Genomic DNA, 57,671 nt, shown 5'->3' with positions numbered 1-57,671 from the left:
GCAGTTCCGAGGTGGCTTTGGGATTGTTGATATAACCGGGAGTGTTCTGGGGCCCGCGGACTTTGATCTCGCCGACACCGTCAGCCGATGGGTCGTCCACTTCCACCTCGATGCCAGGCAGGGGCGGCCCAACCGACCCGAACTGGATATCATTGGCGCGGTTAACCGAAACCACCGGCGAGCATTCGGTCAACCCATACCCGGGCAGGAAGTTGAAACCGATCATATTGAACCATTCGGCCACTCTCGCCGGAAGAGGCGCGCCGCCGCTGACCAGCAACCGGATACTCCCCAGTCCGGCTTTTCGCCGAAGGTTTTTAAACAGGATTGTCCCCGGCTTTCTGCCAATTTTCCAGCCCATCCGGCTGGTTTCATAAAAGGCTTTCAGGGTCACGCGTTTCAACGGCGGCAATTCTTCGATCTTCCTCCTGATGGCATTGTAAATCTTCTCGAACAGGAGCGGCACCCCGATCAGGCAGGTGACCTTATTGGCGGCAATATCACCCAGAATATCGCGGGATTTGAGCGACCGCGCATAGACAATCGTCAACCCGGCAAAAAGGGGCAGAAGAAATCCGCAGGTGGCCTCGAACGTGTGATGCATCGGCAAAACCGAAAGAAAAATATCATCTTCATAAAGCGGCAGAGTCCGCACCATGGAATTGAGGTTCCCCAGCAGATTTTGATGAGTCAGAATAACTCCTTTGGGATCACCGGTCGTTCCCGAGGTAAAAATCAGGACCGCAGGATCCGAGGATTGTATTTCAACTTCGAAATTTTCTGATTTACCTGATAACCCCCGAAGTGTCCCGGTCCCCTCGCCGATCAGATTGAATAACTCGAATCCCAGAGCGTTAAGGATAATAAGATCGCTCACCGGCTGGAACCATCGCGGCGAACAGAAAAGAACTTTAAGATCGGCCACCCGAAAAAATCTGGTCAATTCGTTTGACGTCAACGAGGCGTCGATCGGCACCACCATCGCCCCTGCAGTCAGTATCCCCAGGTAGGCGACAGCCCACTCGGGGCAGTTCTCCGATAGAATCCCGACCCGGTCTCCCTGCCCGACACCAAGAGCCTTAAGGCCCCCGGCCAGACGGCTGACGGCGTTTTCCAGTTCCCTGTAACTGAAACATGGCGCGCGCCCGCCATTTCCGACCAGGGCGGTCTTATCCGGAAATTTCTGGCAACTTCGGAATATGGCCCCGTGAACAGAACGCGAGATCGGGGGGATTTCAATTTCCTGCTGACGCATGCGGATAATTTAATCAGGACAGGTCGAATCCGCAATTGCTTTCGCGTATAAAAATTAAGGGCCACCCGCCGGACTGGCGAATGACCCTCTCGAAACAAAACAGAAGTGGCGATTTATCAGTTCAAAGTCACTGTATGAGTCAGAGTTATATTACCCCGGGGATCGATATCCTGAGCCCTGATGGTAACCGATTCGGTCGTCCCGGACGCGGGGGTGTTCAATATGAATCCGGAAGCTTCTCCATAAAGGTTGGTCTTCTGGGTTCCATTGCTGACCGAACCGCCTCCGCTGACGGTGGCCACGATAGTGTGATCACCAAGAGGATTGCCCCAGCGGTCTTCGATAGTCACCGTGAAGGGCACCGCGGAACTGAAACCGACACTGGATTCAATATCCAGATTACAACCGCTGTAGTAAGCCGGTCCGGTTAAAAGCGTGCAGGGCACGGTGGTTTCGACAATACTGCCATAATTGGATCGAACGACATCAATAGCGCCGATACCGTCATCGGCCACGCCATTCAACGAATAGTCATAATCAAGAACCACCGAGGTCAGGTAAGTCTTGACCCTGGAGGCATGACAGCCATCCTGCACAACGCTGGAGGCCACCTCAAGATAGTCACTGCTGAGGAAAATATCGGTTTGATCGACGACGAAGTTGCGATTCAGGTCGCGAACTTCGACATAGAAAAATCTCATTGTCTGGCCATCAGCATTAACATGGGTCGGAAACAGGGTCAAACCCGAGGCCGGATCGGTCACGAACCAGAGGGTATCCGGAATCCAGCTGTTGATAAAATAGCCGGTATCGGCCAGTGTCCCGCCATTGGTGGAAGCATATATTTCCACGATACCATCGGCGGTCGGATCATCATAACCCGAGAGCCACCATGACATGGCAATACCCTCTTCACTTTCGGTCCGTCTCTCATGAGCGAGTATCGTTCCCTCATCGCAGGAGAAATAAACGACTGTGGAATCCGGGCAGGGATTATGATAAACATCGGAAAGCAGAGCGGTAATTTCTACCCGTTTGTTAATCCAGCCCCAGTACTGAGTGTTGCATATTTCCGCCCCCACAATAATCTCGGCCGGTGGTCCGGCATGAACCATAATCTGGGTCGCTTCCGACATGATCGTGGCCCCTTCATTGTAGGCCCTGACTCGAATGGTCCCCGATATGGTGCCCGATGATATCGGACAAACGGCCACCCCGGCAGAGTTGGTCAGGTCGACATAGGGACCGCCTGTGCCCGTGCCGCCCAGGTCTTCGCCGCCGCCCGGTCCATCGGTAATAATGAAATACACTGACGTTCCGGCCGGGGCCGTGTTGCCAAAAGGATCATAAACAGTGGCATAGAGCATGCCGTTTTCATAACCGCCTGTTCCGACAACAGCCAGGTGGATAGAGTCGGCCGACAAGGCGATACTGCCGACTTCGGAGTTGGGGTTGAGCTGTATGGTTATTTGGGCAAAACCATCGATTTCATCATCATCGACCGTGGCCCGGACATAGACCGCAATCGGATCATATCCGGCGGTATAAGTGACAACCACGGTTCCAGTATCGCCTTCGACATAGGCCACCGTATCGATCCATCCCACCGGATCCCAGGCACCGTTGGAGATGGCATCGATAACCAGGGCATCGACTCCGCCGCCGGTGAAATACCCGTCACCGTCGTTATCAAGAAATTTTTCTCCGGCCGCAAGGCGGACCATGGTTGATTCGGGTGCCGGATTACCATCACCATCGGTAATGATAATAACGACTTCGGAAGTGGAACTGCCGTCCGCCTCCAGCCTCCTTGGATTAGCCGCGATAGTAACATTATCCGAACTTACCGTGGTGGTATCGGGACCGGTGCCGGTGGTGTCATCATCGTCACCCGTTGACGCCACCATGACATTGACCGTCGCATAAATTTCATCCGACAGCCAGGCGGTGATGGTGGTTATCCCGGCATCAGTGCCGTGGAATACCGTCGCCGCGTAACCGTCCTCATCGGTGGTGTCGATTGAAGGATTGCAGGAACCCCCGGTATCAACGGTGAACATAACCACGCGGTTGGGAAGCGGGTTGGTCCCATCGGACACAAAGGCTTCCACAATTGCCTCATCTCCAACCTCAACGGCTGATGGAGAGGCCGTCACCGATTCAACCTGGAGAGCGCTGTTGGAATCGGAGTCGCTTGACGAGGAATCGCAGCCGCCCAAAATAAAGGCCGGAATAACTGCCAACCCCATCAAAAATAGCATCATTATTGATGACTTTTTGCTCTTCATTAGAACTCCCTATCTGATTTTGATTATTATTTCCTGTTTAATTTTGAATTCATGATTCTGATATTATTATCGGTAGATCGGCCGCCTTTTTAAGACAAAAAACCCGCCTATTGGCGGGTTTTTTTTGTAAATTTAAATATCTTATGGCCCCGTGTCGGCCAGATCGTTTTCCACCACCGTCGGAGTGACGAAAATGACCAGATCACGATTTTCAATCTTCTTCTGAGAATAACGGAAAAGAGCACCCAGAAGCGGGATGTCTTTGAGAATTGGGATTCCGGTGACTGTCTCGACCTCATCCTGGGTGGTCAACCCGCCGATTACGGCGGTCTGGCCATTATTCACGACCACATTGGTTTCGGCATTATTGGTATTGATAATGATTCCCGATGATGCATCCGGTTCAAGAGTTGATCTCTCCGGCATCAAATGCATAAGAATCTGATTGTCAGCCGTTATGGTCGGCGTTACTTTGAGCATGGTTCCGACCTGTTCGAATTTTATGACGACATTTCCGGATTCATCGAATTGTTTAACAGGAACCTTTTGCCCCATCTGAATCCGGGCTTCCTTATTCTCAATGGTGGTTATTTCCGGGTGGGCGATAATTTTACCCTTGCCTTTGGTGATAATCGCTGATACCGCCGCATCAAGGCTCCAGCCCTGGGATGGGGCATCAACACTGAGCGTATAATCGATAGCCTTGTCGGTTACCCGATTGCCTGTCTGGGCCCCGGTCTGCGTGATAACCCGATCACCACTCTGGGTGGTTGATCCGGTGACCGACCAATCCACGCCCAGTTCATTATTGACATTATCATAAATTTCAAGAAGCTGAGCGGAAATTTTTATCTGCCGGGCCGGCTTATCCAGTTCCCGGATAAATTCTTCAACACGGGGCAAGTTGTCGGGAACTTCCTGCAGGATCAGGGAATTGGTATGTTTATCGGCATCCACCTTGCCGCGGTCGGACATGAGGGATTTAACCGACTCGACAATGTCCTCGGATGAGGTGTTGTTTAAACGAACAATCTTGACATCCAGTCGCACCAGCGTTTCCTGCTGTAATTTGTGTTGTTCCGAAGCTGTTTGCTGGTTACGATAGGCATCGGCCGGAAGGACCCGAATATAACCGGCTTCCTCGAAAACCACGGCCAGGTTATAAGTCTGTCCGATGATTTCCAGAGCCTGTTGCCAGCTGACACCTCTAAGGTTTATGGTAACGCTCCCTTGAACATCGGGGGCGACAACGACATTAACGCCGCCATAATCGGCTAGAAACCTGATGACCGATCTGATCTCGGCCGCCTGGAATGAAAGATTCTCAATCGGCTGAGTCGGATTCTGCTCCTGGGCCAATGCCGGCCCGAACAAACCGGCACTGAAGACTACAACCAGGAAAATCAAAAGGTATTTGTAAATTCGTGCTAATTTCATCGACTAACCTGCCTTTCATTCGCCATCTTCGAGATTAAGCGCCACCGTTCTGCTCCAGCCGTACTCAAAGAGTTGAAAGAGAGCTTTATTGGTGTATATTTGGGAGACATATCCTTTCTTGACTTTATCACCGGGTTTCAGAATGAAACCATAACCATCAATATCTTCAAGCAGGGCCCGGTTCTGACCATCGGTTGATTCCAGAATACCCACCAGTTTGGCGGTTTCAACATCCGGTAATTTCTTGAATAGCGGCCCATCGGTCTTTTTGGTTTCGTCAATTAATGAGGCAAAGGGATCACGAGAATTTCCGGGAGTGTATTTAATTACCATCCGCTTGGGAAATTCGGCGACAATAGTCCCTTTGAGCTTGGCCGGAATAGCCGGCTCGCGTCGAAAGCGGGAGGTCGGTTTCCGGGTCACTTCTTCCCTGGTCGGTTCGGTTCTTACAGCTTCGTCGTCGTCGTTCAGAACCAGCGGTTTAGTCGCCGGCGGCTCGGTTGAGACATTAGCCTCCGGAGTCCCCTGTTGCGGGGTATCAACCGGTTCCTTTTCGGCCGGTTTATTCACCACTTTTGGAGCTGGTGCAGGAGGATTATCTTTTGGTTGTAGTTTCTCGGCAAGGACCGTTTTGTCTTTGGCAACCGGGCTTTTTTCCACGCTGTCGCGATCAACCGGTTTGGGGGACGGCTGTTTCTTTTTTTGAACTGGCTCGTCTTTAACCGGTTCCGGCTGAGCCGTTTTCGGGTTTGCTTCCGGTTCATCGGAAACCGCCAACAAAGGCAATTCATCAGGAATTGTTGTCGCTGACGGGCTCGGCCGACTCATTTCCCGATCCATCAAATTCGATTGCCGGGCCTGATAATAAGTCGTTTCCGGCTCCCATGAGGCCACTTCGGTTGTCTCTATTTCTTGTGTCTGATTATCCGGTAAATTGACCGGAGCCGGACTTTTTTGAAGTGCCGGAACCGATTTTTCGGCTCGGACCGGTTCGGGTTCCGGGCGAACTTCTGGTTGACCCGGTGTAATATGAGTCTGGCCATTGCTGGACCAGGCCGGAAAGCTGGAAATTTCATTTTCGGGAATATAAACAAATACAGAATTACCCGCTTTTTCAATTCTATACACGGATTCCCTGTCCAAATCCATTACAACTCTGACCGTTTTTGTCGGTTCTATGGAATATTGACTGGTTCGAATCGATTGAACAATTGAAGCCGGTAATTCATGAAATGCTTTCTGACCCAGCATGTGGATGGCAGGAAAGATATCCACAATTATACGGAAATTCTTACCGTCTTTGGCTTCCTCAATCTGATGAGAGAACTGGTATGAACCGGCAGCGTTGATCTTGAGGACCATTTCACCATTTTTCCAGAACAATTGCAGTTCATCCACATCGGCATCGGCCATAACGACCGGCACCGCCAGTAACATTAAACATATCATGCTGATAATATATTTCATCTTCAATTTCCTCCCGCCTCTACAGAACCAGTTCCTGTAATCTCTCCTCAGCCCTTACAAAATAGGTGGAGAGGACAAATTTCACGTTCATGGTTGTCTTTTGATTGATTCCGGAGTCTTCGCTTTCCGAGGCCGAACCGGCCGTGTTGGCAATCGAAGTCGTTGTCAACTCAACTTCTGATAAATTGGCGATGAAGGGGAAATTGGCCACATAACCAATAAATTTTCCGAAATTATGGTAGGTTCCGGTCATTTCGATTTCAAATCCGGCCACATTATAAAAGTTTTCCGGTTTGATCGGCAAAGGTTCAATCTTCACGATTTTGGTTCCGGTCAAAGATGACGCGGTGTGAAGTTGAACCAAAAATGATGGAATCTGCCTGACTTCGGGCAGCAGCATTTCGATTTCCCGGTAGCGGGCCAGAAGGTCTTCATATTCCAGAGTGAGCGCATCCAGGGATTTCGATTTCATTTCGACGTTCTTCAAATTCGTAATCATAGTCGAATATTCCTGATTCATTTTGGTCAATCGCTCATCATAACCGGTGTACAGTTTAGAGTACCAGAAATAGGCAACAATTAGGAAGGCTGCCACACCCATCATTATTTTTTGATTTTTGGGATCTCTGAAATCCATGGTGCCTCGCTAGTTTATTTTCGATTCGGAACCGGCGGCCTGCTGGACAGCGAGTTTTTCCAGTTCTTCATCGGATAAATAATGCACATTGCAGCTTAATTTAAAATTATAGGCCTTTTGTTTGCCGAAAACGATCTCTTCGGTGTTTACCAGATCGACCTCATCGAAATAATCCGATCTCATCAGTTTGATCATAAATGAGGCCAGAGCATTAAGAGTAAAAGTGAAACCCTCGATCTCGGCCGGTATGACCGCGAGATTTGTTGCGGGTTGCACGGAAGTAGTGTCATTCTTGTCCTTCTTGACCGGAGCCTGTTTCTTGGCTTCGTTAAATTTCGAAAGCCAGACAAAATCGGGAACATCGGATGAAAGATCTTCCAGAATTCTGACCCAGGCGCTGCGATGCCGGTCCAGACGCTCGACGGCTTCCAGGCGATCGGTAATCTTGGCTTTGATATCCATCAAAGCATCGACCAGTTTGATATCCTTTTCAAGTTGAAGGGTACGGGCTCTGGCAATCGCCATCTGTCCATTCAACTCGTTGATTTTGTATAACTGCCAGCCGGTAATTGCCCCAAACATCAGTATAACGCCCGCGGCCGCGATGACTGCATAGATACCCTGTTTGCCCAGGGAGAAGCCCCCGGACCGCTTCATATACTGTTTGGGCAAAAGGTTTATATTTATCATCGCCATGGTCTTACCTTACCTTTCTCATCGCTAATCCGATAGGCACTGTCAGCAGCGGGGCGATTTTCTCCGGTTCCAGATACTGGAACATTTCCGGATCATAGTCTATATTCCGCAGCGGATTGAGAATTTCCAACGGGATATTGAGCTTGGACTGGAGATATTCCGGCAGGTATGGAACCAGCGCTCCTCCTCCGGAAAGAACCATCCAGTCGATCTTTTCCAGCTTGGCTTGGGTTTTAAAATACGAGAAAGCCAGTTCCAGTCCCGAAAGCAATTCATCGGTCGAGGAAACGATGGTTGCCTTGAGCATATCCTGATCAATGGAATCTTTCATTTCGCCCTTGATAGCCTTGGTGGCCAATTCCGCATTCAATCGGAATTCCTTCTGGATGGCGTTGTAAATTTCACGGGTTCCGGCGGAAATATCCCTGGTGGAATGATACAAACCTTCGTAGAGATATAAGACGTTGGTAACATCGTAGCCCATGTTAACCAGGACCGTGGTCCGGGTCGGATCAATTTCGTAATTGAACGCGTAGGCATTGAGAATCGCAAAAGCATCGACATCGACAACGACCGGTTGGAGGCCGGCATCAAGAATCAATTCTATATAAGAATTCAAAAACTCGTTCCGGGCGGCGACCAGAAGAACCTCGGATTTTTTGGTTTCCTCATCGACCCGGATTATATGATGATCCAGAGATACGTCTTCAACATCAAAAGGTGATCGCTGCTCGGCTTCAAACAAAATGGCTTGTTCCATTTCCGAACCGGATTTCTTGTCAATCACGAATTTATCGGTGATGACTCCATACCCGGATATGGAAACGACCACATTTTTGATTTTGGGATCGATTTCGTCTATCAAAGATTGGATATTGTAGATGACGGCTTCGCGGTCCTTAATCTCATCGGATACAATCGCCTCCGGAGGAAGTTCGCGAATTCCCAGAGCCGTGACCGAGTGACTATCCTTGTTCCTCTCCAGCTTGACAAGCTTGATGGAATTGGCACCGACATCGAGTCCAACCGTGCTTTTGCTGCCTCGTGAAAATAACATAAGCGTCTCTTATAAATATCTCTTTTGGTTCATCTTAGTATCTTATCGTCAAATACCACTCAAAATTAACCTCAACCACGACCTCATTTTTTAAAAGCATGGGGTTGTCCCAACCCCGTTTTTTAATATCTTGTAAATCTTATCGGATGATTGGCATGACAAATTAATGTCTTTCTTTATAATAAAAAACCCCTACGCCGAAGCGAAGGGGCTTACCGGAGGATGAGAAAGAGGGAGTTGGCTAATAATTATTGATATACTCCAACCGGGATTTGCCGGTTGCGGCTAAGACGCTGATTTGACCGGAGTTATAGACATTGTCGGCGTCACACTGAGACTGGATATCGATATTTCCCGAACCTGAAGCCGAGCCATTGGGCCGAAAAACGATTGATGAGTTGGCAAAAGTCGTTGCCAGATAAGTGAAATTGACCGGAAGAGTATCAACCTGAATAACAGAATCCCCACCCGCATCATAAGTTTCAGCAGTAAGATTGGCGATATCCCTAAATATACTGACGGTCTTGGCGTCTGAATCAAAATATAACCCATACGGATTTTTCTCCGAAATGGCCATTGACCGGGCCAGTCGAAGGTAAGAAACAACATCTTTGGCCTTGCCGCGAAACTGAATTCGCTTAATACTTTTATCGAATTGAGGAACGGCCATGGCCGCGACTATGCCAATAATAACAACTGTACTCAGCAGTTCCAGAATCGTTATTCCCCGATGTCCAAATATCTTTTTCATAATATTCACTCTCTCTTGAATCTTTGACCGAAAGCTTTTGCATAAATAATGCCTTTCGCGGAAAAATTTACTCCGGGACTGGTGTATTTATTCAGTCGATTGGCCGATAATGAGTTATCTGATGGAAAAAGAACATAAGACAAGGGAACCCGCATTTGGAATTGACTGTTATCTATTGATAAAGTATTGGGGATTGCCTATAGAAATAGAGATTCGCCAACAAGTGGTTGACAAACGCGGATAATAATGTAAATTGTTCTATATAAGTCAGTTACCTCCTTTTTCACCGACCATGGAAAGGAATTTGGATGCGAAACATTATTGCAATTAAGATTTCCAAGCTGTTGCTATTGTTATCATTAATACCTTCAGCAGGCATCAGCGCCGGTCCTGATATTTTAAAGCAAGATCCAATTGTTCTGGAAAAACCGAATACCATGCTTTCTGAGAAAGCTCGCGAATATCTAAACAATCAAACCGGGGAAAAGGTAAAAATCTGGGTCTTTTATAATGATAAAGGCGTCTTTAACTCACAGGATTTTGACCGGGCCGCGCGTAAAATCGAAATAAATGATAAAGCCGCACAAAGACGGGCCAAAATGGGCCTTAATGAAGTTGTTTTCGCCGATTTGCCGGTGGTTCAAGACTATATTGATCGCATCACCGATATCGGGGGCCGTATGCTTCGGGCGTCACGCTGGCTGAATGCGGCCGCCTTTGAAATCGATCGCGAAAAAATCAATTTAATACCGGAATTTTCCTTTGTTAACAAGATCGTTCCGGTGGCGCAGTATATCAGTCCCGCTCCGTCTGAAATGGAAGAATCTCCTGTCCCGCCCGAAGACCTGAAAATATCTCCAACCGATACTGACGCTCTCGATTATGGCACGTCTTACAACCAGGTTCAGATGATAAATGTCCCGGCCATGCATAATCTCGGATACAATGGCTCCGGGGTCGTGGTGGCCATGCTGGATACCGGCTATCGTAAATCTCATAATGCCTTTGATTCTGCGTTCGCTGATAACCGGGTTCTGGCCGAGTACGATTTTATCTTTGATGACAGCGAAACCCAGAATGAAACCGAGGATAATGCTTCGCAACACAATCACGGCACCTATTGCTGGTCCACTCTGGGCGGTTATGCCCCCGGTTATGTCATCGGACCGGCTTATGATGCTTCTTTTCTGCTGGCCAAAACTGAAGATGTTCGAAGTGAGACCATTGTCGAGGAATACAACTGGGTGGCCGGTATGGAATGGGCCGACTCGCTCGGAGCCGATGTGATTTCCACTTCACTGGGATACTCCGAATGGTACAGCTATGAAGATTTCGATGGCAATACGGCCGTGACCACCGTAGCGGCCAATACTGCCGCCGGGCTGGGAATTATCATCTGTAATTCGGCCGGCAACGAGGGACCCTCGGCCGGGACTCTCTCCGCTCCGGCTGATGCTTTCGATATTCTTGCCTGCGGGGCGGTTGATCAGTACGAATCCATCGCATCCTTTTCTTCAAGAGGCCCGACCTATGATGGACGAACCAAACCCGAAGTATGCGCCATGGGAGTCAGCACCCATTGCGCCGATGGAGCCGGCAATAATTTTTACACCATTAAAAACGGGACTTCGCTTTCGACACCGTTGGTCGGCGGAGCGGCCGCCCTGCTTCTATCGGCTAATCCGACCTTGACACCCTGGCAGGTACGGGCGGCTTTTATGGAAACCGCCAATAATGCCGCCAGCCCGGACAATACCTATGGGTGGGGAGTGATAAATGTTCTCGATGCTTTCAACTGGGGAGCCAATTTCACGATCGATACCGCTTTCGGGTGGGATGACCTGACCGTCAATTTCACCGACAGTTCAACTCCTCCGGCAACATCATGGAAATGGCATTTCGGTGATGGCGATTCCTCGGAAATTCAGAATCCATCCCACACTTATTCTACCCCCGGTTCATATGATGTCACCCTGGTTATTGAATCATCGGAAGGAGCCCTGACCCGCCTCAAAAAAGATCTGATCGTGGTTCTTGCCGACACCCTGACATTTGCGGAAACCGCAGGTTTTGCCGGAGAAACGGCCATAATGTCGGTTAACTTGACCAATTCCCAGGAATTGAATCGGATTGTTCTTCCCGTGAAATATCCGGCCTCGATGGAAGTCATCCTTGATTCGATATCCGCCGGAACCAGAACTATTGATTTCGAGGCGACAAATGAATTGTATCGGGATAATGATGCCCATCAATTAGTGTATGAACTGATTGCCGACAATGGCGGCGGGACCGGAGAATTACAGCCCGGAACAGGTGAAATCGCCCGGTTGTTTTTCGCTGTCGGGGGTACAGCCGAAGCCGGTGATTATGCCGGTGTGAATGCCATTGAGATCAACGGTTATGAATTGGATATATCGAATTCCAGAATAAATTACACTCCGGCCGTAAATGCGGGTCAGTTGGTTGTTCAATCGACCATGCGCGGAGATGCCGACAATTCCGGAGGCATTAATATTCTCGATGTCACTTATATCGTTAATTACCTGTACCGGGGCGGACCGGCACCTCTAACGATTCGGGCCGGAGATGCCGATTCAAGCGGCGGTATTAACATCCTCGACGCCACTTATTTGATAGCCTACCTTTACCGGGGCGGACCACCCCCGGCCGAATAATTCCGGCAAAATAAAAATAAGCCCCACTAAAGTAGCGGGGCTTATTTTTTATCCTGGTATTAATGCCTAAATCAGGAAGCGACCATCTTTATATATTACCTTACCATCGGCCATAATTTCTCCCCCGTTTTTCAGATCGCAGACCATATCCCAGTGAATGCCGGAGCGATTGACTCCGCCGGTTTCAGGGTAGGCCGCCCCGACCGCAAGGTGACAGGTGCCGCCGATTTTCTCATCAAAGAGAGTATTGCGGGTAAATTTGGTGATCTCATAATTAGTGCCGACAGCGAATTCTCCCAACCGCCGGGCTCCTTCATCGGTATCCAGCATAGCCGTTAGGAATTCCTCATTTTTCGTGGCTTTGGCCTCAATCACCCGACCACCCTTGAAAGTTAATCTGACACCATCGGCTTCCCGGCCGGCATAAAAAGCCGGGAAAGAATATCTTATTGTTCCGTCAACCCCATTTTCAATCGGGGAGGTGAAGATTTCCCCGTCCGGGAAGTTTTCCTTGCCGCAACAGTTGATCCACTTGCGTCCTTTGACATTCACATTCAAATCGGTATCCTGGGCTTTCAAATGAATCATTTCCACATTGTTAAGGATATCAACAAGGCGTTGTTGCTCTTTTTGAACCTCGCGCCAGTATGCTACCGGATCATCCTCATGCAGATGCCCTGCCCGATACACAAAATCCTCATAATCGGTCAATGACATTTCGGCATCCTGTGCATGGGCTTCAGTGGGATACTGGGTTCCGGTCCAGTGAAGTGCCCCCTCGGAAGCCCGCTGGAAAAATCTGTTCATCAGCGGTTCCTTGGCTTTACTATGAAGCTGCTGGCGTTTGGGATCAACACCGCTTAGGAATTTGGTATTGGTGGTGGCCCAGATTCCAAGATAAGCATCGATCTTTTCCATCTCCAGTTCTTTCAGGGGCGAAATATATTGCAACTGCTGGTCGCTACCGAATTTGAAAAAAGCCTCCGCAAGATCAATTAATTGCATATCAATGTAAGTATTCGCTCCCGTCTTGAGAGCCTCAAGGTAAACCGCCTTGATAAGAGGAGCCGCAACAGGTTCTCCCGAAATTTTAAACAGCTGGCCTTTTTTCAATTCCAGCGAGTAATGTACCATCACCCGGGCCAAGCTTTCCAGACGTTTATCCATTATATTCTCCTTCTGCTAAATTTGAATACCTTCGATTTCAAGCAGGCGGCGTTTTAGCTCTAATCCCCCACCGTACCCTCCCGGACCATTCGAGGCTACCACTCGATGACAGGGAATAACAAGAGGTAATCGGTTTCGGGCATTGGCCGAACCAACCGCCCTTGACGCCCCCGGATTACCAATGGCGGCGGCTATCTGGCCATAGGTTGCCAGGCTGCCATAGGGAATGGCCGCCACCCTTTTAAGGACCTTTAGCTGAAAGGGCGTTCCATTTAAATCAAGCTCCAGATCGAATTTCCTCAGTTGGCCGCCCAGATACAGGCTTATCTGTTTTTCCGCCTTCAAATTCTCCGAACCGCCGGGAATGATTTCATACTTATCATAATCTCTTTTTAACCGGGCTTTAAAAGCCGATTGGCCATTATTTCCAAGAGCGATTATCGCCAGGCCTTTTGCGGTCGCCCCCAGATAAATCCATCCAATCGCCGAATTGAATTCATGCACATACAATTCTTTCATGCCTCAGCCAACCTCATTCCTGTCTGTCAAGTATTTCCAGAATATCATCGACTCGTGAAATTATCATATCCGGTTTGCTGACCTCAAGTTCGCCATCGCGGCCGAATAACGATTTTACCGCCACCACCGGCAATGATGCCCGGCGAGCCGCAATAACATCGTTGGCCGTATCGCCGATCACCAGAGTGTTATCCGTTTCGGCTTTCATTAAATCCAGTAATTTGATAAAGACTTCGGGGGCAGGTTTGACCGAGGTAACATCATCGGCTCCGGCATAGCAGATGAAATATTCCCGCCAGTTTAATTTATTCAAAATTTTCTCAATATGGACTCTAATTTTGGTGGTTCCAATAGACATCCGGTAACCTTGTTTATATAGTTCCCTGACTGTCCGGTCGGCTCCATCAAGAGGTACAGTCGATTCCACAATCACTCGCCGGGCCTTTTCCTGGAAATATCGCCAGAATTCCGAAAATGATTTATGCGAGAATTTCCGAAACATGGTTTCCAGCGGATAGCCTATAAAAGGTATGATTTCCTCCGGGGAACGGCGTTGAGCGCCTATTTGCTCCAAGGCATAATTGGTGGCTTCCACAACCCCGCGGGAGGAATCAATCAGGGTTCCATCAAGGTCAAAAATCAGGTTTTTTATGCAACCAAATGTCAAGGATTGTACCTCATTATTCATAATCTGCCGAACCAATGGAATTGCCAAGATAGCCCTCATATCAACCAAAGTCAACTTTGGAAGCCAATATAATGATGCCATCGTGTATGAAACATGAACAAAAAACCTGCACAACACTGCATATTACATCGCTTTATAGTAACCTACATCGAGTTACGGCAGGATGGGGAATCTTATTATTAATCATGGTTGTCAGCGGTCAGCTAATTTTCTTGCCGATTATATAATTATTTATAGGCCAGTCAGTTATGATTTGCGTAAAACTGCTGAAGGGTAAATTGAAACCTTAATTGGTCAATTACTGTTTAAAAACCGGCAGGTGAGAGTATTGTCCGGTTCTTAACTTGCTTGACAATGGATGTAAATAGAATAGATTATCTTTTTGACATATGCTTAGGAGGGCATAATAATGAGATCCTTCACACTGATGATACTTTCCCTGACGGCTTTCTTAATGGGTCTTATCTGGGCGGTCGGCTCCGGTGAAGCCGTCGAGCGACCGGAATCACAGGTCATCTATCTGGCCGATACCGTTCATATTAACCTCGAGGAACCTTCCGAAGCGACTGCCGGCGAAACCGACCAGACGGAATCAAGAGAAACCCTGTTCAAGGAAATAAAGAAATTCAACCAAACGGTCTATGATATTAAAAACCGCTATATGGAAGAAATCGATACCAGGGAGTTGATCAATGCCGGCATAAAGGGCATGCTCCAGAAACTCGACCGCTTCTCGGTTTTAATGGAACGCCAGTCATATGATCGACTTATGGAGAGTACCCAGGGGAAGTACGAAGGTCTGGGGATGGAAATCGATTCCCGGGATGACTATATTACCGTGGTTACGCCCATGGAGGGTACTCCGGCCTATAAAAAAGGACTTCGTTCCGGTGACCAGATTATTGCCATTGATGGCAAATCGACATACAAAATGACCACTTCCGATGCCGCCAAGCTGATGCGGGGCACGGCCGGAACCTCGGTCAGCTTAACCATCAATCGTGAGGGTTTGGCCGAGCCGCTTGATTTTGATGTTGAACGGGCTGTTATCGAGCTGAAATCGGTTAATTATTATGGAGTGATCGACGGTAGCAATATCGGCTATATCCGTCTCTCCCGTTTTGCGGAAGAAACCACCAACGAACTGACCGACGCAATTAATGAACTTAAATCCCGCAATATAGAATCTTTGATTTTTGACCTTCGCTCCAATGGCGGCGGACTACTTCAGCAGGCGGTCCAGACGGCCGAGTTGTTTCTGGGCGAGGGAAAACTTGTGGTTTACACACGCGGCCAATTCTCCGATAGCGAACGGCGCCTGTATTCCCGTCGTATGCCGCTTTTGCCCGATAAACCGCTGGTTATTCTGGTTGACGAGGGTACCGCCTCCGCATCAGAAATCGTGGCCGGGGCCATTCAGGATTGGGACCGCGGAATAATCATGGGACATCCAACTTACGGAAAAGGACTGGTACAGCAGATTTTTTCGATCGGGGCCGAAGATGATGTCAACCTGAAGCTGACCACGGCCAAATACTATATTCCCTCGGGGCGCTGCATTCAGAAACCTGAAGTCCAGAAAAAACCGGATGTCAACGATGAAATGGCCGAACTGGATGAAGAAACCGCCGATACGACCGGTACCGATACCATGAAGGTAACTGAAAAAGAAGTGTATTACACCAATGGCGGCCGGATTGTCTATGGCGGCGGTGGAATTTTACCGGATATCGAGGTCGATGAGCCGCGGCTTATGGAACCGATTGAGATTAACCTTGAACGCAAATCGATGTTTTTTGATTATGCGGTCAAGTATTTTGCCGGTCATCCCGAGGTTAACCGTGATTTTCAGGTAACTGATAAAATGGTGGATGATTTCAGGAAATTCCTTAAAGAAAAAGATTTCACATATAAGACGGCCCTTGAGGTATCGCTGGATAAGATGAAAGAAATCGTTGAAGAGGAAAAGAAAGATTCCCTCTTCATGTCGGCCCTTGAAAATTTTGAATTGCTGGTGGAAAAGGAAAAAGAGGCCGATTTCAACAACTCTCTTGACTACATCAAACGGGCCATCAAGCGTGAGATTGTCGCCAAGATTGACGGCCAGCGCGGCGTTTATGAAGAAATCATTATTAAAACCGATCCTTCGGTTTTGCAGGCCATCAAGCTTCTTCAGAACAAGGATGAATATTCCAAGGCTCTTTCCGAGGGCATGTCGAAAGACCGCTCGGTCCTTATTAAATAACCCAAACAGCTTAAAAGGGCGCCCCGCAGGGCGCCTTTTTTATTTCAGATCGAACCTCTTCACATACCACTGCTCACCCAATTTTACGAGGGTTATTTCCAGCGGCCGCCCTCGATCGGTACTGTCGGCCATTATGGTGCAATCGACCCGCCCCACATCTTTGGTGTACATGAAGCTTTTACTGCCGAAGGCGTAGAAAGTGCCGCTATCTGTCATCGGATAGACATCATCAAGAATTTTTTCGGAACTGTACCCCAGATCCAAGGCCTGTACGATCAGAAGAGAATCAATTGCCTCCCGGTTACGGTCTTTTATGGCCTGGCTTAACCGTTCCAGTGTATTTTTGATCCGGGGTATTTCATCCCGGGGCGGATTTTTTTCCGTGCAGGCTGTAAATATCGCCATTTGCAGGATAAAAACGATCAGACAGGCAGTCAATTTCCTCATTCTTGTCATCTTAAAAAATCTCCTCTTCAGAGATGTCTTATTTAAAAACCCAGGTCTTGCCGGTGAACCTTACGTCAATTATTCCTTTAAGCGGCCATAATTCCCTGTCGCCGACAATTCCCCGCAGTAATTATCCCGCAATTTCACTGTGTCTCATCCGCGGTTTTGGATAAGCCATCGGTTACCTTTTCTCCTATATAAAGAATACTCTCCGAAAGCAATTTGCTTCTTGGGGTAAAAACATGGATTCGACTCAGACGCCCGGATAAATAGTTGACGATTTTCACCGGAGTATTCATGGCTTTTGCCACACACTTATGTTTTGTAAAATACTCATGGTGCGCCCCGGGCATGATGAATCTCATTCCTCCCGCATAATCACAGAACAAGGTTTTCATACCGCAGTCCATATGGAGAGTCTTCAATATGGGAATATCAATTGTATTATGTTCGGCATAGACTCTGGGCCGGATTGTCTTGCTGATAAATCCATTAATACCAAAAACGTTTGGTACCATTGTAACGACATATTTCCGGGACAGCGCGCAGATCCTATTCATGACGACGGACATATCACGGAAGTGCTCAAGAAATCCGGCAGAAAATACAATGTCGTATTTGTTTTTTTCACAGTCGTATGTGAAGAAATCCTGTACAAATACGCTGGCTTCTATATCAAGCAATTTCATGTTGGTTTTAGTCGCTTCCGCCGCCCCCTCGGCGTACTCCAGACCCGCCACGCGATAGCCAAAGCATTTATGGAAATACGCCATCCAGCCGCCAGGGGCGCAACCAATCTCTATTAATGAATGCTCAGGGGTATGCGGAAGATGAGTCTGGAGTTTATTTTGAATGTCATATAAGGGCTTCTGGACGACCGGTAATTTGGCACCCATCCATATGGCCTCCCATTTGGACTTGGTCGTTAAGGTGTTATCCACGGCTTTTTTCCTCACATCATTGCGATCCCATATTCTGGAAAATATATATACCCGAGCCCTCGGGCTTGAGAATATTATTTTCCTCCAGGCGATTCATCACTCCGGTTACCACCATATCCCAGCACCAGAGACGAGCCCCCTTCATACTTGTATTATCCCTGTCGGCGGGCGGGAAAATCCTGTCGATCTCCTTTTTCAGTTTGACGGCATAATCGGTAACTCCATTCATCAAAAGCGATAGCGGCACCTGGTCGATTATATCTTCATATGAATAATAGACCGGCGGATAACTATTATTGAATACCATGTTGAGTGACAGGTAATGGCGGGCCTGAAGATCTTTTTCGAATTTAAATCCGGGATCGATTTTCCCGCAGAAAAACCTTTCGCCATTATCCTCATCGGGGTAATAATAAAAAGTCCGGCCCACGGCATTTTTCGGTGCCTGGACAAGATACATGAACTCGCCCATATTGGCCCGCCAGACATTGGGATTCTTGAAAAGGATATACCTGATGCCATCATTGACAAAATCCCGGCCCAGGAGATCCCATAACAGAAGTCCCTCGACGACCGGGTGATGGTGATACAGCACCGAACCGCTCTCAAGCAGGTTATGATGATCCGAGGTTATTCTTCCCTGTCGGGCCATGGCTTCCACGGTGCTGTCATAAATCCTAAGATTGCCTGAAATCACCCGGTAAAGCCCATCGACGGTTTCATTGATATAAGGCATCATTTGAGCCACACCGGCCGAGTCGAGGACGGAGAATGCGGGTTTAAAGGTATTGCCATCGGCCTTAATAAATCCTTCTCTCTGAAGCTGACTGATATAATATTTGACATAGTAATCATCGACGCCGCATAACTTGGCGATCTGAATTGGTGTTTTCCCCTGGTGCAGCAATAAAATCAGTATCCTCGAAAATTGATTGTCGATCATCTCATTCAAATCGGCCAGCGGCGGAATTTGTATTCCAGCCTCAACAATCGGCTGTATCGACTGCGGGATGGGGATATTAATCTGAAAATCCCGGGAATAGAATTTCTGCGATGCCAGCGGCTGGTCAAGTGTATCGATAACATCATACAGGTTTAAATAAATGAGCCCCTGGCCGAAATTCCCCGGTATTTCTATTGGCACTTCGATCCGGAATGGCCCGCCCGGTTCAATTATAAACGATCTATTTATATACCGGGCCGATGGATTCCCGGGATCGTCAAAACTCAGTTCGCATTCGGCTACAATAAATTTATATTCCGGGGCAAGATTGGTGACATCAACCACCAGGCTTTGTTTCCCCCAACCGGTTGCGGTAATTTCGGCCTGGCCGACTTCGAAATCCTTGCCGATAGCCAAATCCATAAAGCAAAGAACCGATACCATCACCAGCAAAACCAACCCCAACGATTTCATCCTTTATTCTCCCTGTTTTGTCTCTTTTCATTCACTGCCAGCTGGCCGCAGGCCGCCCCAATATCAAGACCGCGGCTTTTTCTTACTGTCACGGCCGGAGCACGGGGATATAATATTTTCCCGAATTCATCCACCTCATCATCATCTGGCCGTGAATACGGTAAATCACCTACCGGATTATATGCAAGAATATTGATTTTGCAAGGGATTCCTTGAATCAACCGGGAAAGCGACAGGGCGTCTTCCCGGCTGTCGTTAAATCCTCTGAAAAGAATATATTCAAATGTGATGCGCTTCTTCTTTTTCTCCGCGAAATATTTGGCCGCTTTCATCAATTGATCCAGATTATACTTCTTGGCCACCGGCATTAGGGTCCGGCGTTTCGCATCTGACGCGGCATGAAGCGAAATGGCCAGCTTGACCTTGAGGTCGGAATCGGCCAGCGAATAGATCTGCGGAACAATACCCACCGTGGAGACAGTGATTCTTTTGGCGGAGAAAGACAGGCCCAATTCTGAAGCGATTATTCCGATGGCGTCGATGACATTTTCATAATTCAACAGGGGTTCCCCCATTCCCATGAAAACGATGTTGTGGAAAGCGTCCCGGCCATCCCTTTGACGCAAAAACAGCAATTGCCCGACTATTTCACCGATGGAAAGATTACGTTCAAAGCCCATTTGACCGGTGGCGCAAAAACGACACCCCAGCGGACAACCAACCTGACTGGAAATGCACACGGTTTTTTTATCACGGTCGGGAATGACAACAGTCTCGATAAAACGATTATCGACCAGCCGGAAAAGAAGTTTTTCGGTGCCATCAGTTGAGCGCGATATTTTTTCGGTCTTGGGTCCTGCAATCCTGAAGTTGTCCCGCAGTTTTTTCCGCAGTTTTACGGATAGGTCGGTCATCCGGTCGAAATCGAATTCGGCTTCATTATAAACCCATTTGAAAAGCTGACGGCCTTTGAAGGCCTTCTCATCCTGTTCGATCATCAGCGTTTCAAACTGTTCGGCGGTCAGACCCAGCAGATTAACTTTGTCCATTGTCCTAATTTAAAACCGGGATCATTCTTAACCAACAGGAATTTATAAGAGCAAATGATTTACAATTATAAAAATGGGAAACAGACTGCCGTTTTATTAAAATCAAGATTTTCTATCAGCCGTTTTTTTTCTCAATCTTTCGCGCCAGACTATCAATCTTCTTATTCAGGCGCTCCAGTTCATCCATAATTTTCTTCTGAGACAGTTTATCAGCGGCTTCTTTGATTTTACCACCGACTTTTTTCATTTCCGTTTGTATGGTCCCGCTTTCTTTGATAAGTTTGTCCTTCAACCTGGCCGAGTTTTTTTCCGCCCGATCAAGTAATTCCAGGACCGCCTCTTTGCGTTCGGATTTGGGAATTTCGCCGGCCTTGATCAAGGCATCGATAATTTCCTCGGCCTTTTTCCGGGTCAGGTTGAAAATACCAACCGATGCCAGGAAAGTGTTTTTCAAAATGGACATGGCGCTACCCTCCTTAAATTATTATTAGTGAATCGTAATTTATATTTTCTACAAAAACATCCGGGATAGGGTTCCCTATTCCCGCCCCGGGTAGGTTTTATATAACCATCATAGATTAAAAAGGCCAATAAAAAAACCGCCAAAAGGCGGCGGATACAATGCCAAAACTAAACCGGTATACCGATTTCTCAAGCCCTCTTTAAATTTAATTTTGGGTTTGAAAAATATCGGATCAGTGTTTCCCGGTTGACATCAGAATGATATTGACGATTTCCAGCAGACGCTCGCAGGAAAACGGCTTCTTGATAAACATATCGCCGCCGACTTTGAAAGAGCGGCCCATGTCGTCGCTGCGATCCTTGCCGGTCAGGAAAACCACCGGGATACGGGAAGTTTCGGGATCGTGCTTAAGCTCGTTACAAATACTATAGCCATCGGAATCCGGCATCATGATATCCAGGAGAATGATGTCGGGCTTCAGAGCCCTGGCTTTTTTCAGCCCGGCCGAGGCAATATTATCAACCACAACCTGGTGTCCGGCATTGGTAAGAAAAGCATCGATAATTTCCGTCACCTGAGGCTCATCATCGATAACCAGAATTTTGGCCGCTTTTACCTTTTCCATCAGACTCATCTTTCGCCTTTAGAGCAAATTCATCTAAATTAGTTATCGGCATCACGAAATTTTAATTAATAAATATTTGGCAGGATCAAAATACATTTCGGGAATCACACTTATTACGGACAGGATTCGTAATCCGGGGCGGCGATATTTTAATAATACTCCGGCCGGCGGTCGGCAAATATCTCATTATGAGGTGTAATCGATTTATTATCAGCGAGTTGTGGATCAATCCCGGCGGCTAAAAAGGCGGTCTCGGTATCTCCCAATTCACCCAGAATCCGGCCATCGGGGCCAATAATTCGCGATTTGCCAATAAATGTCAATTTCGTGCCGGAGTGAGATTCACTACCGACCCGATCACAGGTTATGGTAAAAACATTATTTTCCAGGGCGCGGGTAATCATGGCATCAGGGCAATGGGGCAGTACCAGGTTGGAGGGATGACAGATTATTTGGGCTCCATCCAGAGCCAACCGTCGGGCGGATTCGGGAAAACGCCAATCAAAACAGATCATCATTCCGATTCGATATTTTCGATATTGAAATACCTTGAAACCGGTATCGCCGGGATCGAAAACATTTTTCTCGGTATCGAATAAATGGGTTTTGCGATAGAGATGATAATGCCCATCCGGGGCAATGGCCAAGGCGGAATTATACAGGTAATCATTATCCCTTTCCGGGAAACCATAGACTATCAGAGCCTGTTTATATCGCGCAAGGTCCTTAAGCCGATTGAAAGTATATCCATCCCCGACTTGATCGGCTAATGATTTCAACTCCTGGCGATTTTTAAACTGGTAGCCGGTCGCGAAAAGTTCCGGTATAACCAGAAGATCGAAAGCTTCATTCTCAACAGCGGCCAGAACGGAGATAACATTTTTTTCTGTTTCTCCAAAAATCGGATTATTCTGATACAGGGCAACCCTCATCATTGACTCCCGATAATATTCATCGATGGGTAAGTTATCAAATCAATAAAACAATTGCAACCCCTCACTGATACCTCTATATTAGGGGCCATGAATGACGCCATACCTCGCATAAGGAATATTGTCACAAACCGTAAGGCCTTGCGGGATTATGACATAATAGAAAAACGGGAGGTCGGTATCGAACTGCTGGGAAGCGAGGTAAAATCGCTCCGGGCCGGGAAAGTAAATCTGGCCGACAGTTATGCCGCCATCGATGGCGGTCAGGTATTTCTCTTTAATCTGCACATTTCACCGTATGAGTTTTCCGGTCATGAGAGCCATCAGCCGACCCGACCGCGCCGGTTGTTGTTACATAAAAAGGAAATCCGAAGGTTATTCGGGGCCACCAACGAAAAAGGATTCACTCTCATTCCCCTTCGGATATACTTCAAAGGCCCCTATGTAAAAATTGAACTGGCCACCGCCCGGGGACGTAAAATGTATGACAAACGGGACAAGATTGCCAAACGTGAGGCGGACCGATCCATCGAGAAGGCCCATCGCCGGAGTATGAAAAACAAAAACCATGAATAATCCAAAGATCCTGATTGTATCGATAATACTGGCGGCCATTTTTCTCCCCGGCATCGCCCTGGCCGGTGATGTGACGGTGCAGTTATCGGGCGGCCTGGAGAAAATCGGTTCCTTTGATAATAACGATATAACTTATTTTTCTCTATCGCAGTTCGTGGAGCTGTTTGGTGAAAGAATTTCCTGGGATATTATTGGCTTTTCGGCCAAATATAAAGCCGAGGGACATCGGGCTGTATTTTATATGAACTCACCGTACATCAGTATCGATGATACGGTAAAAAATATTACTCATCCGGTTGATTCTCGGGATGGCAATCTCTATTTGCCGGCTGCCGCTTTCATTCCCCTGTTCGATTTGATACGCCCGGAACAGATCAGCTGGGATGAACGGTCGAAAGTTATCCGGGTTAATTCGGAATGGTACAATATCACTGATGTCGCCCTGGATTCAAAAGCCAATGGCCTGCTGATTGAAATTTTCTTAACCGAACCGCGCAGCTATGAAATATATATCTCGGAAGGCAACTGGATCAATGTTACCATTCCGGGAGGAACCGTCAATATCCGTCAGGTGTTGAGCCGCAAATCTAACAAATTCCTGCGCGATATCAATGCCTTTCAGTTCGAGGGTTCGGCGCAGGTTTCTTTTCGACTGAAACAGAACATCGGATCATTTACGCATAAATTCCAGGCCGGTCCGCCGCGGATCCAGATATCTCTGCGCGATACCACGGTCGTCCCGGTATCGACCACGGTTGAAAAGGTCGGGCCTGATGATCGGATTGACCGAATTATAATCGATGCCGGTCACGGCGGCAAAGACTACGGGGCCATTGGTCTGGATAATACGCGCGAGAAAAAAATCGTCCTTGATATCGCCAAAAGACTGGCCAAACTGATTCGTGATGAAAAAATCTTCCAGGCAATTATGACGCGCGAAAAGGACGAGTATGTTTCGCTGGAAGAGCGGGCCAATATCGCCAATAAAAACAAGGGCGACATTTTCGTATCCATCCATGCCAACGCCTCGACTAACCGTTCCGCTCGGGGGTTCCAGGTGTTCTTCCTGGCCCCGGCCAAAAATGATGAAGCCCGGGCCGCCGCCCAGTTGGAAAACGCCCCGTTCCTTGCCGAAAAAAGCGAAGCGATGGGGGATAAAATCGATGATTTAAGTCTGATAATCAGCGATATGATTCAGACTGAATTCCAGGTCGAATCGGCCGATCTGGCGGCCATGTCTGATCGTGAATTCCGCAAAAATCTAAGCAAGAAAACCGGATCGAGAGGGATCGACCAGGCGGCCTTTATTGTCTTGAATCAGGTCTATATGCCTTCTATATTGGTGGAGTCGGCCTTCCTGACCAATAAGAGTGATGAGGATTTACTCAACGATAAAAAATACCGGCAGGAAGTGGCTGAAGCTATTTATGCCGGATTGAAAAGGTTTAAAGCCAAATATGAGAATCGTCAATGAGTCCCAATAATATCCAGAAAAGACCTGTCGGTATTTTTGACTCCGGCGTCGGCGGCCTGACCGTGGTAGCCGAGATTTTCAAATTACTACCGGAAGAAAATATCGTCTATTTCGGTGATGTCGGCCGGTCACCCTATGGCGGGCGATCCAAGGAAATCATCACTCAGTTCACCCGCCAGGATATTAATTTCCTGCTGGAGCATAAAGTGAAATTTATTGTGGCCGCCTGCAATACCGCCTCAGCGGTGGCCCTGAATACTATCAAGGATGAATATGATATTGACATCCTGGGTGTGATCGAACCCGGGGCCAAGGCCGCGGTCCATTATACCCGCAATGGCCGGGTCGGGATCATCGGTACCAAAGCCACGATCGGATCCGACAGCTATGCTCATGCCATGCAGAAAAGAAATCCCGATATCAAGGTTTTTTCACTGGCCTGCCCCCTGTTTGTACCGCTGGCCGAGGAAGGTTATATCGACCGCGAGGCGACCCGCCTGATTGCCTATGATTATCTCAAAACCCTGATCGATTTGGATATCGACACCCTCGTCCTGGGTTGCACCCACTATCCCCTGTTGAAGGAAGTCATCGGCAAAGTGATGGGTGATAATGTCCGCCTGGTCGATTCGGCCGAAGAAACCGCCCGCGAGGTGGCGGCCCTGCTCTCGGTAAAGAATCTGATGCGCCCGTCCGGAGGGGAAATTAATCATAAATTCTATGTCTCCGATGTTCCCGATAAATTCACCCAGATAACGGAGCGTTTTTTGGGAAGAAATATCAATAATATCACCCGGGTGGATATAACCAGGTATTGAAATGGACCTGTATCGAATCAAAATAGAACAGGCCATAGAGATTCTCAAGGAATTGGATATCGATCTCTGGCTGATTTTTGTCAGAGAATCCGACATGATGGCCGACCCCGCCGTACCTCTTGTAATCGGTCATAAGGTTGTCTGGCAGTCGGCTTTTTTGATCGCCAGAGACGGCGAGACAATTGCCCTGGTGGGAAATTTCGACGCTCCCGATTTCGAGCGTTCCGGCCGGTTTGACAGAGTTATTCCCTATGTCGAAGACTGCGGCCGGGAAATTCGCCGGGCGGTAAAAAAACTTGATCCCCGTACCATCGCCCTGAATTATTCAACCAATGATATCGCCTCCGACGGTCTGACGTACGGCATGTTCCAATTACTAAAGGAATATTTAAAAGGAACGCCATATATCGAGCGATTTGTTTCGGCCGAGGGGATTGTTTCGCTGGTTCGCGGTCGAAAAACGGCCGAGGAGATTAGACTTATTTCAGCGGCGGCTTTCATGGCATCTGACTGCTGGCAAAAATCTCTGGAGGAAATCCGACCCGGTTTGACCGAGCGAGAGATAGCCCGTATAATCGATACCAATATTGAGAAACTGGGCGGGCGTAATTCATTCGACACTATCGTCAATGCCGGTGTCAAATCGACCGCCGGGCATGGTCATCCGACCGAGGCTATCCTGGAGCCGGGCGATTTACTCCATGTCGATTTTGGCGCCGTTGTCGAAAATTACTGCTCCGACATTCAGCGCCTGGCTTATTTCCGCCGCCCCGGAGAAAAAACGGCCCCGACCCGACTGCTGGGAGCCTTTAACAAAGTCCGCGAGGTAATCGATGTTACCTCGGAAATGTATCGACCCGGGAAAAAGGGATACATTATCGATGCTGAAGCGCGAAAAATACTCCAAGGGTCAGGATACCCGGAATATCAGCATGCCCTGGGGCATCAAATCGGCCGCTCGGTTCACGACGGTGCCGCTATTGTCGGACCCCGCTGGAAAAGGTACGGCAATACACCCACCATCCCTCTTGAAAAGGGTAATACATTTACAGTGGAACTGGGGATCGAACTCAAGGGTATCGGTTATGCCGGGCTTGAGGAAGATCTGGTAGTGACAGATAAGGGAGGCAAATTTTTATGTCCAAGACAAATCGATTTGATTGTTATATAAAGTGGTTATTACTTATAGCCGGTATTATTATGCTCGCAGGGTGTGGAAAGGCTCCTCGTCCGGGCGGAGAAGTAATTCGGCCGGATTGCTATCCGGAAAATCTGACAATAAAACCGGAAAGCGGCAAAATGACCTTGATGTGGGACCCCAATTGTGATGACAGTATTATGATTTCAGGCTATAACATTTACCTGCGGCCAAAATCGATTTTCGAGCGCTATGGTTCGGCCGGTCTCCCCCGATCCATTAAACCTTATAATGAAAACCCCTATCCGGGTGATACCGATCCCGACAATGAATTCGAGACCATGATTATTGAGGATGCGAACAATGGCGAGGAGTATTTTGTCTCCGTCAGAACGGTCTTTCCCGATGGCTCGGTTTCGAAATCATCGAATGAAGTGGCTGTTATTCCCCGACCCGAAGGGGAATTCTCCCTGGCTTTTCGCTACAGCGACACCACCGATGGTTTTTCCTTCAAGCTGGGCAATTATGTCCGGGCCGATGGGGAATTGAACGACCTGTATTTTTTCAGTAAGGACGGCGTCGATTATATCGCCTCGCCGCATCGCCTCAACGGTTTTCTGCGACAGACTGAATTTTATTCCCTGGGAAAGACAAAAGATATTTATCAGTACAACCATTTGGAATTGGATATCCCGGCCGTTGAAAAAATGCCGATTATGCTCGGCGAATCATATCTGGCCCGGACCGCCGACGGCAATTATGTCATGCTTCGGATAGAGGATATTAGGGGACAGGATCGGGAACGGATCCTGAGGATAAAATATATTTATCAGACAATTAAAGATCTGATGCGCTTTTAGAAGACAACCAGGTGGCGGGACAGACAGAAAACTCCAACCGATCCGCGCATGTTTTCATGGCGATTATCGCCCTGGCTTTGATAGCCAGAGTCATAACAGCCCTGATTTCGGACAATTTCAACCACCCCGATGAGAATTTTCAGATTCTCGAACAGGCTCATCGGATTGTTTTCGGATATGGTTTTATTCCCTGGGAGTTCCGCTATTCGGCGCGTTCATGGCTGGTTCCCGGTTTCATGACAGCCCTTCTTTATCCGTTCAAATGGTTCCGGCTCGATAATCCATCATTCTATATCCCGGCCATCAAAGTCATCCTCTCATTGATTTCAATCGGCGCGGTTTGGGCCGCCTATCGTATTGGTGAAAGATGGTACTCGGTTAAGGCCGGTCTGTGGGCGGCTTTTTTCTGCGCTCTGTGGTATGAAATCATTTATTTTTCCATCCGGCCGCTCAGTGATGTCTGGGCGGCAAATATCTTTATGGTTTCTCTGGCCCTGGCTTTATCCGAAAACCATAATCGAAATATCATCCTATCCGGAATAATGGCGGTTCTGGCGGCCGCCATTCGTATCAACTACATCCCCGTTGTCCTGGCGATGATAGTATTTTTTTCGATTGAGTACTCATCTGGAAAACGCCGATTATACTTGTTTTCTATCGCGGTCGGAATCGTCCTGGTGGCGATATTCGATATACTTACTCTCGGATGCCCTTTTATATCATATCATAATATATATATCATCGACAAATCGTTTTTTATGGCTGGAGCCTTCGGTTCGACTCTCAGTTTTGACTGTCTTTTTTTCCTGGGGTATGCATCGTTTTACTTCCACTGGCTGATTCCCGTGGCGGGTCTGCTGATCGTGAAAAAAAACTGGAGAATTTTGATCTTAATCGGCTTGATACTGATTTCTCATCTGCTTATCCCGGCTAAAAAACATGAGTTCGACTATCGTTACATTTATCTGATAATTCCCCTGATAATGATTCTCGGCGGCATGATTTTGGCGGAATTAAATCAAAAATTCGGATTGAAGGGAAAATCCCGAATGCTTCAGATCGGGATATTTCTGGTGATTTCAATCCTGGGAGCAATGGCCCTTCTTCCTGGTCAGTATAAAGTCTACAGCCAGAGAATTTTTAAAGTCTATAATCGCACGATTTTCTATTCCGATCCCAGGCTGGAAGCCTATAAATTCCTGAACCATGAAAAAAATATGGCGGGGGTTTATGATGCTTCGGATCTGTGGTTTCGAAGCGGCGGATATTATTACCTGCACCGTGACGTTCCGCTTTACTATGGAATCAATCCGCCGGATTCACCCGATTATGTCAGCCATATCGTCACCGGCAATAATGTCCCGGCTTTGTCGGGTTTCACCCTGCTTCATAGTATCGACAATATAAATATCTTTGCCCGTAGCGATACCACGTTCGAGTGTCGGGTGGATTCCGGTTTTACCCGGAATATTTATCAGCCGGGGATCGACGATCGCTACGATCCTGATGATTTTTAATCTTATCGTATCTCATGAAAAGACCATCCGATCCGCCTAAAAGAATCCTTGCGAAAATCATCTTTTTTCGTAATTTTAAATAAGACAATAACTTTGATACTGACCGGATTGCCATAAATTGCAATTATAAAATGATTAATAAAATATCCGTAGATTTGGAAGTAGCTCAGAAAGGAACACGGGAAAATATATGAGACAGATAATATTTTATTCATTATTGGCGGCTATCCTTTTTCTACCTGCGGCGGATGCCCTGGGCATTTATTATGACGGATTGGTGACGAATGATTCCTATCAGCCTACTCGGTTGATTGTCAAATTCGATAACAGCCGAGTGCCGCTTATGATTTCGCCTGAAAAAGGTCTGGCCAAAACCGGTCAATCGGATATTGATCGGCTCAATAATAAGTATGAGGTCCGGAATTTAAAATCCCTGCTTTCCAAAACAGCCTCGATTAAAGCCGGTAATAGATTTCGCAATGTCTATATATTCGAAACAGCCCCGGGCATCGATATCGAGGCTTTTAAAAATGAATTTAAAACCATACCGGGGATTATTTATGCCGAACCGGATTATACGGTAGAATTTTATGATACTCCCGATGATCCTCTGTACCAGTTTCAATGGAATCTCGAAAATAATGGCCAGGAACATTATCATGTTCTGAGTAACTGGGGAACATCAAATGATGAGTTAATATTAACCGCCGGAATTCCGGGAGCCGATATCGGAGCCGGTCAGGTCTATGGAACAATTCCTGATCAGACCACCGTGGTGGTGGCCATAATCGATACCGGAGTAGACATGGTCCATCCCGACCTGGCCGCCAACATCTGGGTAAATCCCGGGGAAATCCCCGATAACGGTCTTGATGATGACCATAATGGTTATATCGATGATATGCATGGCTGGGACTTTGCCTCGAGTATCGATGCCCTCGATCTGGGCGATAATGATCCGACCGATACCGAGGGGCACGGCACGCATTGCGCCGGGATTGTCGCCGCGGTAACCGATAACGCCGTCGGGATCGCCGGAATTGCGACCAATTGCAGGATTATGGCTCTGAAGTTTGATCCCCTGCCATTGGTGACCCGGATCGCCCGGGCCATCATTTATGCCGCCGATAACGGCGCCAAAGTGGTCAATATGAGTTTCGGTCTCAATTTCCGAAGCGACCTGATCGAAGAAGCTATCAACTATGCCCACGATAAAGGTGTCATCCTGTGCGCCGCATCCGGAAACGATGGCGCCTTCTCTTATAATTTCCCCGCCGCTTATGCCGCCACGATCGCCATCGGGGCGTCCAACGATTCTGATCAGGTCACCTCGTTTTCGACATATGGTGATCATCTGAGCGTGGTTGCACCGGGGTACATGATTCTTTCCCTGCGGGCCGGCAATACCGATATGTATGGTTCGGAGTGGCCATACGAACGTAAAGTCCATATTATCGATACTATTTACTATCTGGCCTCGGGAACCAGCATGTCCTGTCCCCATGGGGTTGGAGCCGCGGCCGTCCTGCAGGCGGCCTCCCCCGGCCTTACCCCCGAAAAAACAAGGCAGATTCTCGAGCAATCGGCGGTCGATATTGTCGATCCCTATGGAGTAGGATGGAATTATCCGGGATTCGACAATTACTGCGGATACGGGCGGTTGAACCTGGACGGAGCATTATCACTCATTCCGGAAGTCAGGGCGATGATAGAATCTCCCCGACCGAACGAAATCGTTTCCGGAATGGTTGATATTATTGGCCTTGCCGACGGTAACGATTTTACGGAATACAGTCTTGATTACGGCCCCGGCGCCGACCCGGAAAGCTGGTATAATATTATCAATTCCAATACCCCCGTAACCGATGAAAACCTGGCTGTCTGGAACACCTCTCAAGACGGACTCAACGGCCGTTATACTCTTCGCCTTTCATGCGGCGATGATAATGTTTATTATACCTCTGTCTATATTGCCAATGATACCGTGGTCGAAATTACGTCACCGATCGACGGCGAGACCATCTCCGATTTTATTCAGGTTTTGGGAAGAGCCTACTCACCGGAATTCGGATATTCAATTCTGGAGTACAAACCGGCCTCGGCCGACAGCGGTTGGGAGGAAATCGCCAGTGTATCGTGGCCGCTATATGATGAAGCAATCGAAGGGTGGTTTCTCGAAGAAATTCCCGAGAGTCCTTATGATTTACGTTTGTCGCTTTATTCTTTCGACAGCCTCCTTAAAGCCGATACGATTTCGGTTTATATCCAATCCATGTTTGGCACCGACCAGGCCTGGAAAGCACCCGTCAATGGCTATCCGGCCATTATAACCACCTATTGTGACCACGACAACGATGGGGTGAATGAAATACTCCTGGGAACATCGGCCGGGATGATGGCTTTCAATCCCGATGGCACGGCCAAAACCGACGGGTTGCCCTTTTTCCCGCGCAATAATTACATGATCCCGCCTGCCATTGGGGAAATCAATGGTGATGGGATCGATGATATTGTCGCGGTGGGGTATGATCCTCCCAAAGTATATATTTTCCCATCGGGCGGCGAGCGAATTGAAAACTATCTGGGAATTACCCCTCCGGTCGGGAATTACTACCGCACCGAAAGCGAATTCCCCAAAGTATTCCTGAAAGATATCGATAGTGATGGTCTCGATGAAATCTTTGTCTATATTTATGACGGGGATTTATCGAAAACATTTATTTTCCGCCCGGATGGTTCCCTGTTGTATGTCTTTAATTATTTTTATGATATCCTCTCGGTTGATCTGGACAACGATGGACTCGATGAATTTTACGCCTGTAATCTCTCCTATTGCCTGCTTCGTCAAATTGATGCCGTCACGGGTCAAACCATTGACAGTCTTTTGATCCAGATGAACGGAAGCGATTTTAATATCGCCGGTTTTTCGGCTTATGATATTGACAACGATGATGTCCAGGAACTGATTATGTATGGCTATTATCTCGATTATAACTACTGGATATATGCCTTTGATGGCGGGCTCAATCTGCTTCCCGGTTGGCCTCATGAAATGGGAGTCGATACCTATGTCGTGCCGAGCGTGCCGATTTTCGGCGATATTGACGATGACGGCGAGGCTGAGTATTTCTCGACCTTTTTCGATATCAGCACAAGCTATGTTCTGGCCTGGAATCTCGACGGCTCCTCGTATATTCCCAACAGCCACAACGGCCTGTTCGCCACCACTCCGGAACCGAGTGTTATGAATATGCTCCTTCTGGGAGATATAAACGGCGATTCCCGCATCGATGTGGTGGCCTGCGCCAATAACGATATGTTTGACACCTATAACGCCCAAAGGATTTATGCCTGGGATGCCGACGGAGCTCAAATCCCCGGATTTCCACTGATCACCGTCCGCGATGTCTATACCAGTGACCGGTTCACGCCATCGCTGGGCGATATCAACCGCGATGGTCATGTCGATCTGGTTATCACCACACCCGATAGCAATCAGATTTTCGTCAATTATCCTGGGGCTGAATATGACGAATGCTCCTTCCCGGTCCCATTCTGGCGTGTCAACCGGCGAATGAATAATATCGGGCGGCTCCCTTCACTCTGTCACTCGACCGCTGTCGAGGATCATGAAGCCGATATCTTGCCTGAGACTTGCCGACTCTCGCAGAATGTACCCAATCCGTTTAATCCGATAACCACGATTGAATACTCACTTCCACAACGATCGCCGGTTTCAATTGAAGTTTATAATATTATTGGCCGGAAAGTGGCCACCCTGGTTGATGATACAAAAGGCCCGGGGAATTATCGTGTTACCTGGGATGGTACGGCAGACGACGGCACCAAGGCGGGATCGGGGATATATCTTTATCGCCTTAAAACTGGAAAGCATAGCGAAACCAGAAAAATGATTTTACTCAAATAGCCGAATCATCACATATTATTCCCGAAAACAATCACTGACAGGAGCCGTCGCAATGACGGCTCTTTTCGCATGAATCATATCGCAGTAATTGTATCAGGGTATCGTTTTTTCGTAAAAAACTACGAACGAATCCGGCTGAAAGACCATTGCCAATTATAATTATCTTGCCGGACAACGACTTACACTGCCGATTTGATCGACCAGGCGTATTGGCACAATGTTTGTATCATAATTCTTCATAAATATATCTGGCAATAGGTTTCATGGTGCCGGACATAATTAATCGGGCCCGCCATACTGTCTGCCTCAAATCGGTGAGCCGACAGCCTGATTAAACAGACCGGATCATGAGAAGGGAGCCAAAATGCTCAGGATCGCTATCGTCATTTTTTGCATCATGGTGCTGTATTTGATAATGTGCGCCAGTCCCTGTCTGACGATGATGGCTATGGCATTTGCATCCGAATCGGGGTCAGCGGCGGATGCCCCGGTTGAATCTATCGCAATAATAAAGAAATGCTGCCCATCTCTGGCCGAACTGCCGTTAATGCTGGGGCGACCCGCACCCTGTATTAAGAATTACTCGCTTTTTGGACATTAATTCCGCCCGATATGATGGCGGTGTCGGAATTTTTGGATTATTTGATTATCAGCATCTTTCTGGTTTCGGTATATTCGCCTGCCGACAGACGATAAAAATAGATTCCCGAAGCCACTTCATAACCATCCTGGTCGGTTCCATTCCATTGGATAATATGGACTCCGGCTCTCTGCCGGTCAAGGCGATACTCCCTAACTACCTGGCCGAGAAGATTGAAAATGGTCAGTGAGATATCGGCATGGCGCGGTAAGGCATACTCGATCGAGGTCGTGGAGTTGAAGGGATTGGGATAATTCTGGACCAGTTTATATCCGGATGGCAAATTCCCCGGATCATCGTCAAGCACCGGCGTAGTCTCACCTCCGACTTTGACGATAAATACATCGGTCCCCCCTGCCGAATATGAGTAGCTTTCCCCGATAACCAGGTAATCGTTGAGTTGATCCTGAAAAACCATACGCCCATAATCTGAATTGGAGCCTCCGACAGTCTCAGTCCAGATAGTATCACCCGCCGGATCAGTCCTGACCAGATAAATATCGATTTTCCCGGCGCCGTATGAATCGGTCGTTCCGGTTAACAGGTAGGTGCCGTCCAGAGCCCGGCAAAGATGATAGAGTCTGTCATCACCGGTTCCGCCGTACGTTTTTTCCCATAAAACTACTCCGTTCGCATCGGTTTTAATCAGATAACCATCGGTATACCCGGAACCCGACGATGAGGTGGCGCCGATAATAAGATACCCCTGGTCACCGGCAATCTCGACCGAATAGGCCAGATCGGCCCCACTGCCACCATAAGTAGTGGCCCAGAGGGAGTCTCCCGAGGCGTTTGCCCGAACCGCATAAACACTGCTGTAACCGGTCCCGAACGATCCCGTGGCTCCGACCGCGATATAACCCCCATCGATTGTCTGGCGAACGGCATATCCGGTCTCGCCGCCGGTCCCGCCGAATGTCTCCGACCAGACCAGATTTCCCAGCGAGTCGGTTTTCACCAGATAAATGTCGGAATAACCGGCTCCCCAGGAATTACTGGTTCCACATATTATATAACCGTGGTCCCCCGTCCGCCGGACCGATCGCCCCTCATCATCCTCACTTCCCCCGTAGGTTTTCGACCAAACGATAGAACCCAGCGAATCGGTACAAACAAGATAGACATCTTTTTTACCGCTTCCAAAAGATCGGGTGGAACCGACCAAAACATAGCCGTCGTTGCCGGATGAAACGACATCATAACCGTAATCAGTATCGATCCCCCCGATGGTCCGCGTCCAGAGGGTATCACCGGCCGCGGATATTTTCAGCAGATACAGATCGAATCCACCCGCCCCATATGAATAGGTGTTTCCAAGGATTAAATAGCCGCCTTCGCCTGTCTCCAGTCCGGCATACCCGTTTTCATTATAGACACCGCCGTGGTGATGTTGCCAGACAAGATCCTGCGCATGGCCCGTCGAAACGACCAGGCAAATTAAGGCCATAAAGATGTAATTGCTCCATGCACTTCGAGATATCATCTCACTCACTCCATAAAATCGAAAGTTGCTGTTAAAAATTTGAACAGCGGCTTCCGGTATTGGTATCGGATATTCCCCATACCACTTTAGCCATCGGATAAATTATTTTTACCGGTGATGACGGCCTATTATCTGACCGGTAAGCCGTTAGCGGGGTGAAAAATTGAAAAAGGCCATCCAAACCCGTTAGCGATTTCATTAGAAACCAGTTGGATTCTTCCAAGAAATTGTCCCGTAACGATTTAATAGCTGAGACTATGGGGCAAATCCCACAACCGACCGGTGTCAAAAGGCCTGTCCGCAAACCAATAAACCAATAATCGCTTATCTACCAACAACATGCGCCACCGCAAGAAATTCGGCATCACGATTGCAAAAGGGATTGTCAGGAAAAAAAATATTTATCGGGGGAGATAAAATGTCTGCCAGAAAACTGCTTTTAACGGTCTTTACAATAACCTTGATCCTGAACCTTTCAGCCGATCTTCAGGCCCAGGAATCGGGGACTATCCAGGCCACCGCCACCGTCATTGCGGGTATTTTAATTACCGGTGAACACGATCTCATCTTCGGAACCGTTTTACTCGGAATAGATAAAACGGTCGATAAGGCCGATGTCGGCTTCGCCGGCGAATGGCTGATCCGAGGTGATAACAGTGCCGAAATCACTCTGGATTTTGCCCTGCCGGATAGGTTAATGCACGAAGATTCGGTGGCCACCATGATTATCGATTTTAACAATACTGACGCCTCGTATGATGATGGCTCCGGAGGCGGACAGACCAGTCCGGTCGATGATATCAATCCCAATGGGCCGGTAACGCTCGATCTGGGAGTCACCGGAGAGATGACGGTTTGGATCGGAGGCACGGTTCGCCCGACTATTTCTCAAACCGGCGGTGATTATGCTTCCGATGTCACCCTGACGGTGGCATACACGGGCAATTAAAATCCCTCCCTTGATTTATTATTATATTCCGTTTCGTCCTATAACCCCGGGTTCCCCGGGGTTTCTTTTTACATCGATTCAGGTTACGGTCTCAGTCCGTCGAGCCCATCCAATTTCAATATTGACTCGCCGTGAAATATTCGATAGCTTTTACTGAGGTCGATTATGCGAAAAACAATTATCATACCCGTACTTTTTATTATCATGGCTATGTTCGTTATCCCCGTCTCGGGGCAGACTATCACAATCAATAATTATCTTGTCTTCGGCGATGTCTTTCCGGGAATACCCAAACAAATAACCAAATATACTCCCGGAGCCGCCGCGGAATTTCTGGTCACCGGAACAGCCGGTTCCGAGATTTCCATAGATTTCACATTACCGACTTACATGAATTACAGCGGCTGGAATATGCAGCTTATCTTTCGCAGTGATGATTGCTCCATGGACTCCAGCGCCACTCCGGATCAAACCAGCCCTGGTCATGACGATCTCAATCCCTGGCATACCATCACCTACCGCCTCGGTTCCAATGGCCTTGTTATCTGGCTGGGAGGGCAGGTTGTCCCCAAACTTCGTCAGCAAAAAGGAAGTTACACGGCGGCAATTGTCCTGACCGTAGCCTATACCGGTAATTGAGCCTGTCTTTTGCTTTAGGCGTATTTTCTTAACGAAATTTTTCCTGTCAGCAGAAATCCTGCCACCCCCGGCCACCACACCGGATTCCGCAGAATAAAATTAATTTCTCTCCCGTAATAACATAATCTGTTGTATACCAATAGAATAAAACACTAAATAAGTCGAGGCTGGGGATTATTGGGTCATTCCCATAGCCAGCCAAAATTTATGGCATTTTGCATTATTTTTTTGTCTCAAACCGTTAAGAAACGTCGCCGGATGTCGATTATTCCCATATGAAACAATAGTAGCGGACTGAGACAACAAAATGTTTAGCTCATAAAAGGAGAAGGCTATGCATCTCAATTCAAGGATGAAACAGTTATCAGGGCTTATTGCACTAATCGCGCTGTTTGCGATTTTCGGCCCCGTCACAGCCAATGCTCAAGATGTGGCCGTCGGTCAGGCCACCGCTAATGTTCTGGCCGTTCTGGCCGTTTCGGCAACCCATGACCTTGCCTTTGGCGATGTTCTTCAGGGTGTCCCGGCAATCGCGGATAAAACCGTCATTGCCAATGCCGGCGTTTTCCAGATAACCGGTGAAGGTACCAAGGAAATCTCGATGTACCTCCAGTTGCCGGATTACCTCTGGAACTCGACCAATACCGATCGTCTGGTGATCGCCTTCAGCAACACCGATGCTGATCTCGACACTACCGCGGCCGGTACCCCGGCGGCCCATGGCGGCGGTGCCGTTGTTGACCAGGACCCGCATAATCTGCCGGATACGCCCCTGGGCGGAGCCGACAATATTCTGCAGATTTTCATGGGTGGCACCGTTTACCCGACTGTCGATCAGCGGGCCGACGCTTATGCCGCCGATATCGTCCTGACAGTGGCTTACACCGGCAACTAATATCAAGGGAGTGATTTGATGCGCTACGTAAGACACATACGAATAGCGTCAGGAGTAATACTCACATTATTGATGGTTCTTGTCTTTATCGGATCATCACTGGCGCAGGATGTCGCCACCGGAAATGCCACGGCCAACGTTCTGGCGGTTCTGGTTGTAACCGCCACTCATGATCTGGCCTTTGGAGATGTTCTTCAGGGGGTTCCGAAAACTGCGGATAAAACCGTTATTGCCGAGGCCGGCGTTTTCCAGATTACCGGTGCCGGAGGCAAAGAAATCTCGATGCATCTCCAGCTGCCGGATTACCTCTGGAATTCGACCAATACCGATCGTCTGGTGATCGCTTTCAGCAGTACCGACGCTGATCTCGATACCACCGCGGCCGGGACTCCGGCGGCTCACGGTCTGGGCGCCATTGTCGATCAGGATCCGCACAACCTGTCCGACAATAATCTGGGCGCCACCGATAATATCCTTCAGATCTTTATGGGTGGCACGGTTTATCCGACTGTCGATCAGCGGGCCGATGCCTACGAGGCTGATATTATTTTAACGGTGGCTTATACCGGTAACTGACGAAAGAATGAAATTGACTTTTTGGAGATTTAAGGCCTCCTTGTTGGGAGGAAAATAGTAACGGGCTCCATGAATGGGAGCTCTGGAATCGCATAGGATGAGGTTAACATGGATCGCAAGAAATTTCTCCCCCGTTTTGCCGGTTTCCCGGGATGGCGGGGGATTGCTTTTTTTATTGTATTCTTTCCTGTCCTGGTCACGACCATCTCGGCCGGAGTCCTGGTAGCCCCGACATCAGTGATTCTCTCGGATACCAAGAAAACCGGGAGACTAACCATCCAGAACCCCACCGATAAACCAAAGGAAATATCTATCGATTTCAGTTTCGGCCTGCCGGAATCGGACAGTCTGGGTAATGTTAAGGTGCGAATTGATGATGAAGCCGTAAGTGGCCCGCGCTCGGCGGCCGAATGGATTAAAGCCTATCCCCGGAAATTCATCCTTCAACCCGATTCGACCCAGGTGGTCAGATTCCTGGCCAAACCGCCGGCGGATCTGGCCGACGGCGAATACTGGGCCCGGATTATGGTTAAATCCCAGGAAGGACAAACTTCAATCCCCGTTGCCGGTCAGGACGACCGGATCACCACTAAACTGAACATGATTATGCAAACCGCCGTCAATCTGAAATATCGGACCGGTAATCTCATATCCAAACTGGAAGTGGTTAGAACCGAAGCCAGAGATCTGGATTCAACCATCGAAATTTACCTAGATATGGTCAATCGGGGTAATGTTTCTTACGTCGGCTTACTCAATTGCAAACTTATCGACAACCGGGGACGATTGGTTTCCGATCTCACCATTGACCTGGCCGTGTACCATAGTCTCCTGCGTCGACTTAATCTTCCGGTCAAACCGGGGAATTTCGAAAGACCGTTCAAAGTCGAGGTTGCCATCGGGACCGAAGGCCGGTCCGATATCCCGTCCGATGAATTGATTATGGGCAACAGTATCGCCTTAACCGAACCGGTCCATTGAGGACCAAAAGATAGGAATATGATATAACTAGCCGGGTACGAAAATGATAGGGGCGCGCTCAGGAAAACCGATATCCCTTGGAATAACTGCCGGTCTGCTGGCCTGCCTGATAATGGGCGGCGTGGCTGGCTCGATCCGGGCGGCGGAATTCGAGGAAATTATTGTCAAGTTTGAAGTTCCCAAACTTATCAATAAGGATATTGTCGCGCAGTTTGATGGCGCCAATATTTATATTCCGGTTATCGAAATTTTTGGCCTCCTGGAAATCAATCTGGATGCCAATTTCGAGAAGGGACGAATTGAGGGTGAATTTCTAAGATCAGATAATAAACTTGAAATCAATATATCCGACCGGAAAATCCGCTGTTTCGGTAAAATGACCGACCTGGAAAATAGCGATTTTTATCTTGGGGACCGTGAAATCTTCCTTAAAATCGATCTGTTTCAGAAAATTTTCAATTTGATGATGTATTTCAATTTTTCGGAATTGAAAGTATATCTGCCTCTCGACCGTGAATTCCCTGCCTATCTGAGAATGAAACGCCGGGCGGCCCATGACAAACTCAAAGAAGAGCGGCTCCTGTCGCGTGACATTTATGAAATCCCCTATAAGCGGGAAACGCTTAAGGGCGGTGTGGCCGACTGGTCATTGACTGTCAGTCCCATCAAAAACGCCGGGCAGTATTTCAGCCTTGGATTGGGCGGCATGGTTTTCGGCGGCGATATCGAGGTGAATGGATCGGTCAACAGCATCAGTGGTTTCGACCCCGGCCAGTTGCTCTACCGCTGGCACTATTTTATCGACAATAGCCGCTACTTCACTCAGCTGGAACTGGGCGAAATCAACTCAAGCGGCTCGTTGAACCGCAACCTTAAGGGTGTTCTGCTGACCAACCGTCCCCAGATTCAGAGGAAGTATTTCCAGACAATCAATGTTTCAGGTAATGCCGGCGAGGGCTGGGAAGTCGAATTGTATGTTAACAATCGCCTGACCGACTATGCCTATACCGATCAGAAAGGTGATTATCATTTCCTGACTGATGTTTATTACGGATCATCACGGGTCTTGCTAAAAATGTACGGCCCGGATGGCGAGGTGCGGACCGAGGAGCAGTATATCCGGGTTCCCTTCAATCTTATCCCCAAGGGAAGTCTCGAATATGAAGTGGCGGGCGGATCCATGACGACCAGGAACGGGGATAAAAATTATGCCCAGGCCAACACTTATTACGGCCTCTTCACCTCCCTGACAATGGGGGTAAACGCCGATGTGCCGCTTAATCCCGAAGAGGGCGAAGAGATGATTATGGCGGGAGATTTGACTTATCAGCTCCTGGGGAATTTGCTTTTAAACGGCTCTTTTTCACCCGACAACAAAACCGAGTACAGCCTTAATTACAGCAATCCGGAACTGGTTAATATCAATTTCGGATATATTGACTATTCGGAAAACGATTTCTGGAATGCTCTTAACCAGAAAAACAACATATCCCTGTCGATATCGTCCCCGTTGAAGGTCAGAAAAAGCTACCTGGGTCTCCGTTATCGGCTTTCCATTGACAATTACGACACCTATAAAATCACTAATATGAATTACGGGCTGAAATTGCCGCTTTACAAAATGCACCTTAATTATCTCGGCAACTACAAGATTTCGAAGTATATGACCCGGTCGGAAAAAGATCTGAACAGCCAGTTGTTTTTTTCGACGGCCTTTGTCAAATGGCTGCGCCCCCAGTTTAAAATCGATTACAGCCATACCGCGAATCAAATCACCAAATACGGTATCTATTTCCAGAAGCGGGTTTTCAAAACCGGCCAGCTGGCCCTCAGCTATGAGCACAACGCCCTGACCGGAAACGGTATGGTCATGATAAGTTTCAATATCTTTAACGGCTTCGCCAATCTGACCTCCCGGGCCAATATCACCCCGACCCAGACCATCGTTACCCAATCACAGCGAGGCTCAGTGCGTTTTGATCAGGAAACTGGCTCGTTCCGCTTCGATCGGCGCAACGGCGTCGGTCAGGGAACGGCCGTAGTCTGGCCGTTTCTCGATGAAAACTATAACGGCCTTCACGATATCGGCGAACCCTTCCTGACAGAATTGAAAGCCAGTATCGGCGGAGCCCGGGCGGTTCGCGGCGGCAAGGAAAATATATATTACTATGATGGTCTGAAACCTTACGATGATTATGTCGTGAAAATCGACCAGTACAGCCTGGACAATCCCATGCTTCGCCCGGCCCATGAAAATTTCCGGGTAACCATAAATCCCAACACCGTCACCAGCATCAATGTCCCTATCGTCACGGCCGGTGAAATTACCGGTAAGGTGGAAAGAGTCGTGCAGGGGGAGACTGTCGGGGTCGGTGGTATCCGTATAATGGTAATCAATGAAGTCACCGGAAAAGAAGATAATATCACGACCTTCAATGATGGTGAATATTTTCACCTCGGTCTGGTTCCCGGCATGTACAAGGCATTCATCGATCCCGATCAATTGACCAAATATGGCTATGTCTCCGATCCGCCGTCGCTGTCCTTCCAGATAAAAACCATCGAAGGTGGCGATTCGGTGGATAATCTGAATTTTATTATTCGTCCTGAAAACTGATTTCAAACTATCATTCAGAAATTCACGCCATCACCAATATCAACTCTGCGGGAACAATTTCTCCTGCCCATGGTTTAACAGGAAAATGAAATTCCGGGCATTATTTATTCAGCAAAAAATTATTGGGAAAAGACAGGAGATTTAAAATGATTCTTAAAAGTATGATTGCCATTGGACTGGCGTTATTGGCCATGTCCTATCCCGCCTTCGCCGCCGATGAATACATTTTCGACAAAGCCCATTCGCATATCGGCTTTAAGGTTAGCCACATGGTGTTAAGCAAGGTTTCTGGCAACTTTAATGGGTTTGACGGAACTATCAAGTTCGACGAAAACGATATAGCCAAATCATCGGTCAACGTTAAAATCGATGCGGCCTCTATCAACACCGATAATACCGACCGGGATAAACATCTCAGAAGCGCTGACTTCTTTAATGTTGAGAAATACCCGGAAATAACTTTTTCCGCCACCCGGGTGGAGAAAACCGCCGATGGCCTTATTTTACATGGTAATCTAGCTATGACGGGAGTAATCAAAGAAGTTTCTATCCCGTTTTCATTTAATGGAAAGCTCAAAGATCCTTGGGGTAATGAGCGAATCGGATTCGAGGGACAAACAAAAATCAATCGCAAAGATTTTAATATCACCTGGAATAAGGTTCTTGATAATGGCGGCCTGACAGTGGGTGATGATGTTATCATTGATTTACAGGTGGAAGCAGTAAAAAAATAGATTGCCGATATTTTGGCGGAAATCTTTGAATGAATGGGGAATCAATCGATTCCCCGTTTTCTTGTCCATCCCAATAACAAGGCTCGAGTCTTTTTTAAATTTCCTTAAAAATCTAATATGCCTCTCATAATTTCCTAACAGCCCATGCCGTTAATCCTGACGGCAATTACAGGGATGTATTATCAGGCTCTGGGATCAAAAAACCAAAAAAGAGGAAAAGACAATGATTGGTAACGCTAAGACCAAAACCATCAACATTTTAACCGCGCTTTTATTGTTGACGGCCATATCGCTTTACCCCGTTACGATAGCAATGGCGGCAAAAAGCGGTTCGATTACAGGTCAGATAGTCGATTCGGAAACAGGCAATCCCATAATCGGCGCCAGCGTCTATATAAAGGATACCAGAATGGGCGCGGCCAGTGATCTGGACGGCAATTTTATAGTCAAACTGGTCCCTCCGGGCACCTATATTCTGGCTGTCTCCTCCATCGGATATGCCGGGATAACCATTGAACAGGTTGTGGTAGAAGAAGATACTCCGACAGCTCTTAATTGTACGCTGGATCCGAAAAATATAATGGGCAAAAAAATTGTGGTCACGGCGACGGCCCTGAAAAATACCGAAGCTAACCTTCTGCGCCAGCGACAGAAATCCCCGACCATCAGTGATGCCATCAGTTCCGAGGCCATTTCCAAATCCGGCAGCGGTGATGCCGCTGAGGCCATGACCCGGGTAACCGGGGCTTCCGTGGTCGGAGGGAAATATGTTTTCGTCCGCGGTCTGGGGGGCCGTTACAGTAATGCCCGGCTGAATGGTACGGCCATTCCCAATGCCGATCCGGATAATCAGGCCGTTCAGATGGACCTCTTTCCAACCGGATTGCTTGATAATGTGACGGTGGAGAAAACTTTCACGCCGGATAAGCCGGGGAATTTCTCCGGCGGAAGTGTCGATTTGCAAACCAGGGACATGCCGGAAGCGCTCAGTCTTTCTTTCTCTTCATCCTTGAAATATAATTCCATTACCACCGGGGAGAGCGACTTTCTGTCATCATCGCGCGGCAGTCTGGACTGGCTGGGTTATGATAACGGCTACCGCTCCTTGCCGGGGGAGCTTCTGGACTCCAAAGCGACCCAGAACCGGCCGCGAACCGGGACTCTTGAAGAGGGCCAGGCCTCCGATGAAATAATGAAGGCCTTTTCCTCGGACATGGCCCCGACCAGACGGCGGGCGCCGCTCGGCCAAAGCTATGCCTTTTCTTTCGGAAACAGTTACCTGCTGGGTGAACAACCGCTGGGAATTTTGGCCAGCCTGACTTACAGCCACAGCTATTCTTACTACAACGATGGAACCGTTTCCCGCTACGTTCTTTTCGATCAAAATGCTCCTTTTCTCGATGTCGAGTATTCCATGCCGGATGAAAAGGGCAAAGAAGAGGTCCTCTGGGGCGGCCTGTTCCATTCCAGTTATGTCTTCCACCCTCACCACAAAATATCCACTCAGTTCGTTTACAATCGCCAGGGCGAGAATGAGGTCCGCTATATTGTCGGCGAAGACAACGGCAGTACCAACGGTATGTATCAAACCCGCTCGATTATTTATGCCGAGCAGTATGTGCAAAGCCTTCAGGTCGACGGAGATCATTATTTCAAACCGTTTCGTCTGGACTGGAAGGCCTCCTTCAGCAAATCGAACCGGAATGAACCGGATGTCCGCTATTTCAGCAACGCCTTCGTACTCCATCCGATTCTGGACGAAATATCCGGTGACACTCTTGGTTACGACACCTCATACTACATGAGCTCCACCGGGGGAACATATCACCCGGTCCATTTCTTCCGGGAGATAGATGAAAAAAACAATGAGTTTCAATTGAATCTCTCGGTGCCCTTAATGAAACGGTACGGCCGGGAACTAAAGCTATCGACCGGGACCTCGATACTGGCCACCGATCGAATCAACAGCGAACGACGTTTCGAAATAGACTTCAACGAGCCGGTATACTATGACGGTAACCCCGACAATTTCGTGGACGCCGATGTCATGGGTATCGACTGGGATCACAGCCGGATGCTGATTGACGCCGAAATCGACTCAGTTTTGCAATATATCATCGACTCGCTTGAAGTCTTTCCCGGCTTTTGGTTTTATGATACTGTCGGGGTCGATACCATCCAATGGGACACTCTCACCGCCGACACCTCCTATCGTTTCGCCTATTACAAATGGATCGACGAAAGTTCCCTGACCAAAGGGAATAATAATTACACCGGCGAGCAGGATATCTTCGCCCTGTACTGGATGGTCGAGGCGCCGATAACGTCAAGGATGAATTTCGTCGGCGGGACCCGGATGGAAAACACCGATATGACTATCAAAAGTGCCGTCATTGCAGAAGACGAAGGGTTGATCGACGCTACCGACTGGTTACCATCGGCCAGCTTGACTTACCTCTTGAAGCCGGATATGAACCTTCGCCTGGCTTATGGTCGAACCCTGGCGCGCCCGACTATGAAAGAGAAAAGCCGCTCGATTTCTTATGAATTCATGCAGGGACTGGTTTTCAACGGCAATCCCGATTTAAAACGAACTCTGATCAATAACTATGATATTCGCTGGGAATGGTTCCCCAATCCGGGGGAATTGCTGGCCATCAGCGGTTATTATAAACGGTTCAAAGATCCGATCGAACGGGCTCTCTGGGGTAATAATAATGACATTATTTATCTGAATGTCGATCGGGCCCAGGTGATCGGGGCCGAATTTGAACTTCGTAAAGGATTGGGTTGCCTTTGGTCAAAACTGGACGATTTTAAATTCGAAGGCAATCTGACATTGACGCATTCCAAAATAACTATTCCGGAAACGGAAATGGCCAACCGGCTTTATTTTGATTCTCTGGCTTCGAATACCAGACCGCTCCAGGGTCAGTCGCCTTATATTATCAATGTCGGATTATCATACGAGAATTTCAAATCAAAGACCGCGGCCAGTCTCCTGTTCAACGTTTTCGGACGCCGCCTGTCCGAAGTCAGCCGCGGCGGGATGCCTGATATCTATGAAAAACCACGCCCGATGCTGGATTTTACTTTTTCCAAAGGGATTATTTCCGGTCTGCAGTTCAAACTCGCGGCCAAGAATCTGCTTGATGAAAAGGTAAGCAAGGTAATCGATTATAAGGGAACCGAGTATATTTTCAGGGAATATTCATCCGGCCGATCAATATCTGTCGGTCTGTCCTATAAAATATGATTCTAATTCGTCCCTCAACGGATTATCGTTTTCCCGAGAAGACCCATTCTATAACGGGCCTTCTCTTTTTTCCGTCCCGCAGGCTTCGATTGGTAGAGAAATACATTTCTAACATTGTCATCATAATAGATAAATACACGATTTCTATTCTTGCCCTCGTAATGTTGATCTCTGCAAAAAGATGTGTGTGGGAGATGCCCGATTATTCAGGGAGCCACCCGAGGTTGAATGGTGAGGCATCTTCCGGGAAAGACCTGATTCGAAATCGAAAAAAGCTGATAAAACCCCGGAGGTGAGAGAATCTAAAATTCTGAATTAAGCTAATTTGAAATTTTATCGGCAAATGAAAAGAACCTGACATGCAATAGTTTCTTAAGGAGGAACCTGATGTTTCAAAAACTTTTAACTCTCGTCTGTATCATGCTGATACCGGCTTTTGCTTTCGGTTATCCCGACAATTGCCAGTTCGATGATACCATCGTTGTTCGTGACTATGACGTTCACAATGGTTACAATGGCGGCCCGATCAATACTAATTTGACCCTGACGGCCAACAACCTCTATGTCCTGGTCGGTCATGTTTACGTTGAAGAAGGCTGTAAAATAACCATCGAGCCTGGAACCGTTATCTGGGGCACTAACCCGGAAGACCCGACCTACGGACCTGACACCCTTAACCCGGGCGCTCTGATAATCGCCCGCGGCGGAATTATCGATGCTGAGGGAACCGTGGATGATCCTATCATTTTCACGGCCGTCGGTGACGATGTCTGTGATCCGGATGATTTTGGCTACAACGACCGTCAGCTCTGGGGCGGCATTATAATCCTCGGCTACGCCGATATCAACACCGCCGATTCAACGGGTCATATTGAAGGGATTCCTGTCGGTGAACCACGCGCTGACTACGGATCCGATATCCCCAATGATGAAGACAGTTCCGGTGTTTTGCAGTATATCTCGCTCCGTCACGGCGGTCATGAAATCGGCGACGCCAATGAAATTAACGGCTTTACCTTCGGCGCGATCGGCTCCAAGACGGTTTGCGATCATCTTGAAGTTTTCGCCAATTATGATGACGGCTACGAATGGTTTGGCGGTAATATGAACTGCAGCCACCTGATCGCCGCTTACACTGGCGATGATTGCTTCGATATGGATGAAGGCATTCGCGGCAATTTCCAGTTCCTCTTTGCCATGTATACCGACTCGGCCGGCGATAAAAACGGTGAACACGATGGCGGCACCGATCCCGAATCCGGTCTGCCTTATGCCCATCCGGTCGTTTATAACGCCACTTTTATCGGTCGCGGATCCAATCCTGATCTTTGCAACGGTGCCACTTCCACCTTCCATATCCGTGATAACTGGGGCGGCGAATACCACAACTCGATCTTCACCGAAGCCTCCTGCTATGGTATTTTTGAAATCGAAAACCTGGATGCCGGTTATTCCAATCCTTCAGTGGTTGATTCCGAACAGCGCCTTCGCACCGGAGATATTAAATTTGGTTATAACATGTGGTATGGTCATGGCTCTGTCATGGCCGATTATGTCAATCCGGCCCCACCCAAAGTCGATTATCAGCACGTTCTCGATTATTTCAACGGCGTCGGCGATTATGCTTCCGGTAGCGCCAACGAAACCGGCCCGACCAATGATTTCGGGATTGACCCGATGCTTGTCAGCTTGAGCTGGAGAGACGGCAATCACGGCGAACTCGACCCGCGTCTCCAGACCGGCAGCCCGGCCAAAGGCGGCGCCATGGATTCCTATCCGTCCGACCCGTTCTTCACCACGGTTGATTACAAGGGCGCCTTTGACCTTTATTCATCCAATCCCTGCGATTTTTGGCTCGGTCGCTGGACCTACCTGGCCGAAAAAGGTATCGTCCCCGGGATGAAGTGCGGCGATGCCAATGCCAGCGGCGGAGTTAACATTCTCGACGCCACCTACATTATTACCTACCTTTATAAGAGTGGACCGGCCCCGAAACCCTGGCAGGTTATTGGCGATGTCAACCACTCCGGCGGCGTTAATATTCTCGATGCAACCTACCTGATAAACTACCTCTATAAGAGCGGACCGGCACCGGACTGCTGTCCGTAATCTCTTTCGATCCCCCTGATAAACCGGCCTCTGCCCGGAGGCCGGTTTGCCGTATAATACAGGCGGTTTACCCGCCTGTATTTTTTAAAACGCGAAAAAAACAATACCGGCAGGAAAAAATAAGGGGACGACTTTCCGGCCAATGACCGTCAAAAAACCGCCCCCCACTTAAGGAGATTACTTCGCCCTTAAGACTACCGGGAACGACCAGAAGACTACCCGAAAATTGTATCCGGCGGCCACCCTGACGGACCAATTCTCTTTTTTGCCCGCCGCCTGTTGTATCCCATGGACTTAATGGTCAATTTTACCATTAGAACAAGACCATTATGTACTATTATTGACCGCATAGGTGACCGTTGCACCACGCGAATTTTTAACTGGACATCATTATCCCTCTTGACAGAAATAAAAAAGTCCATATATTTATATTACTATTAACATATCCCCCCCTAAAACCGAATCCTATAACCGGCGGGAGAAAAAATATGCAGTCATCAGTCAGGGTCCTGGCGGCCTCGATGACGATGATGTTGGGGCTGGGATTTTCTGTTCTTTCCGCGGAAACACCGACACCGTCTCAGGTTGGCGAAGACGGCGATTTCCTGACCGGGTTGACCTGCTATTACGGACCCGGCGCTCTCGAACCATTAAATCTCGACCTCTGGTTCGGCGGCGATACGGTCGACAACCAGGGAATGCATCCCGATATTGTCGATTTTCCCGACGGATTCGGTCCTTCCGGTGGAAATTCCGTCATCGGTCTTAACCGGGAAAGGCATCTCGATACACTGATTGCATCGACGGACACCCCCAGATGGCGTTACTGGATGGCTTTTACACCCTACCCTTATGGTCTTGCGGCTTATGAGGATCCGACCATACGGGTCAGTTCCTTTATGGATCGGGATTGGATCCGGCCATTTGCCATCGGCGATGACCCGTCCGACAGCAGCGATATGATTGATACTATCTGGGTCGAGGACCCGATCTCGGATTTCGGGATATATAAATCAGGATCAATTATCGACCCTGATACGATCTGGAATGAGTATCTCAAACTCGGGTTGGTAACAACGGGCATCAACGGCCACAATGCCGACCCCGAATTCATTCGCGATCCCGACGACAGAATTATCATGGTGGCCTTTCTATCCAACTACCTCGATTTCAGGAGAATCCAGATAATCGCCCTGAATTCCCCCGACGGTATTACCTGGAATAAAAGCGATACCATTTTCATAGCCACCGCTGACCCGAATCAGTCCGATCCCTATGCGGCCTGGAGTTACTTATCGCCAACCCTTTGTTATTTCGGTGGCGGTTACTATTACCTCTGGTTTGTTGATAAAATCGGGCTGGAGCGCGGGACCCAGGTAATAAGGATGCTTCTCCCCGGTCTGGGTATGCCGCCGGTTATGATCGATACCTGCCTGATTACCCCTCCTGCCCCCAATAAGCAGATCTGGCATTTGAAAATCAGGCCATCGCCCAAAGACGGCAATTTTTATATGCTGGCGACCATCAACGGCAAAAACACGACTTCTATGGATAATACCGGACAATATTTATATGTTAGTGCCGATGGCGTCAACTGGTCTATGGTCAGGGAAGTTATCCCGCACGGCTCGATCGGGCAATGGGATTTCTATACTTATCGATCGACTTTCCTCTTTGATTCATTCAACGGTGAAACCATCTTCCCGGCCTGGTATTCGGGAGCTTGCTATGTGACCCGTTCGGAGGGTAATCCCGAAAAAGGCGACGGCAACACCTACCTGATTTGGAAAACCGGTTTCACGGTTATATCCAATGCGCCGCCTCCGGGGGATACCAATGATGACTGCAACGTGAATATCCTGGATGTTACCTATTTACTCAACTATCTTTATAAAGGCGGCCCTCCCCCGCCATCGGTAAAGCAGTCCGATGTTAACGGCGACTGCAAATGCAATATCCTGGATATTACTCACCTAATTAAATACCTGTACCTTGGTGCGACACCGCCGGTGGAAGGATGTGAATTACCTCAATAGCTTTTCTCGGGTGGTATGGCCACATATATATGCAAAAGCCGGATCGAACACGATCCGGCTTTTTTTAATTGACCCCGTATCTCACGGTATCTCTTTATGTTTGGTCTTCCTGCTGCCTTGATACATCTGGTATTTCAACAAGCGGCATTCCAGAGGTCCGTTGTATAGCTTTATCCTCTTCGAGGCCCTCAATCCAATATTACCGGCGGCTTCCATATTTCCCGTGAAAATCCAGGCCTCATAGCCATCGAACCGGTGTTTGAGGGTATCCCCGATCATTCGATAAAGACCATTAATATCTTCAACCCCCATCCGTTCCCCGTAAGGCGGATTAATAACCAGCACCCCCGGCGATGGGGCGGAAACCGGATCGGACAAAGGACATACCTTGAATTCGATATCCTTCTCGACACCGGCCCTCCGGGCATTAGCTCCGGCCTCTTTGATAACAGCCCGGCTTTGATCCGACCCGAAAACAGGGTATTCAGTCCCTGGTCGGATTCGTTTTCGGGCTTCCTCTTTGATTGTAAGGAAAAGTGACTTGTCGAAGTTCTTCCAGCGCATGAATCCAAAATCCGATCGCAACAGGCCGGGAGCAATCCGGCGGGCTATCAAGGCCGCCTCGATAACAAATGTCCCCGATCCGCACATGATATCGACAAACGGTATCTCCCCATCCCATCCGGTCAGGGCTATTATCCCGGCCGCCAGTGATTCGTTAAGCGGTGCCTGACCGCCCACCGTGCGATACCCGCGGCGATGAAGCGGCTCTCCCGAGGAATCCAGGGAAAGAGTCGCCCGATTCTGATGGATATGAATATTTATCCGGATATCGGGATTCTCGAGATCGACCGATGGGCGGCGGCCGGATCGATTACGAATCTGATCGACTATGGCATCTTTGGTTTTCTGAGCGACATATTGCGAATTATTAAAAACCGAATGACTCACCACCGGATCGATCGCCAGAGTCGCATCCGGATCGAGATATTCCTGCCAGTTTAAATCCCCGACAGCCTTATATAACTGGCGGTCATCCTCCACCCTGAAAGACCGTAATGGAACCAGAATTCTGGTGGCTGTCCGGCTCCAGAGATTGGCCCGATAAAGCAGTTCCGGCCCGCCCCAAAATTCCACCGAACGAACCATAACCCGAATTCTGCCGCCGCCCAGATCCTTTATTTCACCGGCCAGGATTTCCTCCAGTCCGTACAGCGTCTTGGCGATCATTCGAAATTCGTTTTTCATGGCGGCTTCCCGTTTTTAATACAAGGTCGTTAGTCACCGGCGGGAGGTTAATCTTTCAAAGACACCGGATGATACACAAATGCTATTTATTGGATACATCAAACAGGGTCGGCTGATAGCTGGCCCAGGTGTGCGGATTTATTTTATGATCAAAGCGGTAACGGCATTCGCCATTTTTACATGTATGCGGTTTTTTCTTGGCGAAATATTCAAAAATCTCGCCGCATACCTCGCATACGGCCGTTTTCCACTCCAGGTCCGGTAGCTTAGGCTGTATCTTCTGTGGCTGCTTCTTTTCTGCCATATCTACTCCATAACCATTTATAAAACGCGGCTATAATAACAGGTTTGTTGAAATGAAGCAATCACATTCTGGCAATAAATGGAAAATAATACGCCTAAAAATAACGAAAGCGGAAACTATCATTTCCGCTTTAACACGCCTATTATCGAATTCCGAAATTACTTCATATAGGTCATTTTCATGGTCCGGCTGGCCTTACCGGCATTAAAACGATAGAAATAAACACCGGTTGCCACTTCTACACCATCATCGTCGGTAGCATCCCACTCGACCGAATAATCTCCCGGTCCCATGGTTTGATTGACCAGAGTTCGGATCTTCTGACCGTTTATATTGACAATATCTATCCTGACATGCTCGCTGGATGGAATCGAATATTCAATCCTGGTGATCGGATTAAAGGGATTGGGGAAATTCTGTGAAAGCCGATACCCCTCGAGCAGGACATTACCATCTTTATCGGATTGCATCGGGTCTTTCTTGATTTCCATTGGTCTATCGGGCGAAAGATTGATACCCTGCCTATCATCGTATTTCATAAGAAGACCTTTCTCTTCCAATTTCTTCCTGACAGCATCATCGAGTTCCTCGCCGTCGATAAGGAACACCACTCCGGTTGACTGGGGAACCTGGATATACTGATAATCCCCATCGTCCGATTCGCCCGGCTTCAGAATAAGACACTTGCCGCTTTCTTTATTGGCCGCTTCCATTATAATACCCTTCGAACGAAGCCATTCATCGGTTGCTGAGTCCACATCTTTCATACCGAGGTACAGATATTCATCGGGTATGCTGTCCAGGCGGACAATACATGGAATCTGTCCACTGGTATCATTAGCTACCCAGACAAGGTTTTTCGACCCGGCCGAATCAAAAGAGGCAATCATTAGGTGATCATATTTTCTATCATTCCCGTCTGTGATGAATGTATCTTCGCTTTCAACGGCGACCACGCTCAGCCCTTTACTGGTTGTCCCCTGCAGGCCATTTTTACTATATATGGTTGTTATTCCGCCCACGGAATCGCAATTGGCAATGGCAATATTGAAACTGGCTTCCCCTTCTGGAATAGAATCATCGACAATCCAGATGATATTTCGCAGGGCTTCTTCATCGCCTAATTTATTGATGACAATTTCATGCAACCCGAGACTGTCTTTTTCGTCCATAAATATCAGTGTTATTTTATCGGCGGCTAAGCTAAGAATATTTCCGCTGACATCCACTTTCACCGGAGTTATATCCTTCGTTAAATTAACCTTATCGATATCGGAAAAGGCCGCGACTACCAGCCGGGCATCATCGCTGCTTTTCAGATTGGATATGACCAATTTGCACGTTTCTTCGCAGTCGGAAATATCCACCGCCGCCTCCGCCACCCCCAGTTTTTCCAGAAGGCCGTTTATCCGGGCGGTATCCATAGCCAGGTTTTTATCCACCCCTGCAAAGGCCACTTCGTATCCCACCGTCCGATCGTATCTGATCGGAATCAGCAGGGATAATAAAACCGCCACCAGTATTCCGGCCAAGCCGATACTGAATCGGGGCCGTCTTTTGACTTGATTCACCAATATAGACATAATCGATAACTCCTTTTTGATATTCTGCTCTGTTACTATGGCAAGCGACTCAACCCGGGACCTGAGCGTCTCCAGTGACACTGTTTCCACGTCATCATCGATTCCTGCCAGTTCCAGATCTCTTTTCAACAATCCGGCCGCATATGCCTGTCGGGCGCATTCGGGACAATTCTGCAGATGAACCAGCAATTCAGTATCAGGATTGAAAACAACCCCCGCCCGGGCGACCTCGGTCAGTTTTTCTCTGATTTTGCGGCAACGCATGTCTTATTCTCTCCTGTCAACATTTTGATGATCTCTTCCGGATCGGGCGGCACCAGACCCTCGGCCAGAGCCGCTCGCATTCTGCCCCGGATCCGCGATAATCTGACTTTGACCGCTCCCTCTCTCCGGCCCAGGAGAGCCGCCAGCTCGGCTATTCTCCAGCCCTCCAGTTCAAAGAGAGTAATCAGTCCTCTGTCTTCCGCACCCAAAACCCTAAAGGCTTTTTCCAGTCGATACCGGGCCGCGTAGCGGTTTCGAGGATTGTCTCCGGCAAGGTTTTCCTCAAACGGTCGATTGATGGTTTCCGATCGCCGGTATTCCCGGTTGCGGAGATGATTCTTAAACGTATTGATCATTATCCGGTAAAACCAGGTTCGGAAAACCGTTCGGTCTCGCAGGCCGGATAAGCCGGTCAACGCTTTGACCAAACTGCTCTGATAAAGGTCATCACCATCGTCACGATTACCTGTCAGTTTGCGGCAAAAGGCCCGGGCTCGTCGGTGTTCCGGTTCGACCAGACTCCAGAACAGGTCCCTATTCATGTTCATCAACCATTAGACAATTCATATCCATAAAGGTAACACAATATATTATATTCCCGTTAAAACGGTAGACTTCCAATTGCAAAATTGCGTATACTCGGAACATATACCGGATAAAACCGTATCTTCATGCGAGAGGTTAGCCATTGCCGATCCTGTGCTTCAATTCGGGATTGGCGGGATTTCAAAAATCAGACTGGAAGAAAAAATGAGTAAAGGCATCAGGTATTCCGGATTTATATTACTACTCATCATTATTGCTGTCTCGACAACAACTCAATCCGCAGAACTCAGCAAACGATACCGGATAGACTTCAAGGTCGGAGGCTGGTCACCGACTTATGCCGCCGAAGATAATAGCTCAGGCGACCTCGTGTCGGTTTCATTACCCGATAACGGCCTTGTCGCCGGTTTCGGTTGCGGCCACTGGATCAACGAAAAATGGGCGGTGACCATCGCGATATCAACGCTGAGTGTTGGCCTGGACTACCGGGTTGGTTTCTTGCAAACATCCACCAGCCATACCAGTGTCATTACCTTTCTCATGGGCGGCCGGTATTATTTCAGCGGAGAGGACTGGCATCCGTACTTATCCCTTGCCGTCGGGCCGTATTACGGCATTCAAAATCAAATCAAAATAGGCAACGATGTTGTCATAAAAAGCACATCTCAATCCGTGCCCGGATGCCGTCTCGGGGGCGGAATAGATTTACAATTAAGCCGGTTGTTCATGCTCGATGCCGATGTCGGTTATAACTTGGTCTCGAACTTTTCTGAAAATATAGGCAATCGAGAGAATTACAGCGGACCGGATTTTACCATCGGCCTGAGCCTCCTGCTGGGCGGCGAAATAAGAACAAAAGGACATTCGGTGGAAAAATAAAATAGTCGTTGTCTTGTTTATATATCACCAAAATATCAAGGATTCGTAATTTCAGGACAATTCCACCAGCCGGTATTTGGGCCAGTCTTCACCGAACATCACCTGGCCTTCCCGGTCGGCATCGGCAATATACCGGCTTTCCACCATAATCGTATAGGCGCCGCCGACCGGACGGTACGATGAAAGACCCATCTGACCGGTTACTCCGAAATGCCCCAGACTGGATTTTAAAACGGCCGGGATTCCTTTGGCTCTCAGGGTCTCAATAAACATTTCGGCATAATATTGCGATGACAGGCTGGCCAGCGGTATCCATTCATAGTAATCGGGATAATCATCCAAATCGTTTTCATAATCGGAATCGCTCTTGCTTTCAACCGGCAAGGAATCCACCAGTTTCTCACCACAATCGGGACATTTTATAATTCCTTCCCGGTATTCATATCGGCACCTGGGACAAAATGGCATAGCTCACCTCTTTACCTTTGGATAACCATAATTTAATCGGTCGACACTGCCTAATCAACAGCTATACCGCCCCTAGGCCGAAATATTCAACCTTATCGGACCAAAGGAAACGGCCAATAAAAAAGACAGATTTTCATACAATCTGCCTTTTTGAATCAAAGGAATTTATCCCGCTATGGCGGATCATGCCACTTCAAGCAATTCGATCTCGAATATCAGGGTTTTATCGCACAGTGGGTGGTTGGCATCCAGCGTTACCGTTTCATCTTCAATTTTGGCAATGGTAACATTGATATTCTGCCCGTCGCCGCGTTGCATGGTTAATTTCAAACCGACCTCGGGGGTTATATCCGGCGGAAAATCTTTCTTGCTGACATCGACCATCATCTCGTTACGATGCCGGCCATAGGCATCCTCGCACGGGATCGTCACCGTCTTAGATTCGCCGGTTTTCATTCCCCGCACCCCGTTTTCGAAACCCGGGATAACCCCTCCCTGTCCGAGGGTGAATGACAGCGGCTCCCGATTATGGGAACTGTCGAACACGGTTCCGTCTTCCAGTTTACCGGTATAATGGACTTTCACGGTGTTTCCGTCTTTGGCCTGATCCATGTAATTCTCCTGTTTACATTAATCTCACAATTATCATTCAGCTTTCGGCATCCATATCCAGTTTGGCGGCAATATCACCATGATAAGACCTGAATGAATACGGATCCGCTCAATATAGCACCTGTTGAGATAATTTGCAAACCGTTAAATTTGAATTTCATTATTAATAAAATATTCAATTGCTTCGTTTTTCTATAATCTCTACCCGGGGGACAACATTTTTTTCCAGAATGACTATTACTTTTTCAATATTGGGATTTACTTTAAGAGCGACCGTGCAACCTTTAAATCCATGAGCGTCAATTTTCATATTGTAATCGGTGGCTACGGAATTCATACTTTCATCCAGAACACAAGGTAACCATATCCTTGTGGAATCCCGAACCTTTACCTTTTTATCTAAAACTGTCTTTTTAAGATAATATTCCTTTAGCTTTTCAAGGAAACCCCGATTCCGAATATTCTCACTCAGTTGCATGTTCAGATAATTGCATATGGTATCCAGAAATTTCTCTGTGCTTGTATCAACCGGTTTAATCTTGATTTCCGATTTTTCTATTGGCTCCATTGTCGTACCGTCTTTGATTTCGATATAGAAAAAGGAAGCCTGATTATCAGCGTAATTTACCAATGTCTGTAAATAATCATACCATTTGAATTTCGCCGATTTGGTACAATTTTTATGCAACTCGTTATCATAACCGGATAGTATCGCAGGCGCCGGACAGATTATAAAATAGCATGAGTCATATGCAATAAATTGATTGAAAGCGCTTTTGTCGATGAATGGGTAAGTCTGGCATTCGGCGGCAGGTTTATATATACCTCCCATTGTGTCCTTTGATTTATCGGCAATTGTAATATCGTTGTACGAAACCGATGAAAGGTCTTTTTTATCATAGGGAACCTCTTTGGGCGAAATAAAAAGCTGAGGTTTCCTTCGCACTTCCGCGGACTGACCCGATTCATCGTAAAACTCCGCTGAAAAAACACCGGTGCTGTCATAATCAATCCACTTTATAGAATACTTCGGGTCCTGCCTGTAACCAAATGACCTATTGGCACCCGCCATAAGAATAACAAAGGCCGATAAAATATATATTCCATATTTGGTACTATGCGTTTTCATAATTCCTCCCCGAATCTTATCCATCCTGAGTCATGGCAGGTTGAAACCCCTGCAGTTTCGACTATTTTTTTTAAGAATATGCTATTGTGGGACAATATTGTCAATGATAATAATAAATACCACCCGAGTGGTACAATTCGCGAACCGTTATGTTTGGATTTTTAAGCCCTTGAACCTTAATTAATTTTCCCACAGCAAGCTGCGAGAGACCCAATTTTTTCTTGTTGATTCTCCAAAATATTTTGTAGATTTGGATAATGTTATTCGGAGGTATCGAGAATGACGATTCTTATAGTCAATAATGGCTATTCCACAATACTCGCTGGGCTTGGTAAGAATAAACCGTTAATTCAATTAAGCGAGAAGCGAATTACAAAAGCCGTACGGGAAGCTCTGAGAACACAATACGGAACAAATAACGTCAAGGTTTCTTGTTCTGACAGTTTCAATAATGGGCACTGGCATGGGGATTGCCGAATTCTCAGTTTCGATTACCATTATCACATCATGTAGTCATGGCAGACTACAACGCTTGCGGTTTCGACTATTTTTTTATGAATATGCTATTGTAGGATAATCTTGTAAATGATAATAATTAAAATACCCCCGGCAGGACTCGAACCTGCTACCCTCTGCTTAGAAGGCAGATGCTCTAT

At 47.9% G+C, this 57,671-nt stretch carries 47 protein-coding genes (1 of these 47 running past the window's edge); 21 read left to right on the top strand and 26 right to left on the bottom strand.

Features of this window, described 5'->3' with window-relative positions; genetic code table 11:
* The 8 genes from JXQ28_00235 to JXQ28_00200 all read right to left on the bottom strand — a co-directional run.
* Window positions 1-1,255, bottom strand: the 5' portion of a protein-coding gene (locus tag JXQ28_00235) for an AMP-binding protein (GenBank protein MBN2276151.1). The gene continues 431 nt to the left of window position 1, outside the view; only the first 1,255 of its 1,686 coding nucleotides appear in the window; it begins with the start codon at window positions 1,253-1,255; the stop codon falls past the left edge of the window.
* A gap of 116 nt (window positions 1,256-1,371) precedes the next feature.
* The gene (locus JXQ28_00230) at window positions 1,372-3,543 is read right to left on the bottom strand and encodes an Ig-like domain-containing protein (protein ID MBN2276150.1); all 2,172 of its coding nucleotides are present in this window, start codon (window positions 3,541-3,543) and stop codon (window positions 1,372-1,374) included.
* A 141-nt stretch (window positions 3,544-3,684) separates the two neighbouring features.
* On the bottom strand, window positions 3,685-4,980 hold the full coding sequence (gene pilQ, locus JXQ28_00225; GenBank protein ID MBN2276149.1) for a type IV pilus secretin PilQ: 1,296 nt from the start codon (window positions 4,978-4,980) through the stop codon (window positions 3,685-3,687).
* Between the two features lie 15 nt (window positions 4,981-4,995).
* A complete protein-coding gene (locus tag JXQ28_00220; GenBank protein ID MBN2276148.1) occupies window positions 4,996-6,447 on the bottom strand; it encodes an AMIN domain-containing protein in 1,452 nt (483 codons plus the stop codon).
* Between the two features lie 19 nt (window positions 6,448-6,466).
* On the bottom strand, window positions 6,467-7,084 hold the full coding sequence (gene pilO / locus JXQ28_00215) for a type 4a pilus biogenesis protein PilO (GenBank protein MBN2276147.1): 618 nt from the start codon (window positions 7,082-7,084) through the stop codon (window positions 6,467-6,469).
* Between the two features lie 9 nt (window positions 7,085-7,093).
* Window positions 7,094-7,780 (bottom strand): PilN domain-containing protein, encoded by a 687-nt coding sequence (locus JXQ28_00210; protein MBN2276146.1) that lies wholly within the window; start codon window positions 7,778-7,780, stop codon window positions 7,094-7,096.
* Window positions 7,781-7,784: 4 nt separating this feature from the next.
* Window positions 7,785-8,837 carry a type IV pilus assembly protein PilM gene (pilM, locus tag JXQ28_00205; GenBank protein ID MBN2276145.1) on the bottom strand — a complete coding sequence of 351 codons (1,053 nt, stop codon included), beginning with the start codon at window positions 8,835-8,837 and terminating at the stop codon, window positions 7,785-7,787.
* A 241-nt stretch (window positions 8,838-9,078) separates the two neighbouring features.
* Complete coding sequence (locus JXQ28_00200; protein MBN2276144.1) at window positions 9,079-9,588, bottom strand: GspH/FimT family pseudopilin; 510 nt, start codon at window positions 9,586-9,588, stop codon at window positions 9,079-9,081.
* Between the two features lie 437 nt (window positions 9,589-10,025).
* On the opposite strand from JXQ28_00200, the gene JXQ28_00195 reads away from it, so the two are divergent.
* Window positions 10,026-12,263: a S8 family serine peptidase gene (locus JXQ28_00195; GenBank protein MBN2276143.1), complete on the top strand. Its 2,238-nt coding sequence runs from the start codon at window positions 10,026-10,028 to the stop codon at window positions 12,261-12,263.
* A 66-nt stretch (window positions 12,264-12,329) separates the two neighbouring features.
* Here JXQ28_00195 and JXQ28_00190 read toward each other — a convergent pair whose 3' ends face one another.
* Genes JXQ28_00190 through JXQ28_00180 form a run of 3 tightly spaced genes read right to left on the bottom strand, consistent with a single transcriptional unit; the run spans window position 12,330 to window position 14,616 of the window.
* Window positions 12,330-13,430: an aminopeptidase gene (locus tag JXQ28_00190; GenBank protein ID MBN2276142.1), complete on the bottom strand. Its 1,101-nt coding sequence runs from the start codon at window positions 13,428-13,430 to the stop codon at window positions 12,330-12,332.
* A 15-nt stretch (window positions 13,431-13,445) separates the two neighbouring features.
* Window positions 13,446-13,949 (bottom strand): methylated-DNA--[protein]-cysteine S-methyltransferase, encoded by a 504-nt coding sequence (locus JXQ28_00185; protein MBN2276141.1) that lies wholly within the window; start codon window positions 13,947-13,949, stop codon window positions 13,446-13,448.
* Window positions 13,950-13,962: 13 nt separating this feature from the next.
* Complete coding sequence (locus tag JXQ28_00180; protein ID MBN2276140.1) at window positions 13,963-14,616, bottom strand: HAD-IA family hydrolase; 654 nt, start codon at window positions 14,614-14,616, stop codon at window positions 13,963-13,965.
* Between the two features lie 430 nt (window positions 14,617-15,046).
* Here JXQ28_00180 and JXQ28_00175 point away from each other — a divergent pair, with 430 nt between their 5' ends.
* Entirely contained in the window at window positions 15,047-16,882 is a 1,836-nt protein-coding gene (locus JXQ28_00175) for a S41 family peptidase (GenBank protein MBN2276139.1), read from the top strand.
* 39 nt (window positions 16,883-16,921) lie between these two features.
* Here JXQ28_00175 and JXQ28_00170 read toward each other — a convergent pair whose 3' ends face one another.
* From JXQ28_00170 to JXQ28_00140, 7 genes are all read right to left on the bottom strand, one after another.
* Entirely contained in the window at window positions 16,922-17,338 is a 417-nt protein-coding gene (locus JXQ28_00170; GenBank protein ID MBN2276138.1) for a hypothetical protein, read from the bottom strand.
* 134 nt (window positions 17,339-17,472) lie between these two features.
* Window positions 17,473-18,225: a class I SAM-dependent methyltransferase gene (locus JXQ28_00165; protein MBN2276137.1), complete on the bottom strand. Its 753-nt coding sequence runs from the start codon at window positions 18,223-18,225 to the stop codon at window positions 17,473-17,475.
* A 61-nt stretch (window positions 18,226-18,286) separates the two neighbouring features.
* Window positions 18,287-19,687 (bottom strand): hypothetical protein, encoded by a 1,401-nt coding sequence (locus JXQ28_00160; GenBank protein ID MBN2276136.1) that lies wholly within the window; start codon window positions 19,685-19,687, stop codon window positions 18,287-18,289.
* Entirely contained in the window at window positions 19,684-20,736 is a 1,053-nt protein-coding gene (gene rlmN, locus JXQ28_00155; GenBank protein ID MBN2276135.1) for a 23S rRNA (adenine(2503)-C(2))-methyltransferase RlmN, read from the bottom strand. The genes JXQ28_00160 and rlmN overlap by 4 nt, the downstream gene beginning before the upstream one ends.
* A 115-nt stretch (window positions 20,737-20,851) precedes the next feature.
* Window positions 20,852-21,199 carry a hypothetical protein gene (locus tag JXQ28_00150; protein ID MBN2276134.1) on the bottom strand — a complete coding sequence of 116 codons (348 nt, stop codon included), beginning with the start codon at window positions 21,197-21,199 and terminating at the stop codon, window positions 20,852-20,854.
* Between the two features lie 232 nt (window positions 21,200-21,431).
* Window positions 21,432-21,824: a response regulator gene (locus JXQ28_00145; protein ID MBN2276133.1), complete on the bottom strand. Its 393-nt coding sequence runs from the start codon at window positions 21,822-21,824 to the stop codon at window positions 21,432-21,434.
* A 149-nt stretch (window positions 21,825-21,973) separates the two neighbouring features.
* Window positions 21,974-22,759, bottom strand: a complete 786-nt coding sequence (locus JXQ28_00140; protein ID MBN2276132.1) for a hypothetical protein — start codon at window positions 22,757-22,759, stop codon at window positions 21,974-21,976.
* 87 nt (window positions 22,760-22,846) lie between these two features.
* Between JXQ28_00140 and smpB the strand changes: the two genes are divergently transcribed.
* The 8 genes from smpB to JXQ28_00100 all read left to right on the top strand — a co-directional run bounded on the left by smpB (window position 22,847) and on the right by JXQ28_00100 (window position 33,668).
* Window positions 22,847-23,332 carry an SsrA-binding protein SmpB gene (smpB, locus tag JXQ28_00135; GenBank protein MBN2276131.1) on the top strand — a complete coding sequence of 162 codons (486 nt, stop codon included), beginning with the start codon at window positions 22,847-22,849 and terminating at the stop codon, window positions 23,330-23,332.
* A complete protein-coding gene (locus tag JXQ28_00130; protein ID MBN2276130.1) occupies window positions 23,325-24,806 on the top strand; it encodes an N-acetylmuramoyl-L-alanine amidase in 1,482 nt (493 codons plus the stop codon). Before smpB ends, JXQ28_00130 begins: the two co-directional genes overlap by 8 nt.
* Window positions 24,807-24,817: 11 nt before the next feature.
* Window positions 24,818-25,624, top strand: a complete 807-nt coding sequence (locus JXQ28_00125; GenBank protein MBN2276129.1) for a glutamate racemase — start codon at window positions 24,818-24,820, stop codon at window positions 25,622-25,624.
* 1 nt (window position 25,625) lies between these two features.
* Window positions 25,626-26,795: an aminopeptidase P family protein gene (locus tag JXQ28_00120; protein ID MBN2276128.1), complete on the top strand. Its 1,170-nt coding sequence runs from the start codon at window positions 25,626-25,628 to the stop codon at window positions 26,793-26,795.
* Between the two features lie 29 nt (window positions 26,796-26,824).
* Window positions 26,825-27,622: a hypothetical protein gene (locus tag JXQ28_00115; GenBank protein MBN2276127.1), complete on the top strand. Its 798-nt coding sequence runs from the start codon at window positions 26,825-26,827 to the stop codon at window positions 27,620-27,622.
* A gap of 11 nt (window positions 27,623-27,633) precedes the next feature.
* Window positions 27,634-29,139 (top strand): hypothetical protein, encoded by a 1,506-nt coding sequence (locus JXQ28_00110; protein MBN2276126.1) that lies wholly within the window; start codon window positions 27,634-27,636, stop codon window positions 29,137-29,139.
* Between the two features lie 190 nt (window positions 29,140-29,329).
* Window positions 29,330-33,067, top strand: a complete 3,738-nt coding sequence (locus JXQ28_00105; protein MBN2276125.1) for a S8 family serine peptidase — start codon at window positions 29,330-29,332, stop codon at window positions 33,065-33,067.
* Between the two features lie 364 nt (window positions 33,068-33,431).
* Window positions 33,432-33,668: a hypothetical protein gene (locus JXQ28_00100; GenBank protein MBN2276124.1), complete on the top strand. Its 237-nt coding sequence runs from the start codon at window positions 33,432-33,434 to the stop codon at window positions 33,666-33,668.
* Window positions 33,669-33,705: 37 nt separating this feature from the next.
* On the opposite strand, the gene JXQ28_00095 is transcribed toward JXQ28_00100, so the two are convergent.
* The gene (locus JXQ28_00095) at window positions 33,706-35,190 is read right to left on the bottom strand and encodes a T9SS type A sorting domain-containing protein (protein MBN2276123.1); all 1,485 of its coding nucleotides are present in this window, start codon (window positions 35,188-35,190) and stop codon (window positions 33,706-33,708) included.
* A 418-nt stretch (window positions 35,191-35,608) separates the two neighbouring features.
* On the opposite strand from JXQ28_00095, the gene JXQ28_00090 reads away from it, so the two are divergent.
* The 10 genes from JXQ28_00090 (at window position 35,609) to JXQ28_00045 (ending at window position 49,982) form a co-directional block, all read left to right on the top strand.
* Window positions 35,609-36,139 (top strand): hypothetical protein, encoded by a 531-nt coding sequence (locus JXQ28_00090; GenBank protein MBN2276122.1) that lies wholly within the window; start codon window positions 35,609-35,611, stop codon window positions 36,137-36,139.
* A 165-nt stretch (window positions 36,140-36,304) separates the two neighbouring features.
* Window positions 36,305-36,778, top strand: a complete 474-nt coding sequence (locus JXQ28_00085) for a hypothetical protein (GenBank protein ID MBN2276121.1) — start codon at window positions 36,305-36,307, stop codon at window positions 36,776-36,778.
* A gap of 334 nt (window positions 36,779-37,112) precedes the next feature.
* Window positions 37,113-37,673, top strand: a complete 561-nt coding sequence (locus JXQ28_00080) for a hypothetical protein (GenBank protein ID MBN2276120.1) — start codon at window positions 37,113-37,115, stop codon at window positions 37,671-37,673.
* An 18-nt stretch (window positions 37,674-37,691) separates the two neighbouring features.
* Complete coding sequence (locus JXQ28_00075; protein ID MBN2276119.1) at window positions 37,692-38,249, top strand: hypothetical protein; 558 nt, start codon at window positions 37,692-37,694, stop codon at window positions 38,247-38,249.
* A 108-nt stretch (window positions 38,250-38,357) separates the two neighbouring features.
* On the top strand, window positions 38,358-39,230 hold the full coding sequence (locus JXQ28_00070; GenBank protein MBN2276118.1) for a molecular chaperone: 873 nt from the start codon (window positions 38,358-38,360) through the stop codon (window positions 39,228-39,230).
* Window positions 39,231-39,273: 43 nt separating this feature from the next.
* Entirely contained in the window at window positions 39,274-41,847 is a 2,574-nt protein-coding gene (locus JXQ28_00065) for a hypothetical protein (GenBank protein MBN2276117.1), read from the top strand.
* Window positions 41,848-42,038: 191 nt separating this feature from the next.
* Window positions 42,039-42,581 (top strand): polyisoprenoid-binding protein, encoded by a 543-nt coding sequence (locus JXQ28_00060; protein MBN2276116.1) that lies wholly within the window; start codon window positions 42,039-42,041, stop codon window positions 42,579-42,581.
* A 223-nt stretch (window positions 42,582-42,804) separates the two neighbouring features.
* Window positions 42,805-45,837 carry a TonB-dependent receptor gene (locus JXQ28_00055; protein ID MBN2276115.1) on the top strand — a complete coding sequence of 1,011 codons (3,033 nt, stop codon included), beginning with the start codon at window positions 42,805-42,807 and terminating at the stop codon, window positions 45,835-45,837.
* A 387-nt stretch (window positions 45,838-46,224) separates the two neighbouring features.
* Window positions 46,225-47,946 (top strand): dockerin type I repeat-containing protein, encoded by a 1,722-nt coding sequence (locus JXQ28_00050; GenBank protein ID MBN2276114.1) that lies wholly within the window; start codon window positions 46,225-46,227, stop codon window positions 47,944-47,946.
* Between the two features lie 488 nt (window positions 47,947-48,434).
* Entirely contained in the window at window positions 48,435-49,982 is a 1,548-nt protein-coding gene (locus tag JXQ28_00045) for a hypothetical protein (GenBank protein ID MBN2276113.1), read from the top strand.
* Between the two features lie 81 nt (window positions 49,983-50,063).
* Here JXQ28_00045 and JXQ28_00040 read toward each other — a convergent pair whose 3' ends face one another.
* The 4 genes from JXQ28_00040 to JXQ28_00025 form a co-directional block, all read right to left on the bottom strand.
* Window positions 50,064-51,230, bottom strand: a complete 1,167-nt coding sequence (locus tag JXQ28_00040) for a hypothetical protein (GenBank protein MBN2276112.1) — start codon at window positions 51,228-51,230, stop codon at window positions 50,064-50,066.
* Between the two features lie 82 nt (window positions 51,231-51,312).
* Window positions 51,313-51,534: a hypothetical protein gene (locus tag JXQ28_00035; GenBank protein ID MBN2276111.1), complete on the bottom strand. Its 222-nt coding sequence runs from the start codon at window positions 51,532-51,534 to the stop codon at window positions 51,313-51,315.
* Window positions 51,535-51,692: 158 nt separating this feature from the next.
* Window positions 51,693-53,381 (bottom strand): T9SS type A sorting domain-containing protein, encoded by a 1,689-nt coding sequence (locus JXQ28_00030; GenBank protein ID MBN2276110.1) that lies wholly within the window; start codon window positions 53,379-53,381, stop codon window positions 51,693-51,695.
* The gene (locus tag JXQ28_00025; protein MBN2276109.1) at window positions 53,351-53,923 is read right to left on the bottom strand and encodes an RNA polymerase sigma factor; all 573 of its coding nucleotides are present in this window, start codon (window positions 53,921-53,923) and stop codon (window positions 53,351-53,353) included. The genes JXQ28_00030 and JXQ28_00025 overlap by 31 nt, the downstream gene beginning before the upstream one ends.
* A gap of 208 nt (window positions 53,924-54,131) precedes the next feature.
* Between JXQ28_00025 and JXQ28_00020 the strand changes: the two genes are divergently transcribed.
* Window positions 54,132-54,806: an outer membrane beta-barrel protein gene (locus JXQ28_00020; GenBank protein MBN2276108.1), complete on the top strand. Its 675-nt coding sequence runs from the start codon at window positions 54,132-54,134 to the stop codon at window positions 54,804-54,806.
* Window positions 54,807-54,857: 51 nt separating this feature from the next.
* Here the strand turns inward: JXQ28_00020 and JXQ28_00015 are convergent, their stop codons facing one another.
* The 3 genes from JXQ28_00015 to JXQ28_00005 form a co-directional block, all read right to left on the bottom strand.
* Window positions 54,858-55,274, bottom strand: coding sequence for a hypothetical protein (locus JXQ28_00015; GenBank protein ID MBN2276107.1), 417 nt, complete (start codon window positions 55,272-55,274; stop codon window positions 54,858-54,860).
* A 183-nt stretch (window positions 55,275-55,457) separates the two neighbouring features.
* Window positions 55,458-55,886 carry a peptidylprolyl isomerase gene (locus JXQ28_00010; protein ID MBN2276106.1) on the bottom strand — a complete coding sequence of 143 codons (429 nt, stop codon included), beginning with the start codon at window positions 55,884-55,886 and terminating at the stop codon, window positions 55,458-55,460.
* Window positions 55,887-56,061: 175 nt separating this feature from the next.
* Complete coding sequence (locus JXQ28_00005) at window positions 56,062-57,015, bottom strand: hypothetical protein (GenBank protein ID MBN2276105.1); 954 nt, start codon at window positions 57,013-57,015, stop codon at window positions 56,062-56,064.
* Window positions 57,016-57,671 lie beyond the last annotated feature (656 nt).

It is taken from the genome of Candidatus Zixiibacteriota bacterium, assembly GCA_016933955.1.
Lineage (GTDB): Bacteria > Zixibacteria > MSB-5A5 > GN15 > PGXB01 > JAFGTT01.
This window is presented reverse-complemented; position numbering and strand designations above follow the sequence as displayed.

Excerpts from the sequence above, each read along its gene's own strand:
- JXQ28_00230 (MBN2276150.1), bottom strand. The coding sequence starts at position 3,543 with ATGAAGAGCAAAAAGTCATCAATAATGATGCTATTTTTGATGGGGTTG.
- pilQ (MBN2276149.1), bottom strand. The coding sequence starts at position 4,980 with ATGAAATTAGCACGAATTTACAAATACCTTTTGATTTTCCTGGTTGTA.
- JXQ28_00220 (MBN2276148.1), bottom strand. The coding sequence starts at position 6,447 with ATGAAATATATTATCAGCATGATATGTTTAATGTTACTGGCGGTGCCG.
- pilO (MBN2276147.1), bottom strand. The coding sequence starts at position 7,084 with ATGGATTTCAGAGATCCCAAAAATCAAAAAATAATGATGGGTGTGGCA.
- JXQ28_00210 (MBN2276146.1), bottom strand. The coding sequence starts at position 7,780 with ATGGCGATGATAAATATAAACCTTTTGCCCAAACAGTATATGAAGCGG.
- pilM (MBN2276145.1), bottom strand. The coding sequence starts at position 8,837 with ATGTTATTTTCACGAGGCAGCAAAAGCACGGTTGGACTCGATGTCGGT.
- JXQ28_00200 (MBN2276144.1), bottom strand. The coding sequence starts at position 9,588 with ATGAAAAAGATATTTGGACATCGGGGAATAACGATTCTGGAACTGCTG.
- JXQ28_00195 (MBN2276143.1), top strand. The coding sequence starts at position 10,026 with ATGCTTTCTGAGAAAGCTCGCGAATATCTAAACAATCAAACCGGGGAA.
- JXQ28_00190 (MBN2276142.1), bottom strand. The coding sequence starts at position 13,430 with ATGGATAAACGTCTGGAAAGCTTGGCCCGGGTGATGGTACATTACTCG.
- JXQ28_00185 (MBN2276141.1), bottom strand. The coding sequence starts at position 13,949 with ATGAAAGAATTGTATGTGCATGAATTCAATTCGGCGATTGGATGGATT.
- JXQ28_00175 (MBN2276139.1), top strand. The coding sequence starts at position 15,047 with ATGAGATCCTTCACACTGATGATACTTTCCCTGACGGCTTTCTTAATG.
- JXQ28_00170 (MBN2276138.1), bottom strand. The coding sequence starts at position 17,338 with ATGACAAGAATGAGGAAATTGACTGCCTGTCTGATCGTTTTTATCCTG.
- JXQ28_00165 (MBN2276137.1), bottom strand. The coding sequence starts at position 18,225 with ATGGGTGCCAAATTACCGGTCGTCCAGAAGCCCTTATATGACATTCAA.
- JXQ28_00160 (MBN2276136.1), bottom strand. The coding sequence starts at position 19,687 with ATGAAATCGTTGGGGTTGGTTTTGCTGGTGATGGTATCGGTTCTTTGC.
- rlmN (MBN2276135.1), bottom strand. The coding sequence starts at position 20,736 with ATGGACAAAGTTAATCTGCTGGGTCTGACCGCCGAACAGTTTGAAACG.
- JXQ28_00150 (MBN2276134.1), bottom strand. The coding sequence starts at position 21,199 with ATGTCCATTTTGAAAAACACTTTCCTGGCATCGGTTGGTATTTTCAAC.
- JXQ28_00145 (MBN2276133.1), bottom strand. The coding sequence starts at position 21,824 with ATGGAAAAGGTAAAAGCGGCCAAAATTCTGGTTATCGATGATGAGCCT.
- JXQ28_00140 (MBN2276132.1), bottom strand. The coding sequence starts at position 22,759 with ATGATGAGGGTTGCCCTGTATCAGAATAATCCGATTTTTGGAGAAACA.
- smpB (MBN2276131.1), top strand. The coding sequence starts at position 22,847 with ATGAATGACGCCATACCTCGCATAAGGAATATTGTCACAAACCGTAAG.
- JXQ28_00130 (MBN2276130.1), top strand. The coding sequence starts at position 23,325 with ATGAATAATCCAAAGATCCTGATTGTATCGATAATACTGGCGGCCATT.
- JXQ28_00120 (MBN2276128.1), top strand. The coding sequence starts at position 25,626 with ATGGACCTGTATCGAATCAAAATAGAACAGGCCATAGAGATTCTCAAG.
- JXQ28_00115 (MBN2276127.1), top strand. The coding sequence starts at position 26,825 with ATGCTCGCAGGGTGTGGAAAGGCTCCTCGTCCGGGCGGAGAAGTAATT.
- JXQ28_00105 (MBN2276125.1), top strand. The coding sequence starts at position 29,330 with ATGAGACAGATAATATTTTATTCATTATTGGCGGCTATCCTTTTTCTA.
- JXQ28_00100 (MBN2276124.1), top strand. The coding sequence starts at position 33,432 with ATGCTCAGGATCGCTATCGTCATTTTTTGCATCATGGTGCTGTATTTG.
- JXQ28_00095 (MBN2276123.1), bottom strand. The coding sequence starts at position 35,190 with ATGATATCTCGAAGTGCATGGAGCAATTACATCTTTATGGCCTTAATT.
- JXQ28_00090 (MBN2276122.1), top strand. The coding sequence starts at position 35,609 with ATGTCTGCCAGAAAACTGCTTTTAACGGTCTTTACAATAACCTTGATC.
- JXQ28_00085 (MBN2276121.1), top strand. The coding sequence starts at position 36,305 with ATGCGAAAAACAATTATCATACCCGTACTTTTTATTATCATGGCTATG.
- JXQ28_00080 (MBN2276120.1), top strand. The coding sequence starts at position 37,113 with ATGCATCTCAATTCAAGGATGAAACAGTTATCAGGGCTTATTGCACTA.
- JXQ28_00075 (MBN2276119.1), top strand. The coding sequence starts at position 37,692 with ATGCGCTACGTAAGACACATACGAATAGCGTCAGGAGTAATACTCACA.
- JXQ28_00070 (MBN2276118.1), top strand. The coding sequence starts at position 38,358 with ATGGATCGCAAGAAATTTCTCCCCCGTTTTGCCGGTTTCCCGGGATGG.
- JXQ28_00065 (MBN2276117.1), top strand. The coding sequence starts at position 39,274 with ATGATAGGGGCGCGCTCAGGAAAACCGATATCCCTTGGAATAACTGCC.
- JXQ28_00060 (MBN2276116.1), top strand. The coding sequence starts at position 42,039 with ATGTCCTATCCCGCCTTCGCCGCCGATGAATACATTTTCGACAAAGCC.
- JXQ28_00055 (MBN2276115.1), top strand. The coding sequence starts at position 42,805 with ATGATTGGTAACGCTAAGACCAAAACCATCAACATTTTAACCGCGCTT.
- JXQ28_00050 (MBN2276114.1), top strand. The coding sequence starts at position 46,225 with ATGTTTCAAAAACTTTTAACTCTCGTCTGTATCATGCTGATACCGGCT.
- JXQ28_00045 (MBN2276113.1), top strand. The coding sequence starts at position 48,435 with ATGCAGTCATCAGTCAGGGTCCTGGCGGCCTCGATGACGATGATGTTG.
- JXQ28_00040 (MBN2276112.1), bottom strand. The coding sequence starts at position 51,230 with ATGAAAAACGAATTTCGAATGATCGCCAAGACGCTGTACGGACTGGAG.
- JXQ28_00035 (MBN2276111.1), bottom strand. The coding sequence starts at position 51,534 with ATGGCAGAAAAGAAGCAGCCACAGAAGATACAGCCTAAGCTACCGGAC.
- JXQ28_00030 (MBN2276110.1), bottom strand. The coding sequence starts at position 53,381 with ATGCGTTGCCGCAAAATCAGAGAAAAACTGACCGAGGTCGCCCGGGCG.
- JXQ28_00025 (MBN2276109.1), bottom strand. The coding sequence starts at position 53,923 with ATGAATAGGGACCTGTTCTGGAGTCTGGTCGAACCGGAACACCGACGA.
- JXQ28_00020 (MBN2276108.1), top strand. The coding sequence starts at position 54,132 with ATGAGTAAAGGCATCAGGTATTCCGGATTTATATTACTACTCATCATT.
- JXQ28_00015 (MBN2276107.1), bottom strand. The coding sequence starts at position 55,274 with ATGCCATTTTGTCCCAGGTGCCGATATGAATACCGGGAAGGAATTATA.
- JXQ28_00010 (MBN2276106.1), bottom strand. The coding sequence starts at position 55,886 with ATGGATCAGGCCAAAGACGGAAACACCGTGAAAGTCCATTATACCGGT.
- JXQ28_00005 (MBN2276105.1), bottom strand. The coding sequence starts at position 57,015 with ATGAAAACGCATAGTACCAAATATGGAATATATATTTTATCGGCCTTT.